Source organism: Streptomyces sp. NPDC002580, assembly GCF_042889485.1.
GTDB lineage: Bacteria > Actinomycetota > Actinomycetes > Streptomycetales > Streptomycetaceae > Streptomyces.
The window spans coordinates 748,851-805,020 of the sequence record NZ_JBIAQZ010000001.1 but is presented as its reverse complement, the minus strand read 5'-3'; the positions used below and the strand labels follow the sequence as shown (position 1 = coordinate 805,020).

Sequence of the window (56,170 nt, the reverse complement as noted above, 5' to 3'; positions counted from 1 at the left end):
CGCCCGGCGCATCCTGGAGATCGGCACGCTCGGCGGCTACAGCACGATCTGGCTGGGCCGCGCGCTGCCCGCCGACGGGCGGTTGATCACCCTCGAGTACGACCCCCGGCACGCCGACGTCGCGCGCGCCAACCTCGCCCGGGCCGGCCTCGACGGCATCACCGAGGTACGCGTGGGCCCCGCCCTGGAGTCGCTGGCGAAGCTGGCGGACGAGAACCCGGATCCGTTCGACCTCGTCTTCATCGACGCGGACAAGGTGAACAACCCCCACTACGTCGAGTGGGCGGTCCGGCTCACCCGGCCCGGCAGCGTGATCGTCCTCGACAACGTCGTCCGGGGCGGAGCGGTCACCGACGGCACGAGCACCGACCCGAGCGTGCGGGGCACCCGGGCCGCCCTCGACCTGATCGCCTCCCACCCGAAATTGAGCGGCACGGCGGTGCAGACCGTGGGCAGCAAGGGGTACGACGGGTTCGCCCTGGCGCGCGTACTCGCCTGACCGCCCCGGCCCGCCCGTGCCCGCCCCGGGCGGGCACGGGCCGGGGTCTACGCCTCGTGGTAGAAGCCCACGTTCACGCTGCGGGGACCGGTGCGGTCGTGGATGACCAGTTCACCGGAGCCGCCCGTGGGGAGCTTGGCCGTCCCGCCGTACGGAAGCGGCTGGGGCGGCTGCCCCGTCAGGATCAGCCGGACCTCGGACGACGGGTCCGCGAGGGAGCCGCGGATCCAGCTGACGTGCCAGGAGCCGTCCGGGCCGCACAGGAACTCCAGGTGGACGCGGGACACGAACAGCCAGTCGTCGGGGGTGGCGAGACGGCACACGGCCCGGTCCCGGCCCACCCGCAGCATGGCGCCGGGGTCGCTCGGCGCTTCGGCCATCTGCATACCGGCCGTCGCCCCTGCGTCCGCCCCGGAAACCGAGGCCATGGTGAGTTCGAGCACGAGCGCTCCTTCGTGAGGTGCCGTTCCGATTGTCCTGGCGCGGTTCGTCGTTGCTCCACCGCCGCCGCATGATAATTCGGCCTTTCCCGTCGTGGTGCGACCTCCGGCACAATGGACTCATGACCGAGCGCAAGCCACCGGGCGTCAGCTTCGAGTCCTGGGTCGACAGACAGATCCGCCAGGCGGAGGCGCGCGGCGAGTTCGCGGAACTCCCGGGCGCGGGCAAGCCGTTGCCGGAGGTCACCGACACACCGTACGACGAACTCTGGTGGATCAAGCGGAAGATGGCCCGTGAGGGGCTGTCGGTCCTGCCGCCCACCCTGGCCCTGCGCAAGGAGGCGGAGGACGCTCTCGTCGCGGCGTCCGCCGCGCCCTCGGAGCGGGCCGTGCGGCGGATCGTCGAGGACATCAACGCCAAGATCCGCGAGGTCATGTTCAAGCCCCCGCCGGGACCTCCGCTCGGACTGAAGCCGTACGACGTGGAACAGATCGTGCGGGACTGGCACACGGCCCGTGCCGGTCGTTCCCCCGGGGACCGGGACACCGGGAACCGGAAGACCGACGGAGCCATGTGAGCCGCCGAACCGTGTGGGTCGCCGAACCCCGCCCACGCCGGGTCCGGGAGGCCGTGTGGATCCCCGGCCAGGAGCCGGCGGAGCGGCCTGACTCGCTGAGCCGCGTACCGCCGTGGCCGCGCTCGCCTCCGAGCACGGCGGGATGCGGGGCGGCGTCCGGCGTCCGGCGTCCGGCGTCCGGCGTCCGGCGTCCGGCGTCCGGCGAAGTATCGGCCCACGAGGTCCGGGCCCGACGAGAACATGCGTGTCACGCGCCGTGAGGCCGCGGCCCGGGCATGGTCCGGGCCGCGGCCTCACGGGGGCGGGAAGGTGTCGGAGCCGGTTCAGAAGTGCAGGAGCCGCTCGGTCATCTCGCGGTAGTCCCGCAGGGCGAGCCGGAGCTGTTCCGTGTCGGAGGCCTTCGGCGTGCCTTCGCCGCCGCTCCGCCAGGAGGTCCGCAGGGCGCTCCGCCGCCGGGCCACGGCCTCCGTGACCCGGCCCGCGAGCTCCTCCAGCACGTGGTCCGCCTCCTCGACGGATGCCTGGGGCCCGTCGACGAACCCGCCGACCGCGTGCCGCATCCGCAGCGCGAACTTGTCGTACTCGTCCACCGGCAGCAGCCGGTCCTCATGCCCGGAGGGACCTTCCGCACGCTTGGCCGCACGGCCCTCGGCGCCGGCCGGACCGCTCTCGGGGAGCGCTCCCGCGGCGTTCCGCCGCTCACCGCCACCACGCACCGCGTCGGCGCCACGGGGCACGGCGGGCGGCGCGGCCTCGTCGGCCTCGCGGGACGCGGTACCGGCACCCGGACGTCCCTTGCGGTCGTCACGGGCTGCTCCGCGCTCGTCGGCAGGGACGCCGGCGGTCTCGCGGGCCGGTGCGCCGGTCCCGGCCCGGTCGCCCCGGACCGGCTCGGCGGACGCGGGCTCGACCCGTCCCTTCAGGGTGTCACGGCGCGACACCTCCCCGGCCTCCTCGTGGCCCTCCTTCGCACGGTCGGCGGCGCCTCCGCGCGCCGTCGCGCGGTCGTCCCGTGGGCGTTCCGCGGGAACCGGGGTCACCCGGCCCTTCACGACTCCTTCCGCCCGCTCCTCACGGGCCGGATCCCGCTCAGCGTCCTGCTCTGGCTTCATGGCACTCACCTTCCTCAACTCCCGTTCGTCTGACGCCTGGTGAAGGACCAGGGCAGCGAGCGGGAGCGGGTCTCGGGGGTGGAGGTCTCGGCGTTCTCCGAGCTCTCGGTCTTCTCGGCGTTCTCGGTGCTCCGGGTGCTCCGGTCGCTCTCGGCACGCCGGCCGCGGTCGGCCCGGTCCGCGGCCTCCGCGCTCTCCGCGGGTCCGGTGCGCCGGTCGTCCTTGCGCATGCCGAACCATCCGCCCTGCTCCGCGCGGGCGGCCCGGGGCTCGTTCACGTCGTCCGTGTCCGTGTTGCGCGCACGGTCGGGGGAGGTGTCCCGGCGCGCCGGGGTCATCAGGGCGTCGAAGAGGGAGCGGGCCTCCAACATGGCCTCGCGCAGCTGCTCGGTGTCGGCTCCGCCGTCCTGCCCTCCACCGGTGCGGGCCAGGGCGACCCGGTGCACTCGGCGGTAGCCGTGGACGTGGTGTCCGTGGTGCACGGAGAGTGCGGAGACCTGCTCCTCGTAGCGGTCCCCCTCGGGGAAGCCGCGTGCTCCTGCCAGCTCGCCGAGCAGCCGGTCGGCCTCGGCCACCGCCTCCCGGGGCGAGTCGACGAAGCGTTCCTGGGCCGCCGTCCAGCCGGCCGCGTACCGTTCGCGGGCCGCCGCTTCGAGCGGCCGTTCGCGCAGCGCGCCGTGTCGCTTCACGCGCTCGGCGAGGTCGCGTTCGGCGGCCTTGGTGTCGCCGTCGTGCCGGGCTACGGTCCGGTCGTACTCCGGTCCGAAGCGCCGCCGCAGGGTGCGCCCGCCCGGCGGCCTTCGGGCGGAAAGGGTCAGGGCGGCCGCGACAACGGCAACGGCCGCCACGATCACGATCAGAGCGATGATCACGCCTGTGGACATGGGTGCCTTCCGGGGTTCTCGACCCAACGGGCCGGTTCCTGGACCGGGTTGCCCGGAAGCCGCTCCTCAAACGACCCCCCTCGCGCCGTGCCCGCCACGACCCCGGAGCGACGGGCCACCCGCGCGGCTCCCGTCCGCACCCGTCCGCACCCCGGCCCCCGCACATCCTTGAGGACCGCCAACGGCCTTACGGACCCAGCTAGTTGTCCTGATCGGTCGTGGGGTCCGGTCGGCACGGCCACGCGGCGGCCCGCCAATTCGGTTGCGCGACAGGGGTGACGCCTCATGACAATGACCGGCATGACCAGATCGCCCTCCGACGCGCCCTCCTCGTGGACCGTGGCGCCCGAACCCTTCGACTCCCCCGCCGCCGCCGCGCTCTGGCGGGCGTACTACACCGAGGTCAGTGACCGGTGGTACCTGCTGCACGAAGGGCGGACGACGGATCCCGACGAGCTGGAGCGGGAGATCGCCGCGCAGCCGGGCGGCGACTTCACGCCGCCGACGGGTGTGCTCCTCGTCGGCCGGTACGACGGCGAACCCGGCGGCACGGCGGCGGTGCGGATGCTCGACGCCACGACGGGCGAACTGAGACGCGTCTTCGTCCGCGAGGGCCTGCGCGGCAAGGGCGGAGCCCCGCTGCTGCTGGCGGCAGCCGAGGAGGCCGCTCGCGGCCTGGGTGCCCGGCGGCTGGTGCTGGACACCCGCGGCGACCTCGTCGAGGCGCGGGCGCTGTACGCCCGGCACGGCTACGAGGAGACCCCGGCGCACAACGACGAGCCCTACGCCGAGCACTGGTTCCGGAAGGACCTGACCGGCTGACGCTCAGCCCATCTCTCCCTCGGGCCGGCCGAGCAGCGTGCGCTCGTGGGGCCGCTCCGCGTCGGAGCCGCACATCTCCTCGTTCAGTTCCGCGACCAACTGGGTGAGGTTCGTCGGGCGGTCGGGAGTCCACCAGTCGCCGAGGAGTTCGGCCAGGGACTCCTCGCGGGCCAGGGACAGTTTCCCGGCGGCCGCGTGGCCCGTGTCGGTCAGGACCAGGTCGAGACCCTCGCGGCGGGCGAGTCCGCGTTCCTCCACCTGGCGGGACGCGGCCATGACGACACCCAGGGGGACGGCACTCTGCTCGGCCAGGAGGGAGGGCTCCGCCCACCCGTACTTCTTGATCCGCAGCAGCAGCCAGCTCGCCGCCGGCAACAGGTCGTAGCCCGCGCGCTCGGTGATCTTCTCGTAGATCTCCCGGCGCCCCTCCCGGCTGCCGAGGGCGGACAGCGCCCGGCACACCTCGTCGTACGACGACCGCTCGACCGGATTGCTGGCGAGCGTCTCGGTGACGTCGGGCGCCGTGACGGAGGCACGCAGTCTGTCCTCGCGCAGGAACCAGGCCAGGACGAAACCGAGCAGGGCGACCGGGGCGGCGTACAGGAAGACATCCGTGATCGACGTCGCGAACGCGTGCAGGACGGGCTGCTGAAGATCGGCGGGCAGCTGCCCGATCCCCTTGGGGTCGGCCTTCAGGGAGTCCGTGGAGACGCCGGGAGGCAGCCGCTGCCCGCTCAGCGCCTCGGTCAGGTTGTCGCCGAGACGGCTCGCGAAGACCGTGCCGAAGATCGCGACGCCGAACGAGGCGCCGATGGACCGGAAGAACGTCGCCCCGGAGGTGGCGACGCCGAGGTCCTCGTACGACACCGCGTTCTGCACGATCAGGACCAGGACCTGCATGACCAGGCCGAGGCCCAGGCCGAAGACGAAGAAGTACGCGCTCATCTCGCCCGTACTGCTGTGCTCGTCCAGCTGGTGCAGCAGGAGCAGGCCGAGGGCGGTGACCCCGGTGCCCGCGACCGGGAACACCTTCCAGCGGCCGGTACGGCTGACGATCTGCCCGGAGACCGTGGACGACAGCAGCAGCCCGAACACCATCGGCAGCATGTGCACGCCGGACATCGTGGGCGACACGCCCTGCACGACCTGGAGGAACGTCGGCAGGTAGGTCATCGCGCCGAACATCGCGAAGCCGACGATGAAGCTGATGATCGCGGAGAGCGTGAAGGTGTGGACGCGGAAGAGCTTGAGCGGCAGGACGGGTTCGGCCGCGCGCCGCTCCACCACGACGAAGGCGGCGATGAGGACCACGCCGAGGACCGCGAGGCCGATGATCTGCGGCGAGTCCCAGTCCCAGGTGGTGCCGCCCAGCGAGGCGACCAGGACCAGACAGGTGGCGAGGGCCGCGATGAGGAACGTGCCGAGGTAGTCGATGACGTGCCGGGCCGACTTCTTCGGGATGTGCAGGACCGCCGCGATCACCGCGAGCGCGACGACGCCGACCGGGAGGTTGATGTAGAAGACCCAGCGCCAGCTGAGATGTTCGGTGAACAGGCCGCCGAGCAGCGGCCCGAGCACACTCGTCGCGCCGAACACCGCCCCGAACAGACCCTGGTACTTGCCCCGTTCACGCGGCGGGACGAGGTCGCCGACGATCGCCATCGACAGCACCATCAGCCCGCCGCCGCCGAGTCCCTGCAACGCCCGGAAGCCGATCAGCTCGCCCATGTTCTGCGACATGCCGCACAGCGCCGAGCCGATCAGGAAGATCACGATCGCCGCCTGGAACAGCTTCTTGCGGCCGTACTGGTCGCCCAGTTTGCCCCACAGCGGGGTGGCCGCCGTCGACGCGAGCAGGTACGCCGTGACCACCCAGGACAGATGCTCCAGGCCGCCGAGATCGCTGACGATGGTCGGCAGCGCGGTCGACACGATCGTCTGGTCCAGCGCGGCCAGCAGCATGCCGAGCAGCAGCGCGCCGATGGACACGAAGACGCTGCCGTGCACGTTGTCGTGGGCGTCGGTGGCCGCGGCGGTACGACGCCGCAGCGCCGACTCGCTCACCTCGATCGCATCGTGCGGGCCGCTCCGCCCGCCCGTGGCGCCGCCGGCCGGCTCGTCCGCCCCTTCCGTCCCGGGCGTGTCCGAGCCGTGCGCGTCCCCGGTCATGCGGCCTCCCTGAGCCCCGAGGGTCCCGGTCACCCTCCATCCTGATCGGTGTGTCCGGTTATGGCCTGTCGAGCCGACCGGAATTCAACATTCCGGGGGGCTGCTTGAACGTTGCATCAAGGTCGTCCGGATAATCGCTGGAGTTCTCATGGGGAGGGACCCACTCGTGACTGGATCGACCGGGCATGTCTGCCCCGAGTGCGACGCGCACCGGGCGCAGGACGGCACCCCGTCCTGCGCCTGCACCGGCAGGGCGTCGGACGCCCTGCGCGAGGCGCGCACCACGGAGGCGGCGGCGACGGAGGACTTCAATCCTCTGCGCATCCGGCCCTACGTGGAGTTGAGCCCGGAGCACTCCGGGTCCGCCGGGCCGGGCCATGGCGGTCCGGGCGCGGCGCACGGCGCCGCCACGGAGGCCGGCTCCTGGACGCCTGAAGGCGCCTCCGCGGCGGCGGACGGTCCCGGGGCACCCCACGGAGCACAGGGGACTTTCGACGACACGCGGACGTACGGCTTCGCGGCCGACGGCGGCGCGCCGACGGGCGGACTCCCGATGCCGGCGGCGAACGGGGACGGCGACCCCGCTTCCACCATGCAGCTGTCGGCGATCCCTGCCGACACGGGCACGCGGCCCACCGCCCCCGCGAACGACGCGACCATGCAGCTGGCCGCCGCCGTCCCCTCCGCCCCGGCCCCGCAGCCGTCGGCCGTACCGGCGGACGCGACGATGCGGCTGACGGCGCTTCCCTCGGAGGCGCGCGCCACCGACGTGCGCCTCTTCCAGGAACACTCTCCGGAGCGCGGAGCGGGGGGCTCGGCCGCCGGCCGGCCGGGGCGGCGACGCCGGACCGGTGTCATCGCCGTCGCCGGAGTCGTGGTGACGATGGTGGCCGCGGCGGGGGTCGCGAGCGGACTGCTGTCGTACGACACTCCCGCGCGGGACGCGGCACAGCCCGAGGACGTCCGGGCGAGCGTTCCGAGGGTGCTGTCCGACAGCGCCTCGGCGTCGGTGTCCGCGAGCACGTCCGCCACCTCGTCGGCGTCGGCGTCCGCCGACCCCTCCCCGAGCGCGAGCCCGTCGCCGTCGGTGTCCGCGTCGGACACCTCGGCGAGCCCCTCCGGCTCGGCCACGTCGGCGCCCGCGTCCGTCACCCCGAGCACCGGGGCGACCGCGACCGGATCGGTGGCCGCGCCCGACGACGGCGGTTCGGACGGAGCGTCCGCACAGGCCCTGCGGCGCGGTGACAGCGGGCCGGAGGTGGTCGAACTCCAGCTGCGGCTGCGTCAGACGCGGATGTACATGCGCAACGCCGACGGCCGGTTCGACCGCCATCTGGAGGACGCCGTGCGCTGGTTCCAGTGGTCGCGACGGGTCTCGGGCGACGAGCCGGGGGTCTACGGCGCGGCCACGCGCGCGGCCCTGGAGGCGGAGACCTCGGAGCCGTAGGCGGCTACGCGGGTGTCACCGGATCCGTGGTGGCGCCCGCCCTCAGCCGATGTGAAGGCGAACCGTCCCGTCGCCGAGAGCCTCGACCCGCACCTCGGTCAGATCGCGCACGACCACGTCCGGCCCGTGGACTCCCGCCCGGGGACCGACTCCGACGACCCGCATCCCGGCGGCCCGCCCCGCGGCGATACCCGCCCCGGAGTCCTCGAACACGACACAGTCCTCCGGTGCGATGCCCAGCTCGGCCGCACCCTTCAGGAAGCCCTCGGGATCGGGCTTGCTGGCGCCGACCGACTCCGCGGTGACGCGCACGTCGGGAAGCCCGAGTCCGGCGGCGGCCATCCGCCCGGTGGACAGCGCCACGTCGGCGGAGGTGACGAGCGCGTGCGGCACTCCGGCGAGGGAGGCGAGGAACTCCGGCGCTCCCGGAATCGCGACGACGCCGTCCATGTCGGCGGTCTCCTCGGCCAGCATCCGCGCGTTCTCCGCGTGGTTCTGCTCCATGGGCCGGTCCGGCAGCAGGAGCGCCATCGACGCGTAGCCCTGCCTGCCGTGGACGACCTTCATGACCTCGTCCCCGTCCAGTCCGTGCCGGTCGGCCCAGCCGCGCCAGCAGCGCTCGACGACGACATCCGAGTTGACGAGGGTGCCGTCCATGTCGAGCAGAAACGCGCGGGCGGTCAGAACGGTGGCGGCCGTCGTCATCGGAATGCTCCAAAGCGCAGACGAGGAGGCACGACACGTCCTCCTGAGAACAAGGCGGCCCCGCCCGCCGGTCAGGGAAATACGGACGGGAACCACTTTGTTTCTTCACGATACAAAACAATCCCCCCCGACGCCAACACGCCCGGCACCCCCACCGAAACAGAAGCCCGAGAACACCCCCGAATCACCATGAACCCACACACCGAGGCCCAGCCACACCCCACCCGCATCCCCACCCGCAGACGCAGACGCACGGCCCCCGGTCCCCCGCACGCGCCCCGCGGCCGGAATCGAATCCGACGGAAGGGGCCGTGCCGGTACATCCCGAGGTCCGTCGCCCACGTCCGGATCGAGCAGCGGTTCGCACCTCCGACCAGCGCCTGATCCAGCGGCGACGGACCGGATGCGCCGGCACGGCCCCGACCCCCGACGAACCCGCACCGGCGCGGACCCCGCATCCCGGGCACCCGGACCGGGCCGAGCCGGCGGGACTCAGCCCGCGACGGCCTCGTACAGGCTCCAGACACCCAGCCCCGTCATCAGCACCGCCGCCACCTTGGTGATCAACGCCAGCGGCACCCGCTTCATCAGCGCCTTGCCGCCCACGATCCCCAGCCCCGCGACGGCCCACAGCGCCAGCACCGCGCCGAGCCCCACCGACACCGGGTCGTCGTACCGGGCGGCGAGGTTCGCGGTCATGATCTGGGTGAGGTCGCCGAACTCGGCGACGAGGATGAGCATGAAGCCCGCCCCGGAGACCTTCCAGAAGCTCTGGTTCTCCGGCTTGCGGATCTCCTCCTCGCCGTCGTCCTTCTTCATCAGCAGCACCGCGGCACCGCCGAGGAACAGCACACCGGTGAGCGCGTGCAGGAGCTGCTGCGGCAGCAGTGTCAGCACGCTGCCGGCCGCGACGGCGAGCGCGACATGGACGGCGAACGCGGCGGCGACACCGGCGAAGACGTACGAGGCGCGGTAGCGCGTGCCGAGTACGAGGCCCGCGAGGGCGGTCTTGTCGGGCAGTTCGGCAAGGAAGACGACGCCGAAGACGAGCGCCATCACGCTGATGCTGAGCAAAATTCCTCAATCGGTCGGGACTGCCCCACCGAGAGTGCTGCGACTGCGCTTGCTGTGACTGCGCGACACCTCGGCACGGCAGCACACAGCTACGCCCGCACCGGGAGGTGCGGACCGAAGCGCCCACGCCGGAAAGGCCCGGCACGGGCACGTGCACTGCTTGCCGAAGGTCTCGCTGGCCGGCCTCGTGGACGAGGCCTGCCTCCGGGCGCCGGCTCAGGCGAGCTGAGCAGTATGTCGACGGTCCGGCGAAGAGCTACTCCCCTTCTGCGCGGTCCATGGTACGCGACCCCGGACGGGACCCCACAGGGCCGAAAGTCCCAGGCCGTACGCCCCGGACGGACAGACGGAGACCACCGGGCCGGGAGCGCCGCCCGGAGCGCTCCACACCAAGGCCCTTGAGCCGAGCGCTCCCGCCCGAGGCCCGAGCCGACGCCCCCGCCCCGCCCGGCCCCGATCCGACCGACGTCGATCCACCCGCCCCAAAGGCGCCACGGAAGCCCCCGCCCAAGACTCCCCAGCCGGAAATCTCCGGGCCGGAGTCGGGCCGGAGTCGGACAGAAGCCACGCCGGAGTCGGCTCGGCCCTCCCCGCGGACCGAAAGTTCCGCCATCAACCTTGTGCTGTCATGCGCACGTCATTAGCTTCTAACCGCGCACTCATCTCCCGGCAACACCACGCCGCGAGCATTCGTTCGCTCGCTCCGCAACGCCCCCACACCCCAAGGGAGTTCGCATGTCAAAGGTCTACGCGCGTCGACGCCTGAGCATACTCGCAGCCTTCACGGGTCTCATAGCCATGGCCGGTGTTTTCACCGGCCCGAGCGCCTCCGCCGCCCTCCCCACCCCGGTCAGCGCGGCCACCGCCCGCACCTACCTCGCGTCCCTCACCGTCGCGACGGAGAGCCGCACCGGCTACAACCGTGACCTGTTCCCCACCTGGATCACCATCAGCGGGACCTGCAACACCCGCGAGTACATCCTCAAGCGGGACGGCTCGGGCGTGACCACCGACTCCGCCTGCGTAGCCACCGGTGGCAGCTGGTACTCCGTGTACGACGGCGCCACCTGGACCGCGGCCTCCGACGTCGACATCGACCACCTCGTCCCGCTCGCCGAGGCCTGGGACTCCGGCGCGAGCGCCTGGACCACCGCCCAGCGCCAGGCCTTCGCCAACGACGTCACGCGCCCCCAGCTGCTCGCGGTCACGGACAACGTGAACCAGTCCAAGGGCGACCAGGACCCGGCCACGTGGATGCCCTCCCGCACCGCCTACGCCTGCACCTACGTCCGCGCCTGGGTCCAGGTGAAGTACTACTACAACCTCAAGGTCGACTCGGCGGAGAAGAGCAAGTTGACCTCGGTCCTCAGCGGCTGCTGACCCGCGCCCGCCCCACCGGCCGGCGGCCGCCGGTCTCCCGTGTTCGGCGGCCGTCCGGTCCCCCGGGTTCCGGACCTCGTCCCCCCACGCAGCGCGCGGTTTCCGGAACCTCCCCACCGCCCTCCGTCGTTCCGTACCGTACGGGGCGACGGAGGAGGGGATCACCATGGCGGAGCTCTGCCTGGGACCACTGCTGAGGTACGTGGACGGCTCGTCAGCGACCTTCTGGGTCGAGGCGAGCCGTCCGTGCACCGCGGAGGTGCGCTGCGCCGACGGCGCCCGCGGAACGGCCCGCACGTTCCACGTAGCCGGCCACCACTACGCGCTGGTGCCGGTGAGCGGGCTGACACCGGGCACCGTCACCGCGTACGAGGTCCTGCTGGACGGCACCACGGTCTGGCCGCCGCCCGACTCGTCCTTCCCCCCGTCGGCCGTCCGTACCCTCGGGGGCGACGAGGGCGCCGTCCGCGTCACCTTCGGCTCCTGCCGCTGGGCGGCGCCGCCCGCGGGCGAGAGGGACCCGGTCGGGCCCGACGCCCTGGACACCCTCGCCGCCCGGCTCGCCGCCGCCCCGGACGGTGAACGCCCGGACGTACTGCTGCTGTTGGGCGACCAGGTGTACGCGGACGAGGTCTCGAAGGCGACCCGTGCCTGGATCGCCGCACGGCGGGGTCTGGCGGACCCACCGGGCCGGCAGGTCGCCGACTACGAGGAGTACACCCGCCTCTACTACGAATCCTGGCTCGACCCCGAGATCCGCTGGCTGCTCTCCACCGTGCCCAGTTGCATGATCTTCGACGACCACGACGTCATCGACGACTGGAACACCAGCGCGTCCTGGCTCGCGGAGATCCGGGCGACCCCGTGGTGGCGGGAACGGGTGCTGAGCGGCCTGATGTCGTACTGGGTCCACCAGCACCTCGGCAACCTCTCCCCGGACGAGCTCTCCGAGGACCCGCTCTACGCGGCCGTGCGCGAGACCCCCGACGGCACGGACGTGCTGCGCGCCTTCGCTGCCCGGGCCGACGGCGACCCGGCCTCGTTCCGCTGGAGCTACCGCCGCGACTTCGGCCGGACCCGTGTCCTGATGCTCGACACCCGCGCGGCCCGGGTCCTGGACGAGAAGAAGCGCGCGATGCTCGACCCCGGGGAGGCGGCCTGGCTGCGCGAGCAGGCCCTGGACGCGCCGGGCACCTCGGACCACCTGCTGATCGGCACCTCCCTGCCCTGGCTGCTGCCCCCGCTGATCCATCACGCGGAGACGTGGGACGCGGCACTGTGCCGGGGTGAACGGGGCGCGCGCTGGGCACGGTTCGGCGAGCGGCTGCGCCGCGCCGCGGACCTGGAGCACTGGGCGGCGTTCCCGGAGTCGTTCGAGGACCTGACGGGACTGATCGCCGAGGCCGGGTCCGGGAAGCACGCGCCGGCGACGGTGTGCGTGCTGTCCGGGGACGTGCACCACGCCTACGTCGCCGAGCCGGTCTGGGCCGACCCCTCCCTCCGGCCCGCGGCCCGGGTCCTCCAGCTGACCTGCTCCCCCGTCCACAACTCCATCCCGCTCTCCGTACGGCTCGGCTTCCGCTTCGGCTGGAGCCGCCCGGCCCGGATGCTCGGCAGCCTCCTCTCCCGGCACGGCCGCCGCGGGCGCCCCCTGGTCGACTGGCGCAAGAACGGCGGCCCGTGGTTCGGCAACCAGCTGATGACCCTGACGCTGCACGGCCGTTCCGCCGCACTGCGTCTCGAACAGGCGCGGCGGCCGCGGATCGGCGGACGCGCCGGGGAAGGCGCCCGGCTGACCACGGTGGAGGAGACCACGATCACCCCGCACTAGGCCTTGTCGCCCCTCCCCGCCACCCCCGTCCGCGCCCTCCCTCCTCATCCCGTCCTCACCCCGTCCACGCCCCCGCCTGCTCCTATAGCGGACATTCGAGCCGTATGTCGTACCGGAGCGTGCGGGTCCGTGAGCGTGTTGTGATCGAAACATGCGGCCCCAGAGGATCTCCTGTCACACCCGCGGCGTACGCTGTATGGCTGTCACAGGCTGTTCCGCCGCTCCCCGGGAGCGGGCGGCGCGGTCCTGTCCACGGGGGAGTCGGGGGAGAGTTTCGGTGCTGGAGAGTGTGGGGTCGCTGACGGGCAGCCCATGGATCTACGCGGTGGTCGCCGTGTCCGTCGTTCTCGATGTGTTCCTGCCGGTCCTGCCGAGCGGCGTCCTGGTGATCGCGGCGGCGACGGCCGCGGCGGGCTCCGCCACCGGTGCCGTTCCGCACGCCGTGCCCGACATCCTGGTGCTGACCCTCTGCGCGGCCACCGCCTCCGTCTTCGGCGACCTGGCGGCGTACCGGCTCGCCTGGCGCGGCGGGGCCTGGCTGGACCGCGCCATCGCCCGCTCCCGCCGCCTGACCACTGCGCAGGAACGTCTCGGCGAAGTCCTGGCCCGTGGCGGCGGGGCCCGCGGCGTGCTCGTCGTCGTCGCCCGTTTCGCCCCGGCCGGACGCTCGGTCGTCTCGCTCGGCGCGGGCGCCGCGCACCGCCGGGTCCGCGAGTTCCTGCCCTGGTCCGTCCTCGCGGGGCTGGCCTGGGCCGGGTACAGCGTCTCGCTCGGCTACTTCGGCGGCCAGTGGCTGGGCGCCACCTGGCTCGCGACGGGCGTCTCCTTCGGGGCGCTGTTCGCCGCGGGCGCGGGCGCCGCCTACCTCGTGCGCAGACCCGCCGTACGGGAACCGCGCACCGGCGTCTGACCGATCCGCCGGGCCGCGCTATCCGGCGCGCCGGGCCGCCGCGCCGCGCACCTCCAGGCTGTCCAGCAGCTCTGCCGTGGCCGCCGCGACCGCTTCGACGGCGCGGTCGAAGGCCTCACGGTTGTGGGCGGCCGGGGCGCGGAATCCGGAGACCTTGCGGACGTACTGCAGGGCGGCGGCGCGGATCTCCTCCCCGGTGGCTTCCTCGGGGATCGCGGGCGGGCGGAGTGTCTTGATGCTGCGGCACATGCGTCCAGTCTCGCGCGTACGGCACCGTCGTGGTCACCGCTCGCCGAAGAAGGCCGTAGCGGCGAGGAATACCGCCACCGGTTCCGCTGATTGTTCGGAACATGACCTCAGTGGAGATCACCTACGTCGGCGGCCCCACCGCCCTCATCGCGATCGGCGGCCTGCGGCTGCTCACCGATCCGACCTTCGACGCTCCCGGCGCGTACCCCGTCGGCGCCCGCGAGCTGGTGAAGACCGCCGGTCCCGCGTTGCCGGCCGGGGAACTCGGCCCGGTCGACGCCGTCCTGCTCTCGCACGACCAGCACCCCGACAATCTGGACAGGTCCGGCCGCGCGTACCTCCGGGACGGGCCGCTGACCCTGTCGACGGCGTCGGCGTACGAGCGGATCGGCGCGCCCGTACGGGCCGTGCGCCCCTGGGAGTCCGTCGAACTGGCCCGTCCGGACGGCGGGGTGCTGCGCGTGACGGCCGTGCCGGCGCGGCACGGACCCGACGGCTCGGAGCCCCTCGTGGGAGAGGTGACCGGCTTCGCGCTGTCCGGGGAGGAACTGCCCAAGGTGTACGTGAGCGGCGACAACGCGTCCCTGGACGTGGTCCGGGAGATCGCCGGCCGGGAGGGCCCCTTCGACGTGGCCGTGCTGTTCGCGGGCGCGGCGCGCACCCCGTTGGTGCCGGCCGCTCCGTTGACGCTGACCAGCGAGGACGCGGCGCGGGCGGCGGAGATCCTGGGCGCCACACGGGTCGTTCCCCTGCATTTCGAGCACTGGGGCCACTTCACCGAGGACGGACCGACCCTGACGAAGGCCTTCGCCGAGGCCGGACTCTCGGAGCGGCTGCGCCTGCCGGAGCCGGGAACCACGGTGCGGGTGCCGTAGGACCTGCCGGGCGCCGGGTTCTCGGCCGCGCGCGGGTCCGGTGGCAGCGCCCCGGGCGTCCGCCCGCATCAACACCCCAGCGAAACCTTGGGGTTGGGCAAGGATCTCCGAGGATTGACTCGCCGTCAGCGGCTTGTGATCATCACCGGGGCCCCGCCGGGGTCCCCCTGAGAGGAGCGAGGACATGGCTGACGACCGGCTGACGGTGGCGGTACTCGGACCGGGCGGTGTCGGCGGGCTGCTCGCCGCGCTGCTGGCGCGCGGTGGCCACCGGGTGATCTGTCTCGCCGGGGACGAGACCGCGCGGCGGCTGGCCGCGGACGGCATCGAGGTGCGCAGCGGTCACTTCGGCGACTTCACGGCCCGGGTGGAGGCGGACACCGAGCTGCGCGAGCCGGCCGACGTGTGCCTGATCGCGGTCAAGGCGACGGCCCTGGAGGCCGCCCTGGAGCGCGTACCGGCGAAGGCCCTGGGCGAGCGGGGTCTGGTCGTCCCGTTCCTCAACGGGGTCGAGCACCCGGCGCCGCTGCGCGAGCGCTACCTCCCCGAGCAGGTGGCCCCCGCGGTCATCCGGGTGGAGTCGACTCGGATCGCGCCGGGAGTGATCGAGCACGGCAGCCCGTTCGCCGAGATCGACCTGACCGCCGACACGGCGCCCCGGGCGCGCGTCGACGCGCTCGCCGGGGCCCTGGAGTGGGCCGGGTCAAAGGCCCGGGTCCAGGACGGCGAGGCCGCGACACTCTGGGCGAAGATGGCGTTCCTCGCCCCGTTCGCGCTGCTGACGACGCGGTACGGGGTGCCGGTGGGTGACGTACGCACGCTGCACCGCGAGGAGTTGACCGCTCTGGTCGAGGAGACGGCGGCTGTGGGCCGGGCCTGCGGCGCTCCCGTCGATCCGGCGACCGCCCTCGCCCGCTATGACGCCTTCCCGGCGGCCACCAAGTCCTCGATGCAGCGCGACGCCGAGGCGGGCCGGGAGCTCGAACTCGACGCCATCGGCGGTGCGTTGCTGCGGGCGGCGGAGCGGCACGGGGTGCCGGTGCCGGTGGCGGGCGCGCTGGTGCGGGATCTGACGGCGGCCGCCGGGGGCGCCTGACCCGAGGCGGGCGCCCGGTGCCGCGTCGGCGGTGAGAGGCAATCGGCGCCGCTGCGGGTGGTTCAGTCCCCCGCCTCGGCGCGGGCGTCCGTGCAGTGCCGGGTGACCGTGTCGGCGAAAGCCTGCGCCACGGGGGACAGGGCGTCCCACTGACGTGCCGCCCAGCCGACCGTGAGGAGCGGCAGGGCCGGTACGGGGAGGAAGCGCAGTTCGGGGTGGCCGGGCCCGCGCAGGCCGGGCAGATCGGGGACGACGGCGTGACCGAGGCCGAGGCCGGCCAGCAGGATCGCGGTGTCCCAGTCGGCGACACTGGTTTCGCAGGCGGCCGTCGATATGCCCAACTCCCGGTAGGTGGAGTCGAGGTGGGCGCGCGAGGTGGAGTTCTCGGGCAGCCCGACGATCCGCAGTCCGGCCAGTTCCTCCCCCTCGACGCTGTCCCGCCCGGCGAGTTCGTCGTCGGCGCGTACGGCGAGCACCCAGGGGAGGTCGACGACCGGCCGCTGCTCGACTCCGCGTACGAGCGGGCCGAGGGTGACCCAGGCCAGGTCGAGGTCGTGGTCGGCGAGCGCGTCGAAGCAGCTCCGGCTGGAGTTCTCGGTCCGGAACTCCAGGTTCACCCCGGGATGGCTCCGCCTGAACTCGACCACGGCCTCGGCCATGAAGTGCCGCACGGTGGTGCCGCCGGTGGCGATCCGCACCGCGCCGCCCCCGCCCCGCGCGAGGTCGTCGAGGCGGCGCAGCGCGAGGTCGAGGCCGGCCATCCCGTCGGCGGCGGCCCGTTCGAGGATCCGGCCGGCGCGGGTGGGCACCACGCCCCGGGACTGCCGCTCGACGAGCCCGACCCCGACCTCGCGTTCCAGCCGGCGTACGTGCTGGCTCACCGCCGACTGCGTGCAGCCCAGCTCCCGGGCCACGGCGCTCAGGCTCCCGGCCCGGCAGACGGCGACGAACACACGAAGATCATCCAGGGTCACGGACCCCAAGGTAGCGGCGGCTCGTCGGGGGCCTTCGGTCAGCCCCGGGTCTTGTCCAGCAGCTCGACGATCTCCTCGGTCGTCCCGGTCTCACCGAGGCGGGGGAAGATCCGCTCGACGCTGTTGCGGTGCGTCTCGGCGTCGAGGTCGGACATCGCGTCGATGGCCAGGCTGACGTGGTAGCCGTGTTCGTGCGCGGCCCGGGCGGTGGACTCCACGCCGATGCTGGTGGCGATGCCGGCCAGCACGATCTGGGTGACGCCCCGTCGGCGCAGCTGCAGGTCGAGGTCGGTGCCGTAGAAGGCGCCCCAGTTCCGCTTGGTCACGGTGATGTCCTCGGGGTGCCCGGCCAGGTCGTCGACGATGACGTCCCAGCCCTCCGGGAAGGAACGGGCGCGGCTCGGACCGTCGATACGGCCGCGTACGGCGTCCGCGCCGTCGGCGGCGGCGGTGACCCGGACGAGGACGACCGGCAGGCCGTGGCCCCGGAAGGCGTCCGCGAGCCGGACGGCCCGCGGGACGACGTCGGCGGCGGCGTGCGGGGCGAGGCCCGGGTTGCCGACGATGCCGTGCTGGAGGTCGATGAGAACGAGCGCGGTGCGGTCGTCGAGCGTGGTGACTGCCATGGTCAGGCCTTTCGCGGGGTGAGGTCGTGAAGGGATCGGTCGATGAGGGTCACCGCCAGGAGCAGTACCGCTCCGGCGAGCATGAAGAGGGCCGGGTGGTACAGGCCGTCGGTGTCGGCGCCGTGGGGAAGGCGGCGTGTCTCGGCAGCGGGCGGCGCGGTCTGCGGGACCGGGTGCGGCGGGGTCTGCCGGGACGGGGCCGGGTGCCGGGCGGCCCGGTCCGGCGGGGCCTGATGCCGCGTCGCCGGGTGCGGCAGGGCCGGGGGTCGCGTGGCCCGGTGCAGCGGGGCCTGGTCGGGCCGGGTTCCGGTCTTCGGCAGGCGTAGCGCTCCGAGGACCAGGCAGGCCGGCGACATGGTCGGGAGTCTCGTCCGGATCGCCGGGTGCGCGGCGCTCCTGACCCTGGACCCCGGCAGCGCGATCTGGCCGGCGTCCGGCGTCGGCGCCCTCGTGGGCGTGCCGCAAGGTCTCAATGGCCTGGCCAATCAGAATGCCCTGTACCGGTGGGCCGACCCGCGGCCGACGTGCCGAATCCGAGCAGTGCCCGGACGGCGGCCAGCACACCGGGGTTCGGGACAGGGCGCCGCGGAGTCCGGCGACGCCCACCGTCGCCGTACCGGCGAGGCAGAGGCGCCGTGGGCCGTACACGTCTACGAGCCGCCCGACGACGGGCCGCCCCGCCGCGGTGGCGACGTACAGCCCGGAGACCAGCCACGCGGTCCGCGCCGGCGCGGCTCCGAGCGCGCCGCCGATCGGCACCGACGTCACCGCGATCATCGAGGAGTCGACGGGGTTCAGCACCGTACCGAGGACCATCGGGACGATCGGCCGGCGGTCGAATCGGCCGGAGGGGCGTCGGAGCACCGGGGTGAAGGCGGGGGCGAACCGCTGCTGGAACCGCCCGCGCAGGCCGGGCGTCACGGCCGGGCCAGCCGTTCCAGCAGTGCCATGGCCTCGATGACCGTCTGTCGCTCGCCTTCCGTACACCGCTCCTGGAAGGCCTGGGCGAGCCACTCCGAACGGGCCTGCCGGGTGCCTTCGACGCGCTCACGCCCGGCATCCGTGAGGGTGACCAACTGCCGCCGGCCGTCCCCGGGGTCCGGGTTGCGCTGGATGAGCCCGTACCGGTCGAGGGCCGCGAGCGTGGCGGCCATCGACTGCGGGCGCACGCCCTCGGTCGCCGCCAGCGCACTGGCCGTGGCGGCGCCGCTCTTGCTCACCAGGGTGAGCGCGGAGACCTGGGAGGGCGTGAGGTCCTGCCCCTCGGAGACCTCCCGGATCCGCCGCCGGAGCAGGCTGAACGCGACGCGAAGATCCTGCGCGGCGCGAGCCGCCGAATCCGAGACGCCCGTGTCGCCCTCGCGCTTTCCACTCCGGTCCATGCCGTCACCGTAAATTAAACAGTCCAGACTGTCCAGTTCAGCCTGCACAGTCTCCCCTGCCCGGCCACCCGCCCGACGGCGGCGGCGTGTGCGACGGGTGCGGCGCGTGCGGCGCGTGCGGCCACATCGAACCCCCAGGCCACAGGACTCCAGAACACTCGTTCGTGTGAAGTCCCGGAAGGAACTCGCATCACAAAATCGAACAGGCGTAGCATTGCGGCGTGGCTGTGACCGATGACTTTCCGAGTGACCTCCTCGCCGGTCAGGAGGAGCTGCATCAGGTCCGGGCCGAGCTGCTGGCCCTGCTGAAACGACTCCCCTGGTCGGTGGAACCGCTGGACGGCTTCAGCGACACCGGCGGCTGGCGCAAGGTGGAGCGTCCCGCCTCCCCCGGCTGGACGGAGGACGAACAGGCCGAGGTCGAGAAGCTGCGCCGACGCGAGCTCGAGCTCGCCGTGTTCGTCACCGGTCACCGGTTCTGGTCGGAGGTCACCCCGCCGGACAAGGTCGACGCCCGCATGCGGCTGAAGCACGCGGGTGATCCCTCGTCATGAGCGGTCACGAACCCCGGCCATCAGGTCGATCGCTCTCGGGAGCGACATGCCGCACGGCGCGAGGGCCGTCGCCCGGCGCATGTACGAAGCGTTCGATCCCGTGACCTCGCCGCCGCGGAGACGATCTTCTCCGCCGACTTCGTGAGCCATCCCCCGGCACCGTCGGGGAGACGCCGTCGTGGCGGCCCGGCGCGGACTCCAGGCCGGACTCCCCGAGGTCCAGGTGGTCGTCGAGGACATGGTCGGGGAAGGTGACAAGACCGCCGTCCGCACGACGCCGCGTGGCACCTCGGCCGGCACGGACGCCGATGACCGGGCGCTGCCCTCGATGATGGAGATCTTCCGGGTACGGGACGGTCGCGTCGCCGAACTCTGGGGCCTCTCCACGCTCCATCGCCGACCTCGTGGACCCCGGACCCGGGGGGCCACCGAACCGGCGGTGGCCCCCCGGGTGCCCGGATCGCTCAGGAGCGGGTGTGGCGGGGCCACGGGCCCCGTGTCAGTCGTCGATCGCCTGGTAGAGCGCGGTCCAGAAGTCGAGCATGAGGTGCACCGGATCCGGGACGGACGCCCCGACCTGGGTGAGCAGGATTCCGGTGACGCCGTTCACCGGGTCGGCGTACGTCGAGGTGCCGCTTCCGCCGTCCCAGCCGAACTGTCCGATCGGCGCGTAGTCACCGCGATAGGTGCGCACCGCCATGCCGAAGCCCCATCCGCCGTGCTGCCCCTGGCCGTGGGACACGTGGACGTTGTCGACGGCCAGGGCGTGCCGGGCTGCCTGTTGTCCGGGCGAGAGACGGTTGGTGGTCATCAGCTCGACGGCGGGCCGGGACAGGATCCGCTTGCCCTCGTGCATGCCGTGGTTCAGCAGCATGCGGAAGTAGGCGTGGTAGTCGTCCGCGGTGGAGTTCAGCCCACCGCCGCCGCCCTGGAACGCCGGAGGCGAGCTGTGGCGCCCCGTCGCGGCCTCGTCCCACACGTGGAACTCTCCGGTACCCGGGTCGGGGGCGTACAGCGGCGGCAGCCGGTCGAGCTGGTCGGCGGGCACATGGAAGCCGGTGTCCACCATGCCCAGCGGCTCGAAGATCCGCTCGCGCAGGAACGACTCGAACGACCGGCCCGTGACCCTGGAGACCAGCACGCCGAGCAGATCACTGCTGATCTGGTACTGCCAGCACTCCCCCGGCTGGTGCATCAACGGAAGCGTGCCCAGGCGGCGCATCCACTCGTCCTGCTCCGGCATCGGCGTCGGCAGATTGGGGGTGATCCCCTGCTCGAAGACCGCGTTCATGATCGGAGTGCCCAGCACCGTCATATCCATGCCGAGGCCGAACGTGGAGGTCAGCACGTCCCGTACGGTGATCGGCCGCCGCGCCGGCACGGTGTCGTCCAACGGGCCGTCGAGCCGCTTCAGCACCTGCCGGTCGGCCAGTTCCGGCAGCCACCGCTCCACCGAGTCGTCCAGGCGCAGCCGGCATTCGTCGAGCAGGACCATCGCCCCCGCGATCGTGACCGGCTTCGACGTGGACGCCATCCGGAAGATCGTGTCCCGGCGCATCGGCGCGCCGCCTTCGTGGAGCATCGTCCCGATCGTTTCGACGTGCGTCTCGTCGCCCCGGCTGAACAGGGCGACGAGTCCGGGAATCCGCCCGGACCCCACGTGACGTTCCAGCACCTCGCGCAGTCCGCGCAGCCCCGCTTCGGAGAAGCCGTCCTTACCGAAATCCATGCTGATCTCCCCGGAGGTCAATGTCTGTAGTCATGTCTGTGCCTGTATCCACGTCGGTGTCCGTTGCATCGCTGAGGGCTTGCGACGCGGCGGCGGTGCACGACCACCGGCACCCGGTCGGGCACCGGCCGCCCGGAGATCGCCCGCCCGATGCCCCGTGACACACGAAGTGCTCCGACTCCCGCTCGAGCGGCCGAAGAAACCGATGGGACCGAGTCGGCAGCCGTGCTGCGTCGATGCGACCGAAGTCCAAAAGGACAGCTACGGGCAGAGGGTTGACGAGTGACGAACGAACGGCGCTTCGCCGTACCGGCGTTGCGGCCGCAGGGTCCCGAGCGCCTCCGAAGTCTCTTGTCCAGCAACCGAATTCACCGCTGACGGCGGTTCGGGCACGCCCGGTCGGCTCACCGAGGCGCCGGGCACCAGCCTGGCCGGGCGGCCTCCGCCGAACAACCGCGAAGCCGGCAAGGCAGCGTTGCCCGGACAGTCATCGATGTCTGTTGTGTCAACGCTGCGCCGACCGTTAAGTTCATGATCGGGAGGGGCCATGGAACTGCGCGACATCGAGATCTTCTTGGCGCTGGCCGAGGAACTTCATTTCGGACGCACCGGGGAGCGGCTGCGCATCACCCCGTCCCGAGTCAGTCACGCCATCAAGAAGCAGGAAAGACGCATCGGCGCGCCGCTGTTCGAACGTACCTCCCGAACGGTCCGGCTCACCCCACTCGGCAAGCAGCTCCGCGACGATCTGCGGCCCGCGTACGTCCAGTTGCAACAGGCCGTCGCCAAGACACAGGGTCTGACCGGTTCGCTGCGCATCGGCTATTCGACGCCCTGGTGCGCCGACCTGGTCCACCAAGCCGCCGAGGCCTTCCGGACCCGGTACCCCCACTGCACCGTGCAGATCCAGGAGATCCAGTTCGACGATCCGCACGGCCCGCTGCGCCGTGGCGAGTTGGACCTGCAGGTGAGCGAGCTGCCTGCCCCCGACCCCGGCATCACCGCCGGCCTCGTCCTGCTCCAGGAGCCCCGGGCGTTAATGGTCCCGGCCGACCATCCGGTCTCGCGCCGCGACAGCGTGTCGCTGGAGGACCTGGCCGACGTACCACTGATCACGCCGGGTGGGAACGTCTCCAGAACCCTGCTGGACGTCCACGTGCCGACCCACACCCCGACGGGCCGCCCCATCCCGCGCGGACCGTCCTACATGTTCTGGCCCGAGGTACCCCCGCTGGTCGCCGCCGGCCTCGGAGTGTCCATCGTGGCGGCCCGCGCGGCGCACTACCACGATCGTCCCGGCGTCGCCTTCATCCCCTTCCATGACGGACCGACACTGGACTACGGCGTCCTGTGGCGCACCGCCGGTCAGACCCCGCCCGCCCTGGTCTTCGCCGGCACCCTCCGCGACCTCGCCGACAACGACGAAGTCGCCCCGCAGCCCCCACGTACACCCAGCCGGACCGGCGAAGTCTCCCCAGTCACGGCACCCCTCGGACGGCCATGAACCCGTCGCGCCTTCGCCCGACAACGACCGCCGTTCCCCGGCCGCTTCCGGCCCGAAAGGCACGGGAGGCGTACGGAGTCCCGTCGGCTCCGGCACTACCAGGCCCGTCACGGATCCCGGCGCTCGGGCGAGAGGCCTGACGGCACGCTGGGCCGACCTCCCTGGCCCGCACTCGTCGGTGTCAGCCGCTGCTGTCGGCCCACAACGGCGGCTCTGACCTGCCGAGCTGAGGCTGGTCGTGGACTGCCCCTGAGACTATGATCCGGCTTCCACCCTGCGGGAAGTCCGAACGGGCGACGCTCAGGATGCGGAGTGATCGAATCAGTCAGGGTGCCGGGCGGCAGGCCTCTCCTGCCCTCGCTGATTCCTTCAGACGAATGGGGGAAACATGATCGTCGTCGTTTCCGTCGCGGTCGCCTTCGCGGCCGCGTTCGGAATCTGCTTGGTCGTACTGCGACGCAGAAGCGGCTCGGGGGAACGGGGGACCCGGGAGCGTGCGGCGGCGGCGCAGGGTCTCGCCCAAGGACTGAACATGGCGAACGCCAAGAACCAGAACACGGGGTTCTGATCCTGACCCTCGCCCTCATCACAGCCAGTCCGCCGTCACGATGAACGCCCACGCCCACGTCGTCCAGAACCCGCGGCGCGAGGCCGTCGGCCACATGGCCCGGCTGCTCACGAGGCGTCCGCATCGCGCGTAGTGCCTGTGCCACTGATGTCAGACCTGCACGCCAAAGACCCCCAGCCATGACCGGCTGGGGGTCTTTGCCCTGGTGGGCGCGGACGGTTTCGATCCGCCGGCATCCGCTTTGTAAGGGCGGTCGTGGTGAATGGCACCGTTCCCCAGGTCAGTCTGGCTGTAGAGGTCGCCCAGGCGACCGGCGCATCTCAACTGCGGCGAGCCGTCGTTGACCGTGAGTGACCGCACGATGTGGCACGGCTGTGGCACGGGGACCGCTTCGTCCCGAAACAAATCCTGCGAGCGTGCATCCCTCGACATGCTCTCCACCAAGTCCCGCCCGCCCACTACCGCGCCTGGCTGAGAACGGCCGCTAGGGCGTATGCAAGATCGCGCAAACATCTTTGGGGGATACACAATGCGGCTCTGCGCTGCCCTGCTTACTGCCTGTGCCCTCGCGGCTGTTACCGGGTGCGGACCCGGCATCACTGTAGATGAACCCAGTCCCTACGCCTATGCGGCTGGCTACCTGTCCGGTCAGACGGCACAGGCGTCCGGGGACGACCTCACACCATGGTGTCTAGAGCAGGGACGGCAGTGGTCCGATGCCGTCGGCGACACGGACGAGGACGGTGTCAGGTGGTTCGTCTATGGGTGCGAGGATGCCGACGGAGGAGGTGAGCCGGATGTGTGGCCGAGCGATCAGCCGAGCCCCGCGATGGCTCCCTGAGTCCGCTGTGTAATCAATCAGCACTGCGACCTGCAGCCTAGACGTCGGTGTTGGCCGTGCGGGCATGCCCACGTGGTCGGCTGATTCTCAATGACTCAGTCAGGCCAACGAGTCGAAGCTGACGGGCCTGCTGGGCTCCTGGCCCCATCGATGCGAACCATGGGCGCGGCGGTCTCTGAAGTCGGCCGGGCACGTCGGTTGGCGGCTGAGGGCTGGTGACGGTCGGCAGTGGGCGTGGTGGTTGCTGTACTTCGCTGCTGTACGGCATCAGCGTCGCCCTCGCATCAGGCCGACGGCTTCCGCACGCTGACCCGTGCGTCAACACCTCGCATGGCGATCGGCCAGCGCGCGTCGACGAGAGCTGCCACCTCCCGGCAGGCGTCACATGCTGACTCTCTTTCTGGCAGCCACAGGTGATCCGAAGGGGACATTTGGTCTCGCTCGATACCGCACAGTGTCCTGCTGTACGAGCCGTAGGCATGGGAGGTGGAGGGAGGTAGATCGTAGGCGGCTGCTCGCTCCCACCGCATATCGATGGGCATGTACGGCGGACGGGCGATCTCGAAGAACTCTCCACCCACGTGCGTGCTTGCGTAGCACCAGGAGCAGGACCAAATCTCGTCCTCCCATCGAGTGGGTGGAACTGGCCAGCGCTGCATCTGGCGCCCACACACGTCACACTCCATGGAACGATCTTGGCACGGGCCAGCCTTCCGAACGGCAAATGTCTCCGTTCGACAGCACGAGATCAGTTCCTCTGATTTTGAGGTCTGGCCTCATCCTTATCAGGTCGATCGAGGGGCCTCTCGACCATGATGAGCGTCCACTGAACCCTGGTCCTGCTGCCGCTGAGGTTCACCGTTGATCGGCAACGTACGCCCGTGTTGGTGTCAGCCGCTGGTGTCAGACGACGCAGGCGCCCTTGACAGTTCGGTCCGCTCGGCCGTCACAAGATAGCCGGTGAAGTCGACGTGTGGGCGATTCGCTGCCCGTCCGTCCGCCTCTCGGACCCCTGCCAATTCGGTTGTGCCTGGTACCGGATGCCGCACGTTCGACGTGCTGCCTAGAGGGACTTCGTACCTACAGTGCACCTCCGTGATGGTCAGCACCCGCAACCGGGTTGGCGCATGCTCGCCTTCCCCGCCGTGATGCTCTTCGCAAAAGTCGATCTCCGCAGCACGTTCGCTGCCAACGAGGTCGGCGTAATCCTCGGGATCGACTTCCAGCAGGTGCCAGAAGACGACATCCCCCGGTGTGAAGTTCTCCCCGCAGCACTGAATCTGCCAGTCATCGACCCAAATCGTCAACGTCATGCGGTCATTGTCCGTAGGGTGCCCTGCGCTCACCAGGGGTTTTGCTCGCACCCTCCGCACATACCTCAACCCACCGCTCTCCCCTGCTCCCATCCCGTCCGCCGTCGACCCACACGTCTGTGGACTGTGGTGGTGGGGCTGCGGGTTGGGTGCGGGAGCGTTCACCTGGGTTCATGGCCGATCGGTCGTCTAGGCCGGGAGGGTTGCGGGTCTCGCCTGAACGGTCGTGAACGGGGCTGGATGAGACGGAAACTGCGACGGGCCAGCGTCTCAGGGGCTTTCCTCGGCCCAGGCGCCGCTCAGCCTTCCTGCGCGTCGGTGGCCGCGAGTGGGCTGGTGTCCTTCGTCGGAGGCGCTTCGATGGACACGGGCTGATTGATGTCGAGGAAGGTGATGGTCAGGTCGAACGGCCCGTCTCCGGTGCCGACCAGGTCGTCATTGTGCTCGGCCCGCATACGGAACTGTTTGGTGCGGTGGTCGCCGTCTATCCACAGGTCCATGGTGAGCGGGTCGGAGACTTCCAGCTGTATGAACTGATCGAGGCGCCCTCCGGTCAAGCCCTTCCTGTTAACCGTCCCTTTGTAGTGCGTGGTCTTTGCGCTGTCGACTGTCTCGGTCCCGATCAGCCGCAGGTCCTTGGACCCGGCCAGAAGCGTGGACTGCGCGGTTGGGCTCACCTGCAGCTGACTGGGCAGTACGCCGTAGGACTGGTTGTCCACTCCGCCGCGTCCCCACACGGCCGGCTCAGCGCTGAGCCAGCTCTTGCCGTTCAGCTTCTCGGGACGCATCGCACTCCCGCCGACGTACATCACCTTGTCGACGAACCGGATCTCCAATTGGGCGTTCCCGCCCCGGACGGCCGCAGCGGTCATCTTCATACTCATGGCCAGCGGTTGCGTGTTCATGGAGGCCTCGGCCTCCAGGCGGCCTTTCCCCGGTACGGTCCCGCTGATCCGATAGCGGAGCGACGTGATGTCCTCGGCGTTCTTCGCCGCGTTCGCCACAGCCGCCGCGGGAGTCACCTTGGGTGGTGCTGCGACCGCGGAATCGCTCTTGGCACCCCCTCCGCAGGCAACCGATCCCCCCGCGAGCAGTACGGCCGCGAACGCCACGCTCGTCACTCTGCGCGGTACGGAGACAAGAACGGGCATACCCACGAACCCCCAAGGTAGATGGCAGATCTCTGCCAAGGGCCGCGAGCCTAACTCGGCGTCTGTCCTGGGGTCTGCTGGGGTCCTGTGAGGTGTGTGCGGCATACACGTCAGACGTGCTCGCACCACGTTCGGCGGTCGTACACGTGGCCGGACTCACAGCTTGGGAAGCTGAGGGCATCTGGAGCTTGCTCCGAGGCTGACCTGCTGCTGAGCGGTATCGGCGCCTGGGGCAAGGCCAGTTGGTTCCCCGGTGTTCCCCGTGGTTCCCCGCACGATCTGGCACGAGTCATTCGTCGTCGCACCGCTCCAAAACCAGGCCTACTGAGCCTTCTTCGAGTCCGTTGTTCTCCTCCATGTGGAGATGAGCGCCGTCCGGTGTGCCGTCCCGGGAGAGTGTGAGGAGGTGGCCAGCCAGGGTCTTCAGCCCGGCAGCGTTGGCCTCGATGACGACCTCTCCGCCCAGGTTGCGGACCTCGATGCGTGCGCCTTCCTCCCACGTGAAAACTCTGGTGGTTCCGTCGGTCACCGCACTCACTTGAGTGGTCATCGACGGAGCAGCGCTGGGGTCAGGAGCCATACACCAAGCATCGCGTACTCCAGGTCGGCCGCGACGGCGAGAACCGTACAGCGAGACATGGGTGATGACTTTTTTGTCCCGAAGCAACTGGGGTGGGGCAGCGCCTTGGGGTGGTATGGCTCTCTTCTGCGCTGATGATCCGCAGACGTCCGCGCTCGTTCGCCGGTGTTCGTGGGCGTTGTCATGCAGTTAGACACTCAGTCGGTGCGGCTCTTCCTGCCTCGGATCTCCGAAGCGGACAGCAAGGCGTCCAAAGCCGCTCGGGCCTCGGCAATTCGGTGGCGCCACTCTTCGCCTCGTAGGACCGCAGTGTCCCACTCGACCACCGGTTCGGCGCCGGTTGCGCAGTAGCCGTAGACCTGGTGGGCCATCTGGTCGGTGAGGAGTTCGTCGTAGTGGAACGTCCCCTCGAAAGCAGCCCAGGCCACTGCCCGCGTGTCTGCACAGACACGCCGAAGTACTGCTCGCGTGTACTCGCGTAGATCGAGCGAGACGTCATCGAAGTCGATGTCGTATGACACCAGACCGAGCCGCTCGATGGTTTCGGGTTGCCCCAGCAGAGGGAACGGCAGGAAGGCGTCAGGGACCATCTCGGCGAGGTGAAAAGCCTTCTTCGGCAATGGGGTGTTGCCAGAGCCGATGACGAACACGTTCACCGAGACCGGACCTCGCCAGCACAGCAAGTCACGTATCTCACCCGGCATCGTCCCTACCCTCTTCTCTGGCTGCCTCCGAGGTGTGCACTGCCGTCGTACCACGCCAGTCACCAGCAGTGTTGCCCAGCCTCGACGCCATCATGACCAGCGTGATCACTGCCGACCACCTCTTTAGGAGCGAGGTTGGGCGATCGTCGACGTGGCCTGGGAATCCTTGCCTTGGGCAGCGTGGGGCGGTACGCACCCCGGCGAACCCTGATTCCCCATGTCCCCGTCCGTTCTGGCACGGAAGCGGCACGCCCCGCAGCCCCTCGATGCGAACTATGGGCAGAGTGGTCGCTCAGGTCTCCTGGGTTGATGGCGCACCTGGCAAAGAGCAAGCGCCGACGACTTCGCGGCGAGTCGTTTCGCGGCGAACCTCAGCCAATCAGATAATTCGCCACCTAAGCGGCATATCCGATGGTTCAAGAGGGAGAGCGGCCGTGGCGAGCGAGAGCGGACGAGCTGCACAGCCCGTTGGCAGGGGGAAGGTCATGGGCTGGCTGTCGAAGGTGTTCGAGTTCCATCCCGCGGGGCTGAACTGGCCGCGAGCGGTGGCGTTCCTGGACGCCGGGTTGGTGCCGCTGTTCGTCTTCTGGGCGATCGGGCATGAGGTGTACCTGCTCAGCGCCTTGTTCGGTCTGCTGTTCGCGGCGCTGAGTGACCCGGGAGGCGGCTACGGGCACCGGGCACTCTCCGTCGCCGTTTTTGCGCTGGTGGGTGCCGGGGTGACCGCGCTGGCGTTCGAGATCGGGGCGGATGCCTGGGGCTGGATGGTGCTCGCGGCTTTCGTGGTCACACTGGCGGCCGGGCTGGCCGTCGCGTTCGGGGTCCACCGATTCATCAACGCCATGCTGCTCAACGTCTGGTTCGTCGTCGCGATCGGATACGAATTCGGCATCCACAAAGCGGTCCACGTCACCAGCTACATCTGGGCCCAGGTGCTCGCCTGGAGCGGAGGCGCGGCCTTGTGGATCGCGGTGACGTTCCTGTGGTGGCTGATCCGGGGACGTACGGATCAGAACCAGCCCTTCTCGGAGCTCCCGGGCGACAACTCGCGGAGGAAGCTGACCCCGCCGCTGATCCTTTTCGCGGTGATCCGGGCCGTGGTCATCGCCGGCACCGTGGCGCTGGCGTTCGGACTGGATCTGCCGCACGGCTCCTGGATCCCGATCGCGGCCATGGTCGCGATGAAGCCGAGCCTGGAACAGGCCGCGCTCATCAGCACGCAACGCCTTGTAGGAACGTTGATCGGCGCAGTCGTGGCCGGGTTGCTGCTGCTGGTGCCCACCAGCGAACACGGACTCAGACTCTTCGCGGTCGAGCGCGGCCTTGAAGTGGTGGCGCTCGTCCTGCTGATGCACGGGGCGGGGATCCGCTTCTGGAACTACAGCTTCTACAGTGCGGCCATCGCCGCGGGCGCGCTCATCCTGGTGGACCTTCCGCAGCCCTCCGACTATGCCGCCGAGGGCTACCGGTTGCTGTGGACGCTGTGCGGCGTCGGATGCAGCCTGATCGTCCTGCTGCTGGCAGGCCTGCTCGCCAAACGAACCGGCAAGGCGCGACCACAACCGACCTGACGGCCAGACGGCTGTTCGCCGTGCGCGCGGCACGGACACCGACCGGGTCGGCGAGGGGCGGACGGCTGCGGACGCCGGGCCAGGTACTGCTCTGGATCGCCTTCGCCGCCTGGGTGATCACGCTGGTCGGGCTGATCCGGAACTTGGCTACGTAGACCGAATCTGCGATCACGGCTGCGACCTGTTAATCGGAGTCTCAAGAGGTGGCTCCTGCGGTTTCCTTCACCGGAACTCGGGCTTCCGTGCGGCTGGCGAGCGTCGTCGGTCGCCCCGGAAGTACGCCGTTCGCGTGCATCCCGAGCCCGTCCGTAGGCCCTGAGCCTGGCTCCCTCTCCGGCCGTGGTTGAGTCGCCGTATGACCAAGAGTGACGCAGCGGCTCTTTTCGGCAACCGGTTCCTGACCGTGCCCGCTCCTTCGGAGACCTTCCCCGAGGAAGGCATGGCCGCAACGGATGCCATGAGGCTCGTGGATGTGGATCTCGCCATGGAGGGTGACCCGCAGCGCAACCTCGCCACGTTTGTCACCACTTGGATGGAGCCGGAGGCTCAACGGCTGATCGCCGAGAATCTCCACCGCAATTTCATCGACCACGCGGAGTACCCGATTTCCGCCGAGATCGAGCAGCGTTGCGTGCGCATGCTCGCCGACCTCTTCAACGCGCCGGGCAGGACAACCGGATGCCGGACCCAGGGTTCGTCCGAGGCGATCATGCTCGGTGCGCTGTCCCTGAAGTGGAAGTGGCGGGAGCGCCGCCAGGCGGCCAATCTGTCGGTCGACCGGCCCAACTTGGTCTTCGGCGGGGACGTCCACGTCGTGTGGGAGAAGTTCTGCCGCTACTTCGACGTCGAACCGCGGATCGTGCCGCTTGCCGAGGGCAAGTACACGATCGGCCCGGAGGACGTGGAGCCTCACCTCGACGAGAACACGATCGGCGTCGTCGCCGTCCTCGGCACCACGTTCACCGGCCACAAGGACGACGTCGTCGGGATCGACAAGCTCCTGCGGGACGTCCGCAAGGAGCGGGACCTCGACATCCCGATCCACGTCGACGGAGCCAGCGGCGCATTCGTGTGGCCCTTCCTCTACCCGGACTCGAAATGGGACTTCCGGCTCGAGCAGGTCCGCTCCATCAACGTCTCGGGACACAAGTACGGCCTGGTCTACCCCGGCATCGGCTGGCTGGTCTTCCGCGAGGAGTCCGACCTGCCCAAGGACCTCGTGTTCGAGGAGAACTACTTGGGCAAGACCGACTCGACGTTCACGCTGAACTTCTCCACCGGCGCGTCGATGGTGCTCGCGCAGTACTACAACTTCGTCCGGCTCGGTCGCCAGGGCTACACCTACATCATGAAGATGATGCAGGAGAACGCCCACGCGCTGGCGGACAACCTGCGGAGCAGCGGCCGCTTCGAAGTGATCGGGAGCGGCCTCGAGCAGCTGCCGCTGGTCGCTTTCCGTCTCGCCGGCAAACACGCCTACGACGAGTCCGACGTCGCCTGGCAGCTCTCCGCCGAGCGCGGCTGGATGGTGCCGGCGTACACGCTCCCGCCCAACGCGGAGCGGGTGAAGATCATGCGTGCCCTGGTCAAGGAGACCCTGAGCCGCGAGCAGATCGATCGCCTGAGCCAGGACATCGCCGACGCGTGTCGCACCTTGGACGACAAGGGCGCGACCCATGGGACCGAGCGGGCTCAAGTCAAGCGCGGCACCGGCTACTGACGCCCCCCTCCCCCGGGGGACGGGCTGGCGGTGTTATCCACAAGCCTGCGCGCGATCCCGGCTTCTGCCCTTACCGCGCCGCCCCTGTGGATCACAAGGGGGCTCCATGCACAGGCACGACACGACTTTCCAGGAACTCGCCATCGAGGTCATGGCGGAACTGCCGACCGACGACGCCCAACACGAAGTGCTCGCGCTCATTGAGGAGGTGCGCGCGGTCCCGCGGACGTGGTCGGATGCGCCTCTCGCCCCAACCCACCTCCCATCCCGTCCGCCGTCGGCCCACACGCATGTGGAGCGGGCGTGGTTCATGGCGTCCAGGTGGAGCGCGCCACTGTACGAACGACCTGGACGCCATGGGCCGCGTCTGCTCGGCTCTGCCTGGGGCGATGGCGGACGGGAGGGGAACACCCCACGCACGCCCCTATGGGCCCGCAGTCGAGAACGGCGCCCTCCACCCCGGTGCCGGCCGATCTCCCGCCGGAGGCATCGTTCTTGACCGTGGCTGCGGATGTCAGGTGCTCGCCGTATGGCCTCCGGCCCTATCCACCAGTGGGCGGGCGTCGGCGCAGCCGGGGCGGAGCGGGCCGAAGGCAGGAGCGGCGCCCCGAGCGGAGCCGGGAGCCCGCCCGGCGGAGCGGAGCGCGGCCGGGGCTTGATGAAGTAGAGAAAGTTCTATCCCTTGGGCTGACTGCGCTCAGCGCGGTACTCGTCCAGCAGGCTGAAGAACAGCTCCACAGCTGGCGTGTTGGAGGCCTCAGCCTCACGCTCGATCTCAACTGCCCACCCCAGGGAGCTGTGCCGACCCAGCCGCTTCCACAGCCACTCGGCGAATGGTCCCTGGCAGCCAGGGTTCCAGAAGTCGAAGTCCTCTGCGGTGCCGTGCACTGCCAACGCGACTCGGTATCCGACAAGCATGGAGTCGAGATGCTGCAGGGAACTGCCACGCAGCCACATCCCAGGGCGTAGGCGGACTTCATCGAGGAAGTCGTGTACGGCGCCCGGCTCGGTCAGCTGCCTCGGCTTCTGCCGCGTTCCATCCGGCGCAGTCATCTGGGCACCCTAGCGGCGCAGCAGCTGCTTGCCATCGTGGCTCCGCACGTGAGGACCGTTGCCGTCCAAGGCGTCGAGGAGACGGATCGGCGAACTCGCCGAACTCGACCGCCACCAGATCCCCGACCACACCCGCCGCCTCATCGAAGGCTGCAAGCAGCTCGACCCGCTCTACCCGGACCGGCGGCTGTGGGCCTGGGCTCACATGCTCGGCTTCCGCGGCCACTTCAGTTCGAAGTCCCGCCGCTACTCCACCACCCTCGGCGAACTCCGCCAGGCCCGCGCCGACTTCCGCGCGGCGCCGGAACGCGAAGCCCTCGGGCTGGACGACCGCGAGCGGACACCGTCCTCGTCCTCGCCGACTGGCAGTACGCCGGCCACAGCCACACCCCCGGCGAATCCGCCCTCGCCGCCACCATCGCCCGCGACCTCCAGCACAACCGCGAAACCGCCCGCGAAGCCCTACGCGACCAACTCGCGCAGGAAGGAGCCGCAGCATGAAAGACCGGCACCTCGGCGCGCTTCCCCCGGCGCCTGATAGCCGAGCGGCGCATCACCTTCGTCAAGGTCGGTCGCCACGTCCGCATCCCGGAGAGTGCCGTGGACGCCTACATCACGGAGCACACCGTGGAGCCGATCGCGGTCCGTGCCTCGCGGCTGAAGGCGGTGGCCTGATGGCGAACTCCAAAGGGTGCCGTCGCCGCTTCGGGTCCGTGTGCAAGCTGCCCTCCGGGCGCTTCCAGGCCCGCTACCGGGGCCCGGACGGTCTGATGCGGACGGCTGACGCGACCTTCGCTACGCAGACCGATGCGGATCGCTGGCTGGTCAAGCAAGAGGCCAAGATCCTCGACGGGGACTGGAAGGACCCTGACGTGAAGATCGCGTTCGGCGACTTCGCGGCGTCCTGGTTCAAGGATCGTGACTACGCGGCCACCACTCGGGAGCGCAACGCGGGCGTGCTCAACCGGCACATCCTGCCGACGTTTCGCGCGGTCCCCCTGCAGGAGATCACCACACCGCAGGTACGGCGCTGGCGTACCGACCTGCTCGATGCCGGGGTCGGGCCGGCCACCGTCTCCAAGGCGTACCAGGTCCTCCGGGCCATCCTGAACACGGCCGTGGATGACGGGCTGATCGAACGCAATCCGTGCCGGGTCAAGAGCGCGGCGGGCGTCCGCACCGTGGCGTTCCCGGCCTCGCTCGTGCCCGAGCTGGCGCACCACCTGGCGGAGCACGCGGAGGCCGGCCGGACCGGGCTCGTCTTCGTCGGGGCCCGCGGTGGTGTCCTGCAGCGGAACAACTTCCGGCGGATCTGGCTCCGCACGCTCGCCTCGACCGGGCTCGGTGACGTGCACTTCCACGATCTCCGGCACACCGGGAACACCCTCGCCGCGACCGGTGGCGCCACCACCCGCGAGCTGATGCAGCGGATGGGCCACTCGTCAGTGCGGGCCGCGCTGGTCTACCAGCACCTCGTCAACGGGCGCGACCACGAGATCGCCGACTACGTGGACGGTCAGATCAAGAGGGTGAAGCGGCCTCCCGCGGCCCATCTGGCACGTGAGTGGCACGACAGCCCCGAGCAGCCGAAAAAGATCAAGGCCCAGATCACCGGATTCACACCGGCTGACCTGGGCCTTGTCCGTGTCCTGAGACTGGTGGGCGCGGACGGTTTCGAACCGCCGACATCCGCCTTGTAAGGGCGGCGCTCTACCACTGAGCTACGCGCCCAGGACGAGTCGACAGCCTACATTGCCCGAGGGGATGTCCCGCAAACCCGTATCCGGCGACCGGCGGGGGCGGCGCGGCCCGGGGGCTACCCCCACCCCTGATTCGGGAGCGGGCCGGATGCCCCCCGGGCTTCCCGGGTGCCTACCTTCGAAGAGGCTCCACGGAACGGCTCCGGCCGAGGTGTCGACGTATCCATATGTCCGTGTATCCACGCACTCGAGTACCCGCGTACCCGAGTGGACGCGTGAACCACGTGTCCGCTCGTCCACGCGTCGAAGCCGCGTCGCCGCGAGATGGCGAAGCGGCCAAGTGACCAAGTGGCGAAATGCCTCTTGGACCGCCCCAGGGGGAGATCATCATGGACCGTGTCCGTACCCGTATCCGTACCCGCGACGGCGGGCAGGGCCAGAACCGTGTCCGCGGTGCCGCGCGTACGCGGGCCGTCGCCGTCAGTGGTGTCGTCGTCGCGCTCGTCGTGGGCGCCACCGCGTGCGGCGCGTCCGCGAGGGACGACCAGGAACCCGAGCAGCGGTCCTTCGGGCTGCACGGCCGGACCCTGACCGTCGACTCGGACGACTCCGCACTCGATCTCGTGGTGTCGGACTCCTCGAAGGCCGGCGAGATCCAGGTCACCCGGTGGTTCTCGGGGCACGTCACCCTCGGCGGGGACCCCAAGGTCACCTGGGCGATGCGGGACGGGAACCGGCTGGTGCTCCGGGTGAAGTGCTCGGGCGTCGTCGCCGACTGCTCGGCACGGCACCGGATCGTGGTGCCGCGCGGAGTGGCCGTCAAGGTCGGGAGCGGGGACGGAGGGGTGAGCGCGCGGGGCTTCGAGGAGGCGCTGAGCGTTCGCACGGGGGACGGCTCGATCCGGGTCGGCGACTCCTCCGGACCGCTCGCGCTCCGCAGCGGCGACGGCTCGATCCGGGTCGGCGACTCCTCGGGACCGCTCGACCTGCGCAGCGGCGACGGCTCGATCCAGGCGGTCGGCGTGAACTCGACGAGCGTGCGCACCCACAGCGGGGACGGCTCGGTGCGACTCGAACTCGCTTCCGTGCCCGACCTGGTGGACTCCGTCAGCGGTGACGGTTCCGTCTCGATGGTGCTGCCCCGGGCCACCTACAAGGTGGCGACCGGGAGCGGTGACGGTTCGGTCCACGTGGACGTGCCGCGCGACGACACGAGCTCCCACCGGGTCTCCGCGCACACCGGCGACGGAAAGATCACGGTACGAACGGCGAACTGACCGGCCCGTGTGTTCGTCTTCACTCGGTGGGAGAATGACAGCCGGGCAAGACGGATGACAGCACGGGAGAGGGATGTGACGGCGACACCTTCGCAGCCGTACTCGCCGTTTGCGCGACGCGCGCGATCGGGACACCCTCTTTCCGCCCGGCGGGGCCGCTCGCCGGGACGGCCGGCGCCCCGGCCGTCCTCGTACGCGGTCCGTGACGTCCTCACCCTCGTCGCCCTGCCGCTGCTCGCGGCGCTCGCGCTGCCCGCGTCGTTCGCGGCGGGCGGCACCCGGCGCTGGTTCGGCGGGCGGTCCGAGGGCCAGCGGGCCGAGGCGCAGGCGGCCAAGGACGCGGCGGCGGCGGCGTTCTACGAACTCGACACCGCCCAGCGCGACCTGCGGATCTCGATCGAGACCATCACGGCCGTGGACGACTCCCCGGCCGCCCGCCGCGTGGTCTCCGACTTCGCGGCGCTGGGGCGGCGGATCGACGAGGCCAGCCAGAAGTACATCACCGCCGTCGACGCCCACGATCTGGACCGGGACGAGCTGGAGGCCTCGGTCGCGGCGCGGGCCCGCGCCGAACTCACCGCCGCGAAGGACGAACTGGGCCGCGTGAAGGCCGATCTGGACCGCTTCGAGCAGAGTCTGGGGCCGTTGCTCGGCAAGGCCGAGACACAGCTCGCCCGGCTGGCACCGGCCGTCGAGCGCGCCCGGCAGGCCCTGCTCGCCGCCTCGAACGCCCTTGATGCCGTACGGCGGTCGGGGATCGGGGCCGACGATCTCGCCGGCCGGCTCGCCGCCCTCGGACCCGAGCTGACCAAGCTGAACCAGGGGGCGGGGCAGCACGGTGTGCCGGAGACGCTGGAACGCGCCGAACGGGTTTCCCGGGAGGCCGCGGCGGTCCGCGCGGAGGCCGAACGGCTGCCGGAACGGGCCGCCGAGATCGACCACCGGCTCGTTTCGCTGCGTACCCGCGCGCAGGCGCTGACGACCCGGTCGGGTCAGGTGGAGCCGGTGCTGAGCGAGTTGCGGCGGCGGTTCTCGGCGGCGTGCTGGCAGGACCTGCAGCACGTGCCGGAGCAGGCCGAGGAGAGCGTGCGGCAGGCCGAGGTGAAGCTGAAGGAGGCGCGCGCCGCACGCGACGCGCAGCGCTGGCCGGACGCGACCTCGCTGCTGGCGACGGCGCGGGCGTTGCTGAACAACACCGACGAGGCCGTCTCGGCGGCCGGTGACCGGCTCCGGCGGCTCAACGCGGTGCAGAAGGACCCCCAGCAGGAGATCGACCGCACCCGGTTCGCGATCCGGGACGCGCAGCGGCTGGCGATGGCGGGCCGCAGCACCCCCGACCCCCGACAGGCCCGCCCGCTCGACGAGTCCGTGGCCCGGCTCGACCGGGCGATCGCCACGCTGGAGGGCAGGCACCCGGACTACTGGCACTTCCTGACCGAGACGGAAGCGGTGCGGCAGACGGTGGCGCGGGTGGTCGCGCAGATCCGCGAGGAGCGCGGCGGAGCGTGAAAGGAGGGCTCGGAGGCGGCACCGGCGGCCGGCGCCTCCCCTGAGCCCTCCCGCGGGACCGTTCCCGCACGACCCTCCCGGCCCGACCGGTCGGTCAGGTCGTGCCGGGGCGATGGCCGGACGGTGATCAGGTGCGGTACGCGTAGTACGCCGAGTTCGGGTACGACGCGATGAGGCTCGACACCGAGCGCCGGTAGGTGTCGGTGTCGTGGTAGGTCAGGTACGGCACGCCGCCGGAGCTGCGGTACGACGTGATCATGGAGTGGTCCTTGGACCCGTCCTTGTCGAAGTCCATCTGCATCACGTCACCGACGTCCATCTGGTAGACGTTCGCCAGCGGGGTGGTGCGCCGCGCGGTCTGGGTGAACCAGGACCACTCATTGACGCCGACCCAGGTGTCGGTCTGCGTGGACGGGCCGTAGTTCCAGGTGCCGTACTCCTCGTCCGAACCGGTGACGAGTGTCCAGCCGCCCGCCTTCAGCGACTGGCTCAGGTAGTTGGTGCAGTCGCCGCCGACGGCGTTGAAGCTCCGGTAGGCGGGGTTGTAGTTCTTCCAGTACGTCTCGGCGTACGTCGCCATAGCCGCGTAGTCGTACGGGCCGCCGGTGAGGTTCTTGGCGTTGGCGGGCGCGGGGTACGTGGTCGCTGCCCGGGGGGCGTCGACAACGGCCATCGTGGTCCTGCGCGGCGTCGTGCTCACGGGCTCGTTGACCTGGCGGGGACCCTGGTCCGTCGAGCGTTCGCCCGTGAGCCTCCAGGTGCCGTCCGCGCGGGCGGCGAAGGTCAGCGCGTGGTGGGCGCGGAAGCCCGTGGTGGGCGGCTCGTCCCCGCGGATCTTCCGGTAGGTGAGGGTGGTGGTCTCGGTGACCCAGGCGGTGGCCCGCTGTCCCGTCACCCGGGTCCGGTCGACGGTGACCCGCGTGTCGGCGGCGCTGTAGGCCTCGCCCAGGGCCGCGAGGCGGGCCCGTGTGCCGTGCAGCGAGGAGACCGCGGTGTTCTCGGTGCGCGCGAGGGTGTCGGAGACCTGGATGCCCGCGGTGGTGGCCTTCAGGGCGGTACGGGCCGTCGGGGCCCCCTCCAGCAGAGCGGAGGTGCGGTCGGTGAACACGGCGTCGGCCACGCGGCCGAAGGCGTCGGCCGTCGACGCGGTCACCCGGGGGGTGGGGGCCGCGGCGTGCGCGGCGGACAGCGGCAGCAGGACGGCGGAAAGGGTGATCGCCGCCACGGTCGTACCGCTTCGGCCTAATTTCTTCGATATCACTGACGATTCTCCTTGATCCCCGGTCGGACTCCAGGGAGGGGAATCTTTACATGTCCCACTCAACTGTGCCGAATCCGGGGGGAGTTGGCTTCTACTGCAACCAAGTCCCTTATGCCAGAGGTAAGTTGACGATCAAGGCAACGCCAATTCATCACGGGCGACTACTTCACCACCGTCGACCAGTCGGGCGACTGCGCGGGGTCCAGGCTCCGCAACCGCTCCAAGGTCCCGGGCTTCTGCACGTCGAGCCAGGCGGTCAGTTCACGGAAGGAGACGCAGCGAACGTCCTTCTTCGTGCACATGTTCTTGATGGCCTGGTCGACGGCCTTCATGTAGATGCCGCCGTTCCAGTCCTCGAAGTGGTTGCCGATGAACAGCGGCGCCCTGCTGCCGTAGTAGACGCGGTCGAAACCGGCCATGTACGACTTGAGGGTCTCCTGTTCCCACTGCGGGTAGTTGGCCGGATCGCCTTCCGTCTCACCGTCGGACTGGTTGTAGAGGAAGTTGAAGTCCATGGACAGGCCTTGGTACTTGCCGTCCTCGTAAGGGAGCATCTGGAGCGGGAAGTCCCAGATGCCCTCCTTCTTGGCGGGCCATATCTGGAAGTCGCCCGAGGAGCTGGCATCGTAGCGCCAGTCGTACTTCTTGGCCGTGGCCTTCATGGCTTTGAGCAGGTTCTTCTGGCCTTCGAGGCAGGGCGCCCGTCCGCCGCTGATGGCCCGCGCGGGGTCGAAGGGCAGCGCGGGAACGTCGCTGTCGCCGGTGTTGGTCTTCCACTTCTCGACGAAGGAGAAGAACTGGTCGATCTCGCTCTCCCACTCCGCCACGCTCCAGTCCCCGCCGCCCTTCTCGCCGCAGAAGTGGCCGTTGAAGTGGGTGCCGATCTCGTTGCCGTCCTTCCACGCCTTGCCGAGCTCCTCCACCGTGGTGCGGATGTGCTCGTCGGTGGCGTAGCTGATGGCCGCCGATCCCGGATCGTGCATGGGCGGTTCGTAGAGCGTCTTCTTGTCCTTGGGCAGCAGATAGATACCGGTCAGGAAGAACGTCATGTGGGCGTTGTACTCCTTGGCCAGCTCCCGGTAGTGCGAGAAGAGCCCGTCGTCGCCCTGGAGCGCGCCGTCCCAGGAGAAGACGACGAACTGGGGCGGCTTCTCACCTGGCTTGAGCGGAACGGGCTTCAACTCGCCCTTCTGCGGGCCGGTGTAGGAGGTGGAGCCGTCGCCCAGCACCTTGACCTTCCCGTCCCACACCGGTTCCTTCTTCGTCTTGGCGGAGCCGTGCGCGCTGGCGGAGGCGGCCGGTGCGGCCCGGTCCGTGTTCAGGGCCAGGTAGGTGGCGGTCACGGACGTGACGACGAGGAAGGCGGTCATGGCCGCGAAGCCCTGGCGCGCGGAGGCCGCGGCAGAACCGGGATCGGGATCACGGCGACGGCGCCGGCTGTGCTTCGAGTTCATACGGGGCACATTCTGCGAGGGGGGTGGAAGGAGCGTGGCGCGGCCACCGGGAGGCCGTCGCGGGGGGCCGAGCCGGGCGGTCGGCCGACGGGGTCAGCGGAGCGGGCTCATGGCACCGGACCAGATGCCGTACGGCACATCGGCGACGGGGGTGCCGGCGATCCCCTCCAGCGGGAGCGGTTCGAGGCTCTTGGTCAGATCGATGCGGTACAGCACGACCGCCGTGGACACGGAACGGTTCGATCCCACGTACCAGGCCGCCTTGTCGTCCAGCGTGGTGCCCTTCTTCGCGGCCACCGCGGCCGAGGGAGGGGCCGCGCCGGGGTGACCGGCCCGGAAGGATTCCCTGAGGGCCTCGGTGACCTGGCGGGCCACCTCCGCCCGCATCGCGTGATGGGGTGCGGGCTTGTCCAGCCGGACGCGGGAGCCGTTGCGGGTGATGCGGCTCACCGAGAACGGCTCGTAGTGCGTTCCGTCGGCGGCGAAGGTGGCGTAGGCACTGGCCATCCGGATCGCGCTGGGTGTGGAACTGCCGAGGGACAGCGCGGGAACCTGCGGTCCGATGCTGGAGGAGAGCAGCCCCGACGCCTCGGCGGTCTTGCGCACCCGGTCCAGGCCGGTGTCCATGCCGAGCTGCATGAACGGGGTGTTCACGTTCCCTGCGAGAGCCGAACGCAGCGTGATCTGACCGTAGTTCCTGTTGCCCTCGTTGTGGGCGGCGACCTTCTTGCCGCTGCGGTCCCAGTAGGGGCCTTCGGGCGTGCTGACCGGCACGCCGTCGTCGCCGTTGTAGAGGGAGTCGGGGGTGACCGGCGTGGGCGCGGTGTCGCGGGTCTTGCGGACGCCGTGCTCCAGGGCGGCGGCGTACACGAACGGGAGGAAGGCCGAACCGGCCTGCACCGTGGTCGCGTTCGACTCGTTGTAACCCTGTTCACGGTGGTCGGGGCCGCCGTAGACGGCCAGGATCCGTCCGTCGGTGCCGATCGAGGCGGCGCCGAAGTGGGCGGACTTCGCGCCGTCCGGGTCGCTCTTCTTGGCCTTCTTGCGGGCCTCGGCCACGGAGGTGGTGAGGGCGGTCTCCCGCTTGCGGTCGAAGGTCGTGTAGATCTGGTAGCCGCCCAGGTCGAACTGCCGGGCCGAGATGTGCCCGGCCTTCTTCGCGTACTGGGTGGCCAGCTCGACCAGGTAGTCGCTCTGCTTCCCGGTGTCGTACGCCCCGGTCTGCTTGATCGGCTCGGGGAACTTCGTGTACTTGGCCCGCTCGGTCTTCGACAGCGTGCCGGCCTTGACCATGCGGTCGAGGATCCAGGACCAGCGCTCCACGGCCCGCTGGTGGTTGGCCTTGCTCAGGGTCGGGTCGTAGAGGCCCGCGCCCTTGAGGAGAGAGGCGAGGAACGCGCCCTCGCTCGCGTCGAGTTTGCTCACGTCCTTGTCGAAGTACGCCTGGGAGGCCCGCTGGAGGCCGTAGGTGCCGCGCCCGAACCAGCTGGTGTTGAGGTAGCCCTCGAGGATCTTGTCCTTGCTCATCCTGTTGTCGAGCTTGAGGGCGATCATGGCCTCGGTGAACTTGCGGCTCACCGACTGGTTCTGGGTCAGGTAGACGTTCTTGACGTACTGCTGGGTGATGGTGGAGCCACCCTGGGTGTTCCCCTGGCCGACCGTGCGCACCAGGGCGCGGGCCAGGCCCTTGGCGGAGATGCCGGGGTCGGAGTAGAAGCTCTCGTTCTCCGCCGCGAGGACCGCCGAGCGCACGGGCTTGGGTATGTCCTTCAGCGGCATGGCCTGGCGCCGCACCCAGCCCGTACGGGCCATCGGCGTACCGTCCGCCCAGAAATAGACATTGTCCTGCTGGGTGGCATATGTGTTCAGGTTCTGGGGTATGTCCGTTGCGGCGTAGGCGACGACCAGCAGCGAGCCGCTCAGGCCGAAGGACAGCGCGAAGGCGCCCAGCCACTGCCGCCAGGAAGGTACCCAGCGGCGCCAGCCGGCCCGGCCGGGGCGCGGATAGGCGGGTCTGAGGCGACGGGCGAGCGGCGCGAGGCGTGCGGCGAGGCTGGAGGCCCGGCCGGGCTGCGCGGGCTTGCGACGGCTGCCGCGACCGCGGGGCGGTCCTGATGGGCTAGCCACGGCACGCTCCCGCGTGTGGGCGGCCCAAAGACAGGGGATTCGAGGCATCGTTGCGATGCCACGTCTTGGTCACGACTGCGTCTCCCTCCGCACTTCGGAATTGCGCGCGCGGGTAGTCGCTGCTGCCGCTTGCGCGGCTGCGAGCCCCCCTCCCCGACCTTGCGGCTCGTCGCGGCCCTATTAAATTATCAGCGACCAATGCGATCCCTTCGATCAGCAACCAGACAAAAAAGCTCAGAGGCCAACGAGACTCGCCCAATTCGCCGAGCGCGACCGATTTCTGCCCGCGCTCCGGGCCCGCGGAAGCGCCTCGCCGGGAAGTCCTCGGAGCCCTACGACCGTTGGCCGGTTCCGGTTAATCTGTGCGCATGCCTCGCTACGAGTACCGCTGCCGGACCTGCGGCGACACCTTCGAACTGAGTCGCCCGATGGCTGAATCCGCCGCTCCGGCGACCTGCCCCGACGGACACGACGACACGGTCAAACTCCTGTCGACGGTCGCCGTCGCCAGGGGCGGCTCGGCGTCCGCGCCGGCGCCCGCGCCCCGTGCGAGCGGCGGCCAGGGCGGGTGTTGCGGCGGCGGTGGCTGCGGCTGACCCCGGGGCGATTCTCAGAGACTCTTCAGTTCCGCCCGAAGCCGTCCCCGGCGTGTCGCGACGGAAGGCACCCGGTCACCTCCAGGGGACCGGGTGCCTGATTTCACACGTCCACACGTCACATATCCGCCGAAGAGTTCCGATCCGGGCGCGTCGCGGGCGGAGTGTCCTCATCCGTCCCCAACACGGCCGGACCGGAACCAAGTTTGACAAACCGCCCGGCGGGACGGTTCGACGCTTCCGGACCTACGCGAGAACCCTCAGGCCGGTACCGGGCCGGCGCAGGCGGCCACGAACTCGCGGAGGATCCGCTCCCCCGCCGCGACACCCCGCTCCGGCAGCGCGGTGATCGCGGGTGCCGTCCAGTCGGCTTCGGCGAGTTCGCCGTGGCCCGGGCGCCAGCCGCGGTCGGCGGCGAGCAGCAGGTCGGCGTCGAGGAGCGAGTCCCCGGCGCCCAGGGTGAGGACGGCTCCGGTGCGGTGGGCGACCTCCCGCACGGCCGCGCTCTTGGTGAGCGGCTTCGGGACGGCGTAGATCTTGCGGCCCTGCAGGGATACCGTCCAGCCGCGGCCCTCCGCCCAGACGGCCAGGTCCTTCACCCACTGCTCGGGGAGCAGTTCGCGCTCCACCACCAGATAGGCGAACAGGTCCTCCGCGACCCGGTGCTTGCGCACCCAGAGCGGGTCCGCGGTGGCCTCCAGGTGCTCGCGGATCTCGTCGAGCGGCGCGCACTCGGCGGCGAGCCGCTCCGTCACGCTCCGGTGCCAGTCGAGGTCGGAGACGCCGTCGACCAGCAGATGCCCGCCGTTGGAGCAGATCGCGTACTCCGGGGCCGGACCGGGCAGGTTGATGCGCTGGTACTGCTTGCGGGTGCGGGTCGTCGTGGGCATGAAGTGCGCGAGGTCGCCGAGTTCGGTGAGCAGTGCGGCGGCCGTCTCCGTCATGTAGGACAGCGGCCTGCTCTCGTGCACCTCGACACAGAGCAGCCGGGGCGCCCGCGCGTCCGGCATGGTCAGCGCGAGCGCGGCCGAGGAGTAGATGAGCGTGCGGTCGAGGTCGCTGGCGACGAGCACCTTGGGAGTGGACATCAGAGGGCCACCGACTTGCCGTCGGCACCGGTCGCGCCCCGCGTGTACTTCGGGTGGATCAACCCCACACAGGTGTAGGGGAGTTCCTCGACCTCCTCGACGGGCACCCCGCGCTGTTCGGCGAGCAGCCTCACGTGGTCGAGGTCGGTGCCCGCTCCGGCGCGCGCGAGGATCTTCCAGGGGACCCGGCGCAGCAGCACCCGGGTGGTCTCGCCGACGCCCGGCTTGACGAGGTTCACGTCGTGGATGCCGTACTCCTCGCTGATGCGCTCGACCGCCGCCCAGCCCTCCCAGGTGGGTTCGCGGTCGGCGGCGAGCAGTTCCTTCGCCCGGTCGCGGGCCGATTCGGCGACGTCGGGGAAGTGGGCGGCGACGACGTCCAGGAACTCCACGGAGACGTCGGACTCGGCCAGTTCGCGGTAGAACTTCGCGCCGTGGAAGTCGTGTTCGCCGACCAGGTCGGAGCGCAGCACGGTGCGTGAGATCAGCCCGGACACGGTGGAGTTGAGGCAGGCGGAGGGGATGAGGAAGTCCTCTCGGGTGCCGTACGTGCGCACGCACGAGCCCGGGTCGGCGAGCACCGCGATCTCCGGGTTGAAGCCGGTGATGCCTTCGGTGTCCTCGAACTCCTTGATGGCCTCGGCGAGTTCGCGGGTGATGGCGCCCTTGCCGGTCCAGCCGTCGACGAAGACGACGTCGGCCGGATCGTGGTGGGCGGCGAGCCAGCGCAGCGCGTTGGCGTCGATGCCGCGGCCCCGGACGATGGAGACGGCGTAGTGGGGCAGGTCGAGGCCGTGCTGGTGCTGGGCCCAGCGGCGCATCAGGACGCCGACGGGGGTGCCCGCGCGGGCCAGCGAGACCAGGACGGGGCGGGGGGAGCACTCGGCGAGCACGAGTTCGGTGACGGCTCCCACGGCCCGGGCGATCCGGGCGGCCGAGTCGGCGAGCGCCGCGTGGAAGAGCTCCTGGTAGCGGGGGCTCGGCTGGTACTCGACCGGCAGCGACTCGGCGTAGTGGGCGCCGCCGCTCTGTATCGCCTCCTCGCGCTCCTCGGTCGGCGCCTCCAGCGTCACGTCCGACAGGTCCTGCAGCAGCCAGCCGACCTCGTCGGGGGCGTACGAGGAGAAGGCGGGGCCGCGGAGGGGCTCGGGCAGCATGGAGGACCTTTCGGTGGGCGGCCGTGCGGGGACGTACGACGGGACGACGGCGAGCAGGACGCGTCCGGTGTGGGGCGCCAACCGGGCCAGCAGTCCGTCGGGGGCGTGCAGTTCGGGGGTGTCGGCGGTGGAGTCGACGACCGCCACCACGGCGTCGAAGCCGGCGCCCGCGACGTTGTAGGCGTAGCGCTCGCCGGGGCCGTCGTCCGGGTCGTCGTGGGCCGGGAAGACGAGGCGGCTGCGGATCGCGTAGCCGGGGTCGTCGAGGGCGAGGACCGGGGACCGGGTCGTCGTCGAGAAGCGCACCTCGGCGGACGTCACCTGTTCCAGCTCGCGGGCCAGGCGGAGCGGGGCGTACATCAGTTCCTCGAAGCCGAGCACCAGCACGCGGCGCGCGTCCTCGGGCAGGGCGTCGGCGAGCCGTGCCGCCATGGCGGGCAGGGCGCCGTCCAGGCGTATTCGGTGGCCGGGGGTGAACCCGTGCCGCCCGCCGTCGGGGAGGCCGCGGGGCCAGCCGAGCTCGACGCGGATGGCCGGGGCAGCGTCCCGGCGGGCGGGTGCCGCGGGCTCCGCCCGTTCGTGCTCGGCGACCAGCGCCATCCCCGTCTCCAGGACGCCCTCGGGCAGGCGCACCGTGCCCGAGGCGGCCGCGATCAGGTCGACGCGGGCGCCGATCTCCCCGGTGAACTTCTCGAAGCGCGCCAGGTCGGACTCCGACCGCATGTCGACGAGCGCCACGACGACGTACCGGTCGCGCGGATAGCTCGCGTGCAGGTCGCGGATCGTGTTCAGGACGGTGTTGCCGGTGGAGAACTCGTCGTCGACGAGGATCAGCGGGCCGGGGCCCGCCAGCAGGTCCGGGTCCTCGGGGAGCAGGAGGTGCGAGGTGGCGTGCGAGTGGGACTCCTCGAAGCCGCCCGCCCGCCGGACGCCGGGGACCGGGCGGCGGGTGGAGTGCAGGCAGGGCGCGACGCCCACGCCGTCCGCGACCGAGTGGCCGAGCCCGGTGGCCGTCTCGGCGTACCCGAGGACCACGGCCGCGCGGGCCTCCTCGGTGCCCAGCAGCTCGCGCACCCGCCGGCCGAGCGCGAACCCGTACCCGTGGACGACGGACGGCGACTGCGGCACGTGCTTGCCCAGGACGTTCGAGACGAGCAGGTGGGCCCGCTTGGGGTTGCGCCGCAGCGCGAGCCCCAGCAGCTCGCTCAGCCCCTCGTCGCCGACGAGTTCGACACCGAGCCGCTCGGCGACCCAGGTCCCGGTCCACACCGCGTCGTCGGCGGTGTCCGGGGCGTTCCCGCCGTCACGGTCGTGCGGCTCGTGGGGGTCGTGCGCTGGGGTGTTCATCGGTTCCTTGCTGTCGGGGTTGCTCGTCGCTCGGCCGGTCCCGCTCACTCCGGGAGTCCGGCGGTGAGCAGCTCGACGAAGCCGATGTCCTCGTGGGCGACCCCGAAGACCTCGGCGCGCAGCAGGGTGCGCTCGGCCCAGGCACGATGCGGCTTCACCTCGTTCATTTTGTTCGTGTACGCCGACCTCAGTACACCCCCACCGCCGCGTTCCGGCCTGAGGATGTCCTGGGCGTCACTGAATTCCTCGTGGCTGACCACGGACAGTGCGTGCACGGGTGGCACGTGCGAGGGGTGGATGCACGTCTTTCCGAGGAGCCCGTTGGCCTGGTCGAGGGTGATCTCGCGCAGCAGCCCGTCCATGGCGTGCTCGATCAGCGTGGCGCGCAGCTCCTCCGCCTGGCCCTCCAGGAAGGGGCTGCGGCGCAGCTGCGGCTTGAACATGCGCTCCTGGACGCGGAAGTACTCCCACACCGGCCCGGTGACGGTGAAGCCGGTGCCGTCGGCCCGCCCCAGCATGTTCACCACGTCGGCGATCACGGAGGCGACGACCTGGACGTCGTACGCCGTCATGTCGGGTGCCCGGCGCAGTCCGTACGAGGAGCAGAAGTCCGTCACGCCGAGGCGCAGCGCGAGCACCCGGTCGCGGTACTTGTCGACGGCGCGGGAGATGCCCTCCAGGGTGTCCACGCGCGATTCCCGGTAGAGCAGCTCGGGGGACTCCAGGACGGGCATGGCGAAGAGCCGTCGGCCGCTCTGCGCCTCGGCGCTGTCGAGCGCCTCCAGGAAGGGCGTGCCGCGTTCCTCGGTGAACTTCGGCATCACGAACCCGGAGAGCAGCCGGACGGCCGGGCCCAGCCGCCGTACGAGGTCGGGGATCTGCTCGGGGGAACGGACCCGCACGAACAGCAGCGGCGGCTCACCGGCGTCCGGCCGGGCCGCGAGGTCGGTGAACTGGCGGACCAGGTTCTCCTCGGCGCCCTCGACCTCGGAGTCGTCGATCGAGTCCTCCAGGCACAGCACCATCGAGACCACGCCCCGCGCGGCCTGTTTGACGATGTCGTCGGCCAGCCGCGGCCGGGTCGCGGGGCTGTAGAGCGTCGCCCCCAGGGCCGTGGCCAGCACTTTGGCCGGTGAGTCGGACGTGAAGAGGCCCGGCTCCCGGTGGAAGAGGCGCTGCCGCTCTTCCGGGGTGAGGTGACCGAAATGACGCATGAAACTCCCCCGTGGCGGCTAGGGCGGCCGGATCTGATGTGGCCGGTAATAGTACGTATGGATCCATGTCTGGGATTCCCACCGGGCGTGAAGTTCAGGTAACTCCACCGTGTCCGGCATTCGCCGGTTGCGGTACGACCCCGCATTGTCGTGACCAGGACCGACAGGGCAGGATGACCGCATGACGCACGCGATGCTGAAAGGGTCGAACGTCCCGCTGGACGCCACAGCGGTGCGTGCCGTCCTGCGCTGGACGCCCGGGCAGGGCGTCCCCGATGTGGATGCCTCGGCGCTGCTCCTCGGTCCCGACGGTCGTGTGCGATCCGACGAGGACTTCGTCTTCTACAACCAGCCCCGCCATCCGTCCGGCAAGGTGTGGCGCCTCGGCAAGAAGCGCGGCTCCGAGGGCCTCACCGACACGATCCAGACAGATCTGACGGGTGTCGAGCCTGGTGTCGGACAGATTCTGCTGGTCGCCTCGGCGGACGACGTCACCTTCGACCACGTACGGGATCTGCGCATTCTGCTGTACGACGCTGCCGTCACGGACGGTGAACCGCTGGCGTACTTCGACATCAGGCCGGAGACCGGTGCGGAGACCGCGCTGATCTGCGGCGAGCTGTACCGGCGTGGCGAGGGATGGAAGTTCCGGGCGCTCGGCGAGGGCTACTCCAACGGTCTGGTGGGGCTCGCGACCGACTTCGGGATCTCGGTGGACGAGTCCGAGGCCGCCGCGACGCCGACGGCCGGATCCGTTCCCGAGGCCACCACGTGGGCCTCGCCCGCCACGGCTCCCGAGGCCTCCGTGCCGCTCCCGCCGGAGCAGTCCGCCCCGACCGTTCAGCAGCCGCCCCCGGTCCCGCAGCAGCCCGCGTACGGCTATCCGCAGCCCGCCGCGGCGGCTGTGACCGAGCCCGCGTACGGATACCCCCAGCCGGCCGGCGGTCCGGCCGGCTACGGCTACCCGCCGCCTCAGACCGCGCCGGCCACCCAGCCCGCGTACGGCTTCCCGCAGGCGGTGGGCGCGGCGCCGGATCCCGACTTCAGGCTGCCGCCGCAGGGGCCGCAGTTCCTCGGCCGCTGACCGCGGGCGCCGTCCCTCGTCCGAGCCCGGCCGGGGGCTGTCCGAGCCCGGCCGGGGGCTGTCCGAGCCCGGCCGGGGGCTAACGGCCGGCCTTCGACTTGTACCCGCGACCCCACTGGAGCCCCCAGCCGTAGAGTCGGTCCAGTTCGGCCTGGAAGCCGTACACGAACCTCACCTCGCGGCGCACGGTGACCTCGCCCTTGTTGCACTCGATCATGACGACGGCGCAGGAGCGGGCCTGCGGATGGCGCTCCTCCAGGCCGATCTCGATGCGCGGGCCGTTGCTCGGGTAGAGCGTGATGATGGCGTGCGTGCGGTCGAAGGCCGGCGTCTGGTCGTAGATGTAGACGAAGACCAGCAGGCGTTTGATGTCGTCGCGGTGGTCCAGGTTGACGAAGGCCGTCTCGCCCGACCCCGAGCCGAAGCGGTCGTCGCCGCTGAGCTTCACGTACGGCGCGGCGTTGAGTTCTCCGAAGAAGCCGCCGAGCGGCTGGACGACGCCCTTGGAGCCGTCCGTCAGCTCGTACATGACGCCGAGGTCGAGGTCGACGTTGACCATGCTCTGGGTATGCGCCTGGACCACTTCCGGCTTGAACGTGCGGAAGGGGTGGCGCAGCAGGCTCCCGCGCTGCGGTCCGGTGATGTCCGAGGTGCGCATCCGCCAGGACAGGTTGATCCTGAGGTTGCCGCCGGCCGCGCCCTGCCTGGTGAGCGAGACCGTGTGGTTGCGCTTGGTCAGTTCGATGGAGTTGGTGGCCGCGCTGCCGGAGTCGAAGTCCGCCGAACGCCCGCGCCACAGGTCCTGCCAGATGCCCATTCCGCCCCCCACGTCGTTCGGATGTGCGGCCCTCGATGTGCGGCGGGGCGGCCGTCGAGGACTCGTCCCCCACGACCGCCCCGCTCAGAGCGTTCCTCAACCGGCGGAGTGTCACACCCCGGACGAGACCTCAGCCTTCTCGCCCGAGTTCTGGCCTTTTCCCTCGGCATCCGCGAGCGCCTTGTTGCGGCGCACCGAGGACCAGAAGGACCAGCCGATCAGGACGACGCCGACGAGGCCGGTGATGACCTCGTTGATCTCGTACTGGATCGTGACGAGGAGGATCATGGCGAGCGCGCCGATCGCGTAGTGCGCGCCGTGCTCCAGGTAGACGTAGTCGTCGAGGGTGCCCTGGCGGACGAGGTAGACCGTGAGGGACCGGACGTACATGGCGCCGATGCCGAGGCCGATCGCCATCAGCACGATGTCGTTGGTGATGGCGAAGGCGCCGATGACACCGTCGAAGGAGAACGAGGCGTCCAGCACTTCCAGGTACAGGAACATGAAGAACGCGGCCTGGCCGGCGAGGACGACGGCCGGCTTCTTCTTGCCGGTCCGCTCGGCCTCCTCCTCGGCCTCGTGTTCGCGCTCCTCCTCCTCCTCGAGCTTGTCCTCGAAGTAGCCGGAGAGCCCACCGACGATCATGTAGGTGATCAGGCCCGCGACGCCGGAGATCAGCACCGTCTGGGCCTTGTCGACGTGGCCGCCGCCGTGCTGGTGGGCGTGGACCGCGAAGGTCATGGAGGTGATCAGGAGAACGATCAGGGCGATGCACACGGAGAGCATGTCGACCTTGCCGAGCTTGGCCAGCGGCCGCTCGATCCAGCGCAGCCACTGGATGTCCCGGTCCTCGAAGATGAAGTCGAGGAAGATCATCAGCAGGAACATGCCACCGAAGGCGGCGATCGACGGGTGGGCGTCGGTCACCAGCTGCTGGTACTGGTCCTTGTCGTTCAGCGCGAGGTCGACCGCGTCGATCGGGCCGATCTTGGCGCTCATGGCGACGATGACGACAGGGAAGATCAGACGCATGCCGAAGACGGCGATCAGGACACCGATCGTGAGGAAGATCTTCTGCCAGAAGGCACTCATCTTCTTCAGGATCCCGGCGTTGACCACCGCGTTGTCGAAGGACAGCGAGATCTCCAGGACGGCCAGGATCGCCACGATGCCGAAGGCTTCCCACCCCCCGTAGAACGCCGCTGCGACCAGACCGAGCGCGGTAATCGCGAACGACCAGCCGAAGGTTTTCAGAAGCACTGGCTACCCAATCATCGTGTGGTGGGGGCACCCCCAAGCGGAGGCTCGGGGGAGGATCGCCCCCAAGCGGTAGCTATGGGGAAGGGTCGCCCCCGCGCCGTACTCGGCTTTACCTACTGTTGACCACGAAGTCTAAGGGGCTGCCTTCGGCCGGTGCAGGTGGCCCTAGGAAACGTTGACGCCGAAGTCGAGCGCGATGCCCCGCAGCCCCGAGGCGTACCCCTGCCCGACCGCTCGGAACTTCCACTCGGTGTTGTAGCGGTAGACCTCGCCGAAGATCATCGCCGTCTCGGTGGAGGCGTCCTCGGACAGGTCGTACCGGGCTAGCTCCTGGCCGTCGGCCTGGTTCACGACACGAATGAAGGCGTTGCTGACCTGGCCGAACGTCTGGCCGCGGTTGTCCGCGTCGTGGATGGAGACCGGGAAGACGATCTTGTCGACGTTGGCCGGGACCTTGGAGAGGTCGATCAGGATCGACTCGTCGTCGCCCTCGCCCTCACCCGTGAGGTTGTCGCCGGTGTGCTCGACCGAGCCGTCCGGGCTCTTGAGCTGGTTGTAGAAGACGAACCACTCGTCCCCGAGCACCCGGCCGCCGTTGCACAGCAGAGCGCTGGCGTCGAGGTCGAAGTCGGCTCCTGTGGTGGAACGTGCGTCCCAGCCGAGCCCGATCATCACCTGCGTGAGGTTCGGTGCGGCCTTCGAGAGGGAGACATTGCCCCCCTTGGCGAGCGTGACGCCCATGATGCTGGTCCTCCCCGAGGTCGATCTTCATTCGTACGGCTGGTCCGGTGCCGCACCGAGACGGTGCGGCACCGGACCGGGGTGCCTGTGGCGCTCAGGACTCAGACGTTGACGCCGAAGTCCTGCGCGATGCCGCGCAGGCCCGAGGCGTAGCCCTGGCCGATGGCGCGGAACTTCCACTCCGCGCCGTTGCGGTACAGCTCGCCGAAGACCATCGCGGTCTCCGTCGAGGCGTCCTCGGAGAGGTCGTACCGGGCGATCTCCGCGCCGCCCGCCTGGTTCAGCACGCGGATGTAGGCGTTGCGGACCTGGCCGAAGGACTGCTGGCGGTTCTCGGCGTCGTAGATCGAGACCGGGAACACCACCTTCTGGACGTCGGCCGGGACGGTGGCGAGGTTGACCTTGATCTCCTCGTCGTCGCCCTCGCCCTCACCCGTGGTGTTGTCACCCGTGTGCTCCACGGAGCCGTCCGGGCTCTTCAGGTTGTTGAAGAACACGAAGTTCTGGTCGGTGCTGACCTTGCCGTCCGCGTTCGTGAGGATGGCGCTGGCGTCGAGGTCGAAGTCCACACCGGTGGTGGTACGGGCGTCCCATCCCAGGCCGACGATGACCGCGGTAAGTCCCGGGGCCTCCTTCGACAGCGATACGTTGCCGCCCTTGCTGAGGCTGACTCCCACGAGTCCTCCCAAATGGTGTTCAGGGGCGGGGAGCCCCGTAGCTGCGTTGGTATCGGATCAACGGTTCGATCCTAGTGAGGGGTTCCCGTGCCCCGCAGGGCTTGGAACCGAACAATCACAGGGTGTCGAGCGCCTTGACGTACTCGTTCAGGTCACGCGCGTCCGGCAGGGCGTTGACGACGGTCCAGCGGACGACACCCTCCTTGTCGATGATGAACGTGCCGCGCACGGCGCAGCCCTTGTCCTCGTCGAAGACGCCGTAGGCGCGCGAAGTGTTGCCGTGCGGCCAGAAGTCGGAGAGAAGGGGGTAATCCAGGCCCTCCTGCTCGGCGAAGACGCGCAGGGTGTGGATGGAGTCGTTGGAGACCGCGAGCAACTGGGTGTCGCGGTCGGTGAACTGCGGCAGGTTGTCGCGCAGGGAGCACAGCTCGCCCGTGCACACCCCGGTGAACGCGAACGGGTAGAAGAGCAGCACCACGTTCTTCTCGCCACGGAAGTCGGACAGTCTCACGGTGGCACCGTGGTTGTCCTTCAGCTCGAAGTCCGGGGCCTTGGTGCCGACCTCGATGGACATAGTCACTCGCTTCCCTTCCAAAGGTCTGTTCGGGTGACGACCAGCGTACGCAGTGATCGACACCGGGCTCCGGCGCGGCTCCGCCGGGCGGGTTCGGGGCATGCGTGAGGCCCCCGCCGAGGTGGCTCGGCGGGGGCCTCACGGATGCTCTGCTTGCAGACGGGGCTGCAGCTCAGCGCTTCGACTTGGGGGTGGCCAGGCGGGTGCCCGACCATTCCTTGCCGACGGAGATGCTCTTCGTCTGGGAGAGGCCGGCTGTCTGTGCGGCATCACTGATGTCGCTGGGCTCGACGTAGCCGTCCCTGCCGGTCTTCGGGGTCAGCAGCCAGATCATGCCGCCGTCCTCAAGGAGACCGATGACGTCCACCAGTGCGTCCGTGAGATCGCCGTCCTCGTCCCGGAACCACAACAACACCACGTCAGCGACGTCGTCGTAGTCCTCGTCGACCAGATCCTGGCCGATCAGCGATTCGATGCCTTCACGGAGCTCGTGGTCAACGTCGTCGTCGAAGCCGATCTCCTGGACCACCTGTCCGGGCTCGAACCCCAGCCTGGCGGCCGGGTTGGTCCGCTCCTCCGCGTGGTCCGCGGTCGCGCTCACGGCTTGCCTCCTGATCATGTTTCGGAATTAGGTCCTCCCCCTGCTCGTACGGAGTCAGGGGAAGTCTCAGCGTCGCGCGTGCGCGAAGCGTTGGCCGTAGTCCACACGGGCGGAGCGGATCGCGCAAGTACCCGGCCGTCGAGACCGCCGAAACGGTGACGATCCTGGCAGTGTCGACGCAACTCCCGGCGGGTCATCATGACGCCAAGTGACGGGCACCACACCCTTCTGCCCCTTTTCTTCACTTCGGAACCCTTGGGGCGTACGAGGGCCGAACGGCTTTGCGGAACGCGTCACGTACTGAGCGTATCGTTGCGTTTTGGTCGGGCCCGTCCCAACGGTCTGTGCGAACGTCCCGGTTACCCCTTAGTAGAGATGACGGATGCGTTCCCGAGGTACACGATGGGGAACGGTGCAGATGCAGGGAAAACCCACCGCAGACAGCCCTCCGACAGCGAAGGAACAGCGTGGCTTCCGGATCCGATCGCAACCCGATCATCATTGGCGGCCTTCCCAGCCAGGTCCCGGATTTCGACCCTGAGGAGACTCAGGAGTGGCTCGACTCCCTCGACGCCGCCGTCGACGAGCGCGGCCGTGAGCGGGCCCGCTATTTGATGCTGCGGCTGATCGAACGGGCCCGCGAGAAGCGCGTGGCCGTGCCCGAGATGCGCAGCACGGACTACGTCAACACGATCGCGACCAAGGACGAGCCGTTCTTCCCGGGCAACGAGGAGATCGAGCGCAAGGTCCTCAACGCGACCCGCTGGAACGCGGCCGTCATGGTCTCCCGGGCGCAGCGTCCGGGGATCGGCGTCGGCGGCCACATCGCGACCTTCGCCTCCTCGGCCTCGCTGTACGACGTCGGCTTCAACCACTTCTTCCGCGGCAAGGACGAGGGCGACGGCGGCGACCAGATCTTCTTCCAGGGGCACGCCTCGCCGGGCATCTACGCCCGCGCGTTCCTCCTGGACCGGCTCTCCGAGCAGCAGCTCGACGCGTTCCGCCAGGAGAAGTCGAAGGCGCCCCACGGACTGTCCTCGTACCCGCACCCGCGGCTCATGCCGGACTTCTGGGAGTTCCCGACCGTGTCGATGGGCCTCGGCCCGCTCGGCGCGATCTTCCAGGCGCGGATGAACCGCTACATGGAGGCGCGCGACATCGCGGACACCTCCAAATCCCACGTATGGGCGTTCCTCGGCGACGGCGAGATGGACGAGCCGGAGTCGCTCGGCCAGCTGTCGATCGCCGCGCGCGAGGGCCTGGACAACCTGACCTTCGTCGTGAACTGCAACCTCCAGCGCCTCGACGGCCCGGTGCGCGGCAACGGCAAGATCATCCAGGAGCTGGAGTCGCAGTTCCGGGGCGCCGGCTGGAACGTCATCAAGCTGGTGTGGGACCGCACCTGGGACCCGCTGCTCGCGCAGGACCGTGACGGGGTGCTGGTCAACCGGCTGAACACCACGCCGGACGGCCAGTTCCAGACGTACGCCACGGAGACCGGCGCGTACATCCGCCAGCACTTCTTCGGTGACGACCACCGGCTGCGCGCCATGGTCGAGGGCATGACCGACGACCAGATCCTGCACCTCGGGCGCGGCGGCCACGACCACAAGAAGATCTTCGCGGCGTTCTCGGCGGCCAAGGCGCACAAGGGCCAGCCGACGGTGATCCTGGCGCAGACGGTCAAGGGCTGGACGCTCGGCCCGAACTTCGAGGGCCGCAACGCCACGCACCAGATGAAGAAGCTGACGGTCGCCGACCTCAAGGGCTTCCGCGACCGGCTGCACATCCCGATCACCGACCAGCAACTGGAGGGCGGCGCGCCGCCGTACTACCACCCGGGCCGGGACTCGGAGGAGATCCAGTACATGCACGACCGCCGCAAGGGGCTCGGCGGGTACGTCCCGACGCGCGTCGTGCGGTCGAAGCCGCTCACCCTGCCCGAGGACAAGACGTACGCGAGTGTGAAGAAGGGCTCGGGTCAGCAGTCCATCGCCACGACCATGGCCTTCGTGCGGCTGCTCAAGGACCTCATGCGGGACAAGGAGATCGGCAAGCGGTTCGTGCTGATCGCCCCCGACGAGTACCGCACGTTCGGCATGGACTCGTTCTTCCCGAGCGCGAAGATCTACAACCCGCTCGGCCAGCAGTACGAGTCGGTGGACCGTGAACTGCTGCTCGCCTACAAGGAGTCGCCGACCGGCCAGATGCTGCACGACGGCATCTCGGAGGCGGGCTGCACGGCCTCGCTGATCGCCGCGGGCTCGGCTTACGCCACGCACGGCGAGCCGCTCATCCCGGTCTACGTCTTCTACTCGATGTTCGGTTTCCAGCGAACGGGTGACCAGTTCTGGCAGATGGCCGATCAGCTGGCGCGCGGTTTCGTCCTGGGCGCGACCGCCGGCCGGACGACGCTGACCGGTGAGGGCCTCCAGCACGCGGACGGCCACTCACAGCTGCTCGCCTCGACGAACCCGGGCTGTGTCGCGTACGACCCGGCGTTCGGCTTCGAGATCGCGCACATCGTCCAGGACGGTCTGCGCCGCATGTACGGCTCGTCCGAGGAGCACCCGCACGGCGAGGACGTCTTCTACTACCTCACCGTCTACAACGAGCCGCTCCAGCACCCGGCCGAGCCGGAGAACGTGGACGCCGAGGGCATCCTGAAGGGCCTCTACCGCTTCAGCGAGGGCACCTCGGGCACCATCCCCGCGCAGATCCTGGCCTCCGGCATCGGCGTCACGTGGGCCCTGGAGGCACAGCGGATCCTCGCCGCGGAGTGGAACGTCCGGGCCGACGTCTGGTCGGCGACGTCCTGGAACGAGCTGCGGCGCGAGGCCGTCGACGTGGAGCGGCACAACCTGCTGCACCCCGAGGAGGAGCAGCGCGTCCCGTACGTGACGCGGAAGCTGTCCTCCTCCCAGGGCCCGTTCGTGGCCGTGTCCGACTGGATGCGATCGGTTCCCGACCAGATCTCCCGGTGGGTGCCCGGCACCTACCAGTCCCTCGGCGCGGACGGCTTCGGCTTCGCGGACACCCGCGGCGCGGCCCGGCGCTTCTTCCACATCGACGCGCAGTCGATCGTGGTCGGGGTGCTGACCGAGCTGGCCCGTGAGGGCAAGGTGGACCGGTCGGTGCTGAAGCAGGCGATCGACCGCTATCGGCTGCTCGACGTGACGGCCGCCGACCCGGGCGCGGCCGGCGGCGACGCGTAACCCTTCACGGGGAGGGTGAGGGGCGGGGGGGCCCCGGGCCCCCCCCCCCCCCCCCCGGCGCGCCCAACCATGGGGGGCCGATCGGACAAAAGGCGCCCGGGCCCGGGGGACAGCCCCCCCCCCCGCCCCA

Annotated in this window: 48 protein-coding genes, 1 tRNA gene and 6 pseudogenes (1 of these 55 running past the window's edge); 23 read left to right on the top strand and 32 right to left on the bottom strand. The window is 70.2% G+C overall.

Annotation, left to right across the window (positions count from 1 at the left end; all coding sequences use genetic code 11):
* A protein-coding gene (locus ACFYW7_RS03425; RefSeq protein WP_389497314.1) for an O-methyltransferase crosses the window boundary here: on the top strand, positions 1–499 show its 3' portion. It extends 173 nt beyond the left edge of the window; the window shows 499 of its 672 coding nt (coding positions 174–672); the start codon falls outside the window, past its left edge; its stop codon occupies positions 497–499.
* Between the two features lie 47 nt (positions 500–546).
* Here the strand turns inward: ACFYW7_RS03425 and ACFYW7_RS03420 are convergent, their stop codons facing one another.
* Positions 547–942 carry a hypothetical protein gene (locus ACFYW7_RS03420; RefSeq protein ID WP_389497312.1) on the bottom strand — a complete coding sequence of 132 codons (396 nt, stop codon included), beginning with the start codon at positions 940–942 and terminating at the stop codon, positions 547–549.
* Positions 943–1,061: 119 nt separating this feature from the next.
* Here ACFYW7_RS03420 and ACFYW7_RS03415 point away from each other — a divergent pair, with 119 nt between their 5' ends.
* The gene (locus ACFYW7_RS03415; protein WP_389497310.1) at positions 1,062–1,517 is read left to right on the top strand and encodes a DUF1992 domain-containing protein; all 456 of its coding nucleotides are present in this window, start codon (positions 1,062–1,064) and stop codon (positions 1,515–1,517) included.
* Between the two features lie 323 nt (positions 1,518–1,840).
* On the opposite strand, the gene ACFYW7_RS03410 is transcribed toward ACFYW7_RS03415, so the two are convergent.
* Both ACFYW7_RS03410 and ACFYW7_RS03405 read right to left on the bottom strand, forming a co-directional pair.
* Entirely contained in the window at positions 1,841–2,629 is a 789-nt protein-coding gene (locus ACFYW7_RS03410; RefSeq protein WP_389497308.1) for a hypothetical protein, read from the bottom strand.
* A 317-nt stretch (positions 2,630–2,946) separates the two neighbouring features.
* A pseudogene (locus ACFYW7_RS03405) lies at positions 2,947–3,513 on the bottom strand (hypothetical protein); the annotation flags it as partial.
* Positions 3,514–3,813: 300 nt separating this feature from the next.
* On the opposite strand from ACFYW7_RS03405, the gene ACFYW7_RS03400 reads away from it, so the two are divergent.
* On the top strand, positions 3,814–4,335 hold the full coding sequence (locus ACFYW7_RS03400) for a GNAT family N-acetyltransferase (protein ID WP_389497306.1): 522 nt from the start codon (positions 3,814–3,816) through the stop codon (positions 4,333–4,335).
* A 3-nt stretch (positions 4,336–4,338) separates the two neighbouring features.
* Here ACFYW7_RS03400 and ACFYW7_RS03395 read toward each other — a convergent pair whose 3' ends face one another.
* Positions 4,339–6,504 (bottom strand): DHA2 family efflux MFS transporter permease subunit, encoded by a 2,166-nt coding sequence (locus ACFYW7_RS03395; RefSeq protein ID WP_389497304.1) that lies wholly within the window; start codon positions 6,502–6,504, stop codon positions 4,339–4,341.
* A 166-nt stretch (positions 6,505–6,670) separates the two neighbouring features.
* On the opposite strand from ACFYW7_RS03395, the gene ACFYW7_RS03390 reads away from it, so the two are divergent.
* The gene (locus ACFYW7_RS03390; RefSeq protein ID WP_389497302.1) at positions 6,671–7,951 is read left to right on the top strand and encodes a peptidoglycan-binding protein; all 1,281 of its coding nucleotides are present in this window, start codon (positions 6,671–6,673) and stop codon (positions 7,949–7,951) included.
* Positions 7,952–7,993: 42 nt separating this feature from the next.
* Here ACFYW7_RS03390 and ACFYW7_RS03385 read toward each other — a convergent pair whose 3' ends face one another.
* Together ACFYW7_RS03385 and ACFYW7_RS03380 are read right to left on the bottom strand one after the other, a co-directional pair.
* The gene (locus tag ACFYW7_RS03385; RefSeq protein ID WP_389497300.1) at positions 7,994–8,656 is read right to left on the bottom strand and encodes an HAD-IA family hydrolase; all 663 of its coding nucleotides are present in this window, start codon (positions 8,654–8,656) and stop codon (positions 7,994–7,996) included.
* 492 nt (positions 8,657–9,148) lie between these two features.
* Positions 9,149–9,730 (bottom strand): TMEM165/GDT1 family protein, encoded by a 582-nt coding sequence (locus ACFYW7_RS03380; RefSeq protein WP_389497298.1) that lies wholly within the window; start codon positions 9,728–9,730, stop codon positions 9,149–9,151.
* 735 nt (positions 9,731–10,465) lie between these two features.
* On the opposite strand from ACFYW7_RS03380, the gene ACFYW7_RS03375 reads away from it, so the two are divergent.
* From ACFYW7_RS03375 to ACFYW7_RS03365, 3 genes are all read left to right on the top strand, one after another.
* Positions 10,466–11,110 (top strand): HNH endonuclease family protein, encoded by a 645-nt coding sequence (locus tag ACFYW7_RS03375; RefSeq protein WP_389497296.1) that lies wholly within the window; start codon positions 10,466–10,468, stop codon positions 11,108–11,110.
* A gap of 166 nt (positions 11,111–11,276) precedes the next feature.
* Positions 11,277–12,941 (top strand): alkaline phosphatase D family protein, encoded by a 1,665-nt coding sequence (locus ACFYW7_RS03370; protein ID WP_389497294.1) that lies wholly within the window; start codon positions 11,277–11,279, stop codon positions 12,939–12,941.
* 277 nt (positions 12,942–13,218) lie between these two features.
* Positions 13,219–13,851, top strand: coding sequence for a DedA family protein (locus tag ACFYW7_RS03365; RefSeq protein WP_389497291.1), 633 nt, complete (start codon positions 13,219–13,221; stop codon positions 13,849–13,851).
* An 18-nt stretch (positions 13,852–13,869) separates the two neighbouring features.
* Here ACFYW7_RS03365 and ACFYW7_RS03360 read toward each other — a convergent pair whose 3' ends face one another.
* Positions 13,870–14,100, bottom strand: a complete 231-nt coding sequence (locus tag ACFYW7_RS03360; RefSeq protein ID WP_389497289.1) for a DUF2277 domain-containing protein — start codon at positions 14,098–14,100, stop codon at positions 13,870–13,872.
* A gap of 101 nt (positions 14,101–14,201) precedes the next feature.
* On the opposite strand from ACFYW7_RS03360, the gene ACFYW7_RS03355 reads away from it, so the two are divergent.
* Both ACFYW7_RS03355 and ACFYW7_RS03350 read left to right on the top strand, forming a co-directional pair.
* The gene (locus ACFYW7_RS03355) at positions 14,202–14,975 is read left to right on the top strand and encodes an MBL fold metallo-hydrolase (protein ID WP_389497288.1); all 774 of its coding nucleotides are present in this window, start codon (positions 14,202–14,204) and stop codon (positions 14,973–14,975) included.
* Between the two features lie 184 nt (positions 14,976–15,159).
* Complete coding sequence (locus ACFYW7_RS03350; RefSeq protein WP_389497287.1) at positions 15,160–16,071, top strand: ketopantoate reductase family protein; 912 nt, start codon at positions 15,160–15,162, stop codon at positions 16,069–16,071.
* Positions 16,072–16,133: 62 nt separating this feature from the next.
* On the opposite strand, the gene ACFYW7_RS03345 is transcribed toward ACFYW7_RS03350, so the two are convergent.
* The 5 genes and pseudogenes from ACFYW7_RS03345 to ACFYW7_RS03325 all read right to left on the bottom strand — a co-directional run bounded on the left by ACFYW7_RS03345 (position 16,134) and on the right by ACFYW7_RS03325 (position 19,053).
* Complete coding sequence (locus tag ACFYW7_RS03345; RefSeq protein WP_389497286.1) at positions 16,134–17,045, bottom strand: LysR family transcriptional regulator; 912 nt, start codon at positions 17,043–17,045, stop codon at positions 16,134–16,136.
* 38 nt (positions 17,046–17,083) lie between these two features.
* The gene (locus ACFYW7_RS03340) at positions 17,084–17,671 is read right to left on the bottom strand and encodes a hydrolase (protein WP_389498544.1); all 588 of its coding nucleotides are present in this window, start codon (positions 17,669–17,671) and stop codon (positions 17,084–17,086) included.
* Between the two features lie 2 nt (positions 17,672–17,673).
* Positions 17,674–18,027: a hypothetical protein gene (locus tag ACFYW7_RS03335; RefSeq protein ID WP_389498615.1), complete on the bottom strand. Its 354-nt coding sequence runs from the start codon at positions 18,025–18,027 to the stop codon at positions 17,674–17,676.
* A gap of 295 nt (positions 18,028–18,322) precedes the next feature.
* Positions 18,323–18,448 (bottom strand): annotated as a pseudogene (locus tag ACFYW7_RS03330) (hypothetical protein); the annotation flags it as partial.
* Between the two features lie 140 nt (positions 18,449–18,588).
* Positions 18,589–19,053, bottom strand: coding sequence for a MarR family winged helix-turn-helix transcriptional regulator (locus ACFYW7_RS03325; protein WP_389497285.1), 465 nt, complete (start codon positions 19,051–19,053; stop codon positions 18,589–18,591).
* A 221-nt stretch (positions 19,054–19,274) separates the two neighbouring features.
* Between ACFYW7_RS03325 and ACFYW7_RS03320 the strand changes: the two genes are divergently transcribed.
* Positions 19,275–19,607, top strand: coding sequence for a hypothetical protein (locus ACFYW7_RS03320; RefSeq protein WP_389497284.1), 333 nt, complete (start codon positions 19,275–19,277; stop codon positions 19,605–19,607).
* Positions 19,608–19,755: 148 nt separating this feature from the next.
* Positions 19,756–19,977: pseudogene (locus tag ACFYW7_RS03315) on the top strand (nuclear transport factor 2 family protein); the annotation flags it as partial.
* 129 nt (positions 19,978–20,106) lie between these two features.
* On the opposite strand, the gene ACFYW7_RS03310 reads toward ACFYW7_RS03315, so the two are convergent.
* Positions 20,107–21,336, bottom strand: coding sequence for a serine hydrolase domain-containing protein (locus tag ACFYW7_RS03310; protein ID WP_389497283.1), 1,230 nt, complete (start codon positions 21,334–21,336; stop codon positions 20,107–20,109).
* Positions 21,337–21,883: 547 nt separating this feature from the next.
* Here ACFYW7_RS03310 and ACFYW7_RS03305 point away from each other — a divergent pair.
* Both ACFYW7_RS03305 and ACFYW7_RS03300 read left to right on the top strand, forming a co-directional pair.
* On the top strand, positions 21,884–22,840 hold the full coding sequence (locus tag ACFYW7_RS03305; protein WP_389497282.1) for a LysR family transcriptional regulator: 957 nt from the start codon (positions 21,884–21,886) through the stop codon (positions 22,838–22,840).
* Positions 22,841–23,228: 388 nt separating this feature from the next.
* Complete coding sequence (locus tag ACFYW7_RS03300) at positions 23,229–23,408, top strand: hypothetical protein (RefSeq protein WP_389497281.1); 180 nt, start codon at positions 23,229–23,231, stop codon at positions 23,406–23,408.
* A 1,731-nt stretch (positions 23,409–25,139) separates the two neighbouring features.
* Here ACFYW7_RS03300 and ACFYW7_RS03295 read toward each other — a convergent pair.
* The 4 genes from ACFYW7_RS03295 to ACFYW7_RS03280 all read right to left on the bottom strand — a co-directional run bounded on the left by ACFYW7_RS03295 (position 25,140) and on the right by ACFYW7_RS03280 (position 27,949).
* Complete coding sequence (locus tag ACFYW7_RS03295) at positions 25,140–25,562, bottom strand: DUF6578 domain-containing protein (RefSeq protein WP_389497280.1); 423 nt, start codon at positions 25,560–25,562, stop codon at positions 25,140–25,142.
* 299 nt (positions 25,563–25,861) lie between these two features.
* The gene (locus tag ACFYW7_RS03290; protein ID WP_389498542.1) at positions 25,862–26,713 is read right to left on the bottom strand and encodes a hypothetical protein; all 852 of its coding nucleotides are present in this window, start codon (positions 26,711–26,713) and stop codon (positions 25,862–25,864) included.
* 289 nt (positions 26,714–27,002) lie between these two features.
* Positions 27,003–27,242, bottom strand: coding sequence for a hypothetical protein (locus ACFYW7_RS03285; protein WP_389497279.1), 240 nt, complete (start codon positions 27,240–27,242; stop codon positions 27,003–27,005).
* 248 nt (positions 27,243–27,490) lie between these two features.
* Positions 27,491–27,949, bottom strand: a complete 459-nt coding sequence (locus tag ACFYW7_RS03280) for a hypothetical protein (protein WP_389497278.1) — start codon at positions 27,947–27,949, stop codon at positions 27,491–27,493.
* A gap of 533 nt (positions 27,950–28,482) precedes the next feature.
* Here ACFYW7_RS03280 and ACFYW7_RS03275 point away from each other — a divergent pair.
* Together ACFYW7_RS03275 and ACFYW7_RS03270 are read left to right on the top strand one after the other, a co-directional pair.
* On the top strand, positions 28,483–29,568 hold the full coding sequence (locus tag ACFYW7_RS03275) for an FUSC family protein (RefSeq protein WP_389497277.1): 1,086 nt from the start codon (positions 28,483–28,485) through the stop codon (positions 29,566–29,568).
* 355 nt (positions 29,569–29,923) lie between these two features.
* The gene (locus ACFYW7_RS03270; RefSeq protein ID WP_389497276.1) at positions 29,924–31,288 is read left to right on the top strand and encodes a glutamate decarboxylase; all 1,365 of its coding nucleotides are present in this window, start codon (positions 29,924–29,926) and stop codon (positions 31,286–31,288) included.
* 675 nt (positions 31,289–31,963) lie between these two features.
* Here the strand turns inward: ACFYW7_RS03270 and ACFYW7_RS03265 are convergent.
* Both ACFYW7_RS03265 and ACFYW7_RS03260 read right to left on the bottom strand, forming a co-directional pair.
* On the bottom strand, positions 31,964–32,341 hold the full coding sequence (locus ACFYW7_RS03265) for a hypothetical protein (protein WP_389497275.1): 378 nt from the start codon (positions 32,339–32,341) through the stop codon (positions 31,964–31,966).
* Positions 32,342–32,350: 9 nt separating this feature from the next.
* A pseudogene (locus tag ACFYW7_RS03260) lies at positions 32,351–32,428 on the bottom strand (NUDIX hydrolase); the annotation flags it as partial.
* Here ACFYW7_RS03260 and repSA point away from each other — a divergent pair.
* From repSA to ACFYW7_RS03245, 3 genes and pseudogenes are all read left to right on the top strand, one after another.
* Positions 32,421–32,842, top strand: a pseudogene (gene repSA, locus ACFYW7_RS03255) (replication initiator protein RepSA); the annotation flags it as partial. The pseudogenes ACFYW7_RS03260 and repSA overlap by 8 nt on opposite strands.
* Positions 32,843–33,016: pseudogene (locus ACFYW7_RS03250) on the top strand (excisionase family DNA-binding protein); the annotation flags it as partial.
* Positions 33,016–34,041, top strand: a complete 1,026-nt coding sequence (locus ACFYW7_RS03245; protein WP_389498540.1) for a tyrosine-type recombinase/integrase — start codon at positions 33,016–33,018, stop codon at positions 34,039–34,041. The pseudogene ACFYW7_RS03250 and the gene ACFYW7_RS03245, both read left to right, overlap by 1 nt.
* On the opposite strand, the gene ACFYW7_RS03240 is transcribed toward ACFYW7_RS03245, so the two are convergent.
* Positions 33,998–34,072, bottom strand: a tRNA-Val gene (locus tag ACFYW7_RS03240). The two genes, ACFYW7_RS03245 and ACFYW7_RS03240, sit on opposite strands and share 44 nt — an antisense overlap.
* A gap of 358 nt (positions 34,073–34,430) precedes the next feature.
* Between ACFYW7_RS03240 and ACFYW7_RS03235 the strand changes: the two genes are divergently transcribed.
* Together ACFYW7_RS03235 and ACFYW7_RS03230 are read left to right on the top strand one after the other, a co-directional pair.
* A complete protein-coding gene (locus tag ACFYW7_RS03235) occupies positions 34,431–35,318 on the top strand; it encodes a DUF4097 family beta strand repeat-containing protein (RefSeq protein ID WP_389497274.1) in 888 nt (295 codons plus the stop codon).
* Between the two features lie 75 nt (positions 35,319–35,393).
* Complete coding sequence (locus ACFYW7_RS03230) at positions 35,394–36,827, top strand: hypothetical protein (RefSeq protein WP_389497273.1); 1,434 nt, start codon at positions 35,394–35,396, stop codon at positions 36,825–36,827.
* Between the two features lie 127 nt (positions 36,828–36,954).
* Here ACFYW7_RS03230 and ACFYW7_RS03225 read toward each other — a convergent pair whose 3' ends face one another.
* The 3 genes from ACFYW7_RS03225 to ACFYW7_RS03215 form a co-directional block, all read right to left on the bottom strand.
* Entirely contained in the window at positions 36,955–38,088 is a 1,134-nt protein-coding gene (locus ACFYW7_RS03225; RefSeq protein WP_389497272.1) for an amidase domain-containing protein, read from the bottom strand.
* 161 nt (positions 38,089–38,249) lie between these two features.
* Entirely contained in the window at positions 38,250–39,542 is a 1,293-nt protein-coding gene (locus ACFYW7_RS03220) for a hypothetical protein (protein WP_389497271.1), read from the bottom strand.
* A gap of 93 nt (positions 39,543–39,635) precedes the next feature.
* Positions 39,636–41,717, bottom strand: coding sequence for a transglycosylase domain-containing protein (locus tag ACFYW7_RS03215; protein ID WP_389497270.1), 2,082 nt, complete (start codon positions 41,715–41,717; stop codon positions 39,636–39,638).
* Between the two features lie 320 nt (positions 41,718–42,037).
* On the opposite strand from ACFYW7_RS03215, the gene ACFYW7_RS03210 reads away from it, so the two are divergent.
* Positions 42,038–42,265 carry a zinc ribbon domain-containing protein gene (locus ACFYW7_RS03210; RefSeq protein WP_389497269.1) on the top strand — a complete coding sequence of 76 codons (228 nt, stop codon included), beginning with the start codon at positions 42,038–42,040 and terminating at the stop codon, positions 42,263–42,265.
* 260 nt (positions 42,266–42,525) lie between these two features.
* On the opposite strand, the gene ACFYW7_RS03205 is transcribed toward ACFYW7_RS03210, so the two are convergent.
* Genes ACFYW7_RS03205 through ACFYW7_RS03195 form a run of 3 tightly spaced genes read right to left on the bottom strand, consistent with a single transcriptional unit; the run spans position 42,526 to position 47,071 of the window.
* Complete coding sequence (locus ACFYW7_RS03205; protein ID WP_389497268.1) at positions 42,526–43,353, bottom strand: HAD family hydrolase; 828 nt, start codon at positions 43,351–43,353, stop codon at positions 42,526–42,528.
* Positions 43,353–45,857, bottom strand: coding sequence for a phosphoribosyltransferase (locus tag ACFYW7_RS03200; RefSeq protein WP_389497267.1), 2,505 nt, complete (start codon positions 45,855–45,857; stop codon positions 43,353–43,355). The genes ACFYW7_RS03205 and ACFYW7_RS03200 overlap by 1 nt, the downstream gene beginning before the upstream one ends.
* Before the next feature lie 44 nt (positions 45,858–45,901).
* A complete protein-coding gene (locus ACFYW7_RS03195) occupies positions 45,902–47,071 on the bottom strand; it encodes an HpcH/HpaI aldolase/citrate lyase family protein (protein WP_389497266.1) in 1,170 nt (389 codons plus the stop codon).
* Positions 47,072–47,252: 181 nt separating this feature from the next.
* Here ACFYW7_RS03195 and ACFYW7_RS03190 point away from each other — a divergent pair, with 181 nt between their 5' ends.
* Positions 47,253–48,155: a TerD family protein gene (locus ACFYW7_RS03190; RefSeq protein WP_389497265.1), complete on the top strand. Its 903-nt coding sequence runs from the start codon at positions 47,253–47,255 to the stop codon at positions 48,153–48,155.
* A gap of 79 nt (positions 48,156–48,234) precedes the next feature.
* On the opposite strand, the gene ACFYW7_RS03185 is transcribed toward ACFYW7_RS03190, so the two are convergent.
* From ACFYW7_RS03185 to ACFYW7_RS03160, 6 genes are all read right to left on the bottom strand, one after another.
* On the bottom strand, positions 48,235–48,972 hold the full coding sequence (locus ACFYW7_RS03185; RefSeq protein ID WP_389497264.1) for a Tellurium resistance: 738 nt from the start codon (positions 48,970–48,972) through the stop codon (positions 48,235–48,237).
* A gap of 111 nt (positions 48,973–49,083) precedes the next feature.
* The gene (locus ACFYW7_RS03180; RefSeq protein WP_389497263.1) at positions 49,084–50,232 is read right to left on the bottom strand and encodes a DUF475 domain-containing protein; all 1,149 of its coding nucleotides are present in this window, start codon (positions 50,230–50,232) and stop codon (positions 49,084–49,086) included.
* A gap of 165 nt (positions 50,233–50,397) precedes the next feature.
* The gene (locus tag ACFYW7_RS03175) at positions 50,398–50,973 is read right to left on the bottom strand and encodes a TerD family protein (protein ID WP_389497262.1); all 576 of its coding nucleotides are present in this window, start codon (positions 50,971–50,973) and stop codon (positions 50,398–50,400) included.
* A gap of 101 nt (positions 50,974–51,074) precedes the next feature.
* Positions 51,075–51,650: a TerD family protein gene (locus tag ACFYW7_RS03170; RefSeq protein ID WP_389497261.1), complete on the bottom strand. Its 576-nt coding sequence runs from the start codon at positions 51,648–51,650 to the stop codon at positions 51,075–51,077.
* A 115-nt stretch (positions 51,651–51,765) separates the two neighbouring features.
* Positions 51,766–52,224 (bottom strand): peroxiredoxin, encoded by a 459-nt coding sequence (locus ACFYW7_RS03165; protein ID WP_389497260.1) that lies wholly within the window; start codon positions 52,222–52,224, stop codon positions 51,766–51,768.
* Between the two features lie 172 nt (positions 52,225–52,396).
* Positions 52,397–52,825, bottom strand: coding sequence for a DUF3052 domain-containing protein (locus ACFYW7_RS03160; RefSeq protein WP_081217087.1), 429 nt, complete (start codon positions 52,823–52,825; stop codon positions 52,397–52,399).
* 467 nt (positions 52,826–53,292) lie between these two features.
* Here ACFYW7_RS03160 and aceE point away from each other — a divergent pair, with 467 nt between their 5' ends.
* Positions 53,293–56,040 carry a pyruvate dehydrogenase (acetyl-transferring), homodimeric type gene (gene aceE / locus ACFYW7_RS03155; protein WP_389497259.1) on the top strand — a complete coding sequence of 916 codons (2,748 nt, stop codon included), beginning with the start codon at positions 53,293–53,295 and terminating at the stop codon, positions 56,038–56,040.
* Positions 56,041–56,170 lie beyond the last annotated feature (130 nt).

Bases quoted from the DNA above. Each gene is read 5' to 3' on its own strand.
- ACFYW7_RS03220 (WP_389497271.1), bottom strand. From the start codon at position 39,542: ATGAACTCGAAGCACAGCCGGCGCCGTCGCCGTGATCCCGATCCCGGT.
- ACFYW7_RS03210 (WP_389497269.1), top strand. From the start codon at position 42,038: ATGCCTCGCTACGAGTACCGCTGCCGGACCTGCGGCGACACCTTCGAA.
- ACFYW7_RS03175 (WP_389497262.1), bottom strand. From the start codon at position 50,973: ATGGGCGTCACGCTCGCCAAGGGGGGCAATGTCTCCCTCTCGAAGGCC.
- ACFYW7_RS03410 (WP_389497308.1), bottom strand. From the start codon at position 2,629: ATGAAGCCAGAGCAGGACGCTGAGCGGGATCCGGCCCGTGAGGAGCGG.
- ACFYW7_RS03195 (WP_389497266.1), bottom strand. From the start codon at position 47,071: ATGCGTCATTTCGGTCACCTCACCCCGGAAGAGCGGCAGCGCCTCTTC.
- ACFYW7_RS03350 (WP_389497287.1), top strand. From the start codon at position 15,160: ATGGCTGACGACCGGCTGACGGTGGCGGTACTCGGACCGGGCGGTGTC.
- ACFYW7_RS03205 (WP_389497268.1), bottom strand. From the start codon at position 43,353: ATGTCCACTCCCAAGGTGCTCGTCGCCAGCGACCTCGACCGCACGCTC.
- ACFYW7_RS03340 (WP_389498544.1), bottom strand. From the start codon at position 17,671: ATGGCAGTCACCACGCTCGACGACCGCACCGCGCTCGTTCTCATCGAC.
- ACFYW7_RS03385 (WP_389497300.1), bottom strand. From the start codon at position 8,656: ATGACGACGGCCGCCACCGTTCTGACCGCCCGCGCGTTTCTGCTCGAC.
- ACFYW7_RS03335 (WP_389498615.1), bottom strand. From the start codon at position 18,027: ATGTCGCCGGCCTGCCTGGTCCTCGGAGCGCTACGCCTGCCGAAGACC.
- ACFYW7_RS03235 (WP_389497274.1), top strand. From the start codon at position 34,431: ATGGACCGTGTCCGTACCCGTATCCGTACCCGCGACGGCGGGCAGGGC.
- ACFYW7_RS03215 (WP_389497270.1), bottom strand. From the start codon at position 41,717: ATGCCTCGAATCCCCTGTCTTTGGGCCGCCCACACGCGGGAGCGTGCC.
- ACFYW7_RS03325 (WP_389497285.1), bottom strand. From the start codon at position 19,053: ATGGACCGGAGTGGAAAGCGCGAGGGCGACACGGGCGTCTCGGATTCG.
- ACFYW7_RS03415 (WP_389497310.1), top strand. From the start codon at position 1,062: ATGACCGAGCGCAAGCCACCGGGCGTCAGCTTCGAGTCCTGGGTCGAC.
- ACFYW7_RS03270 (WP_389497276.1), top strand. From the start codon at position 29,924: ATGACCAAGAGTGACGCAGCGGCTCTTTTCGGCAACCGGTTCCTGACC.
- ACFYW7_RS03245 (WP_389498540.1), top strand. From the start codon at position 33,016: ATGGCGAACTCCAAAGGGTGCCGTCGCCGCTTCGGGTCCGTGTGCAAG.
- ACFYW7_RS03355 (WP_389497288.1), top strand. From the start codon at position 14,202: ATGACCTCAGTGGAGATCACCTACGTCGGCGGCCCCACCGCCCTCATC.
- ACFYW7_RS03265 (WP_389497275.1), bottom strand. From the start codon at position 32,341: ATGACTGCGCCGGATGGAACGCGGCAGAAGCCGAGGCAGCTGACCGAG.
- ACFYW7_RS03190 (WP_389497265.1), top strand. From the start codon at position 47,253: ATGACGCACGCGATGCTGAAAGGGTCGAACGTCCCGCTGGACGCCACA.
- ACFYW7_RS03370 (WP_389497294.1), top strand. From the start codon at position 11,277: ATGGCGGAGCTCTGCCTGGGACCACTGCTGAGGTACGTGGACGGCTCG.
- ACFYW7_RS03185 (WP_389497264.1), bottom strand. From the start codon at position 48,972: ATGGGCATCTGGCAGGACCTGTGGCGCGGGCGTTCGGCGGACTTCGAC.
- ACFYW7_RS03275 (WP_389497277.1), top strand. From the start codon at position 28,483: ATGGGCTGGCTGTCGAAGGTGTTCGAGTTCCATCCCGCGGGGCTGAAC.
- ACFYW7_RS03305 (WP_389497282.1), top strand. From the start codon at position 21,884: ATGGAACTGCGCGACATCGAGATCTTCTTGGCGCTGGCCGAGGAACTT.
- ACFYW7_RS03395 (WP_389497304.1), bottom strand. From the start codon at position 6,504: ATGACCGGGGACGCGCACGGCTCGGACACGCCCGGGACGGAAGGGGCG.
- ACFYW7_RS03295 (WP_389497280.1), bottom strand. From the start codon at position 25,562: ATGACGTTGACGATTTGGGTCGATGACTGGCAGATTCAGTGCTGCGGG.
- ACFYW7_RS03300 (WP_389497281.1), top strand. From the start codon at position 23,229: ATGATCGTCGTCGTTTCCGTCGCGGTCGCCTTCGCGGCCGCGTTCGGA.
- ACFYW7_RS03290 (WP_389498542.1), bottom strand. From the start codon at position 26,713: ATGCCCGTTCTTGTCTCCGTACCGCGCAGAGTGACGAGCGTGGCGTTC.
- ACFYW7_RS03310 (WP_389497283.1), bottom strand. From the start codon at position 21,336: ATGGATTTCGGTAAGGACGGCTTCTCCGAAGCGGGGCTGCGCGGACTG.
- ACFYW7_RS03400 (WP_389497306.1), top strand. From the start codon at position 3,814: ATGACCAGATCGCCCTCCGACGCGCCCTCCTCGTGGACCGTGGCGCCC.
- ACFYW7_RS03375 (WP_389497296.1), top strand. From the start codon at position 10,466: ATGTCAAAGGTCTACGCGCGTCGACGCCTGAGCATACTCGCAGCCTTC.
- ACFYW7_RS03165 (WP_389497260.1), bottom strand. From the start codon at position 52,224: ATGTCCATCGAGGTCGGCACCAAGGCCCCGGACTTCGAGCTGAAGGAC.
- ACFYW7_RS03200 (WP_389497267.1), bottom strand. From the start codon at position 45,857: ATGAACACCCCAGCGCACGACCCCCACGAGCCGCACGACCGTGACGGC.
- ACFYW7_RS03360 (WP_389497289.1), bottom strand. From the start codon at position 14,100: ATGTGCCGCAGCATCAAGACACTCCGCCCGCCCGCGATCCCCGAGGAA.